This is a genomic window from Amycolatopsis sp. NPDC114484 (assembly GCF_055633755.1).
In genome coordinates, this window is the sequence record NZ_JBVKDQ010000013.1 from 111,341 (window position 1) to 166,824 (window position 55,484).

51 protein-coding genes and 1 pseudogene (2 of these 52 running past the window's edge) are annotated in these 55,484 nt (G+C 69.6%); 24 read left to right on the forward strand and 28 right to left on the reverse strand.

What is annotated here, in order from left to right; all coding sequences use genetic code 11:
- A protein-coding gene (locus ACZ7SW_RS28800) for a hypothetical protein (protein ID WP_470233490.1) crosses the window boundary here: on the forward strand, positions 1–105 show its 3' portion. The gene continues 42 nt to the left of window position 1, outside the view; 105 of the gene's 147 nt are visible here — the last part of the coding sequence; the start codon falls outside the window, past its left edge; it ends in the stop codon at positions 103–105.
- Positions 106–197: 92 nt separating this feature from the next.
- Here the strand turns inward: ACZ7SW_RS28800 and ACZ7SW_RS28805 are convergent, their stop codons facing one another.
- Genes ACZ7SW_RS28805 through ACZ7SW_RS28815 form a run of 3 tightly spaced genes read right to left on the reverse strand, consistent with a single transcriptional unit; the run spans position 198 to position 2,753 of the window.
- Positions 198–1,073, reverse strand: a complete 876-nt coding sequence (locus ACZ7SW_RS28805) for a phosphotransferase family protein (RefSeq protein ID WP_470233491.1) — start codon at positions 1,071–1,073, stop codon at positions 198–200.
- 46 nt (positions 1,074–1,119) lie between these two features.
- Positions 1,120–1,782 (reverse strand): MSMEG_1061 family FMN-dependent PPOX-type flavoprotein, encoded by a 663-nt coding sequence (locus ACZ7SW_RS28810; protein ID WP_470233492.1) that lies wholly within the window; start codon positions 1,780–1,782, stop codon positions 1,120–1,122.
- 11 nt (positions 1,783–1,793) lie between these two features.
- Positions 1,794–2,753: a PDR/VanB family oxidoreductase gene (locus ACZ7SW_RS28815; protein ID WP_470233493.1), complete on the reverse strand. Its 960-nt coding sequence runs from the start codon at positions 2,751–2,753 to the stop codon at positions 1,794–1,796.
- Between the two features lie 67 nt (positions 2,754–2,820).
- On the opposite strand from ACZ7SW_RS28815, the gene ACZ7SW_RS28820 reads away from it, so the two are divergent.
- Positions 2,821–3,459 carry a TetR/AcrR family transcriptional regulator C-terminal domain-containing protein gene (locus ACZ7SW_RS28820; RefSeq protein ID WP_470233494.1) on the forward strand — a complete coding sequence of 213 codons (639 nt, stop codon included), beginning with the start codon at positions 2,821–2,823 and terminating at the stop codon, positions 3,457–3,459.
- Here ACZ7SW_RS28820 and ACZ7SW_RS28825 read toward each other — a convergent pair.
- On the reverse strand, positions 3,456–4,016 hold the full coding sequence (locus tag ACZ7SW_RS28825; RefSeq protein WP_470233495.1) for a TetR/AcrR family transcriptional regulator: 561 nt from the start codon (positions 4,014–4,016) through the stop codon (positions 3,456–3,458). The genes ACZ7SW_RS28820 and ACZ7SW_RS28825 overlap by 4 nt on opposite strands.
- Before the next feature lie 95 nt (positions 4,017–4,111).
- Here ACZ7SW_RS28825 and ACZ7SW_RS28830 point away from each other — a divergent pair, with 95 nt between their 5' ends.
- From ACZ7SW_RS28830 to ACZ7SW_RS28840, 3 genes are all read left to right on the forward strand, one after another.
- Positions 4,112–5,014: an NmrA/HSCARG family protein gene (locus tag ACZ7SW_RS28830; protein WP_470233496.1), complete on the forward strand. Its 903-nt coding sequence runs from the start codon at positions 4,112–4,114 to the stop codon at positions 5,012–5,014.
- Positions 5,015–5,353: 339 nt separating this feature from the next.
- The gene (locus tag ACZ7SW_RS28835; RefSeq protein ID WP_470233497.1) at positions 5,354–5,998 is read left to right on the forward strand and encodes a TetR-type transcription factor C-terminal domain-containing protein; all 645 of its coding nucleotides are present in this window, start codon (positions 5,354–5,356) and stop codon (positions 5,996–5,998) included.
- Between the two features lie 67 nt (positions 5,999–6,065).
- Positions 6,066–8,744 carry an alpha/beta hydrolase gene (locus ACZ7SW_RS28840; RefSeq protein ID WP_470233498.1) on the forward strand — a complete coding sequence of 893 codons (2,679 nt, stop codon included), beginning with the start codon at positions 6,066–6,068 and terminating at the stop codon, positions 8,742–8,744.
- Between the two features lie 13 nt (positions 8,745–8,757).
- Here ACZ7SW_RS28840 and ACZ7SW_RS28845 read toward each other — a convergent pair whose 3' ends face one another.
- The 4 genes from ACZ7SW_RS28845 to ACZ7SW_RS28860 form a co-directional block, all read right to left on the reverse strand.
- A complete protein-coding gene (locus ACZ7SW_RS28845; protein ID WP_470233499.1) occupies positions 8,758–9,213 on the reverse strand; it encodes a GNAT family N-acetyltransferase in 456 nt (151 codons plus the stop codon).
- 39 nt (positions 9,214–9,252) lie between these two features.
- Entirely contained in the window at positions 9,253–9,414 is a 162-nt protein-coding gene (locus ACZ7SW_RS28850) for a hypothetical protein (RefSeq protein ID WP_470233500.1), read from the reverse strand.
- 24 nt (positions 9,415–9,438) lie between these two features.
- Positions 9,439–10,536 (reverse strand): glycosyltransferase family 2 protein, encoded by a 1,098-nt coding sequence (locus ACZ7SW_RS28855; protein WP_470233501.1) that lies wholly within the window; start codon positions 10,534–10,536, stop codon positions 9,439–9,441.
- A 181-nt stretch (positions 10,537–10,717) separates the two neighbouring features.
- Positions 10,718–11,986 carry a cation:proton antiporter domain-containing protein gene (locus ACZ7SW_RS28860; protein ID WP_470233502.1) on the reverse strand — a complete coding sequence of 423 codons (1,269 nt, stop codon included), beginning with the start codon at positions 11,984–11,986 and terminating at the stop codon, positions 10,718–10,720.
- 215 nt (positions 11,987–12,201) lie between these two features.
- Between ACZ7SW_RS28860 and ACZ7SW_RS28865 the strand changes: the two genes are divergently transcribed.
- From ACZ7SW_RS28865 to ACZ7SW_RS28875, 3 genes are read left to right on the forward strand one after another with little or no spacing between them, the layout of a single operon-like run.
- Positions 12,202–12,729: a DUF1453 domain-containing protein gene (locus ACZ7SW_RS28865; protein ID WP_470233503.1), complete on the forward strand. Its 528-nt coding sequence runs from the start codon at positions 12,202–12,204 to the stop codon at positions 12,727–12,729.
- A gap of 38 nt (positions 12,730–12,767) precedes the next feature.
- The gene (locus ACZ7SW_RS28870; RefSeq protein WP_470233504.1) at positions 12,768–13,850 is read left to right on the forward strand and encodes a sensor histidine kinase; all 1,083 of its coding nucleotides are present in this window, start codon (positions 12,768–12,770) and stop codon (positions 13,848–13,850) included.
- Positions 13,847–14,482, forward strand: coding sequence for a response regulator (locus ACZ7SW_RS28875; protein WP_470233505.1), 636 nt, complete (start codon positions 13,847–13,849; stop codon positions 14,480–14,482). Before ACZ7SW_RS28870 ends, ACZ7SW_RS28875 begins: the two co-directional genes overlap by 4 nt.
- 81 nt (positions 14,483–14,563) lie before the next feature.
- Here the strand turns inward: ACZ7SW_RS28875 and ACZ7SW_RS28880 are convergent, their stop codons facing one another.
- The 4 genes from ACZ7SW_RS28880 to ACZ7SW_RS28895 all read right to left on the reverse strand — a co-directional run bounded on the left by ACZ7SW_RS28880 (position 14,564) and on the right by ACZ7SW_RS28895 (position 16,983).
- Complete coding sequence (locus tag ACZ7SW_RS28880; protein WP_470233506.1) at positions 14,564–15,181, reverse strand: hypothetical protein; 618 nt, start codon at positions 15,179–15,181, stop codon at positions 14,564–14,566.
- Between the two features lie 11 nt (positions 15,182–15,192).
- A complete protein-coding gene (locus ACZ7SW_RS28885; RefSeq protein ID WP_470233507.1) occupies positions 15,193–15,774 on the reverse strand; it encodes a dihydrofolate reductase family protein in 582 nt (193 codons plus the stop codon).
- 68 nt (positions 15,775–15,842) lie between these two features.
- Positions 15,843–16,745, reverse strand: a complete 903-nt coding sequence (locus ACZ7SW_RS28890; protein WP_470233508.1) for an RNA polymerase subunit sigma-70 — start codon at positions 16,743–16,745, stop codon at positions 15,843–15,845.
- 7 nt (positions 16,746–16,752) lie between these two features.
- Complete coding sequence (locus ACZ7SW_RS28895) at positions 16,753–16,983, reverse strand: LysR substrate-binding domain-containing protein (protein WP_470233509.1); 231 nt, start codon at positions 16,981–16,983, stop codon at positions 16,753–16,755.
- A gap of 195 nt (positions 16,984–17,178) precedes the next feature.
- Here ACZ7SW_RS28895 and ACZ7SW_RS28900 point away from each other — a divergent pair.
- Positions 17,179–18,312: pseudogene (locus ACZ7SW_RS28900) on the forward strand (MFS transporter).
- 46 nt (positions 18,313–18,358) lie between these two features.
- Here ACZ7SW_RS28900 and ACZ7SW_RS28905 read toward each other — a convergent pair.
- Both ACZ7SW_RS28905 and ACZ7SW_RS28910 read right to left on the reverse strand, forming a co-directional pair.
- Positions 18,359–19,024 carry a fasciclin domain-containing protein gene (locus ACZ7SW_RS28905; protein WP_470233510.1) on the reverse strand — a complete coding sequence of 222 codons (666 nt, stop codon included), beginning with the start codon at positions 19,022–19,024 and terminating at the stop codon, positions 18,359–18,361.
- A 64-nt stretch (positions 19,025–19,088) separates the two neighbouring features.
- Positions 19,089–20,615, reverse strand: a complete 1,527-nt coding sequence (locus ACZ7SW_RS28910; RefSeq protein WP_470233511.1) for a molybdopterin-dependent oxidoreductase — start codon at positions 20,613–20,615, stop codon at positions 19,089–19,091.
- Between the two features lie 176 nt (positions 20,616–20,791).
- Between ACZ7SW_RS28910 and ACZ7SW_RS28915 the strand changes: the two genes are divergently transcribed.
- A complete protein-coding gene (locus tag ACZ7SW_RS28915; RefSeq protein ID WP_470233512.1) occupies positions 20,792–22,108 on the forward strand; it encodes an outer membrane protein assembly factor BamB family protein in 1,317 nt (438 codons plus the stop codon).
- Here the strand turns inward: ACZ7SW_RS28915 and ACZ7SW_RS28920 are convergent.
- The 3 genes from ACZ7SW_RS28920 to ACZ7SW_RS28930 form a co-directional block, all read right to left on the reverse strand.
- Entirely contained in the window at positions 22,098–22,598 is a 501-nt protein-coding gene (locus ACZ7SW_RS28920; RefSeq protein WP_470233640.1) for a DinB family protein, read from the reverse strand. The two genes, ACZ7SW_RS28915 and ACZ7SW_RS28920, sit on opposite strands and share 11 nt — an antisense overlap.
- Before the next feature lie 165 nt (positions 22,599–22,763).
- Complete coding sequence (locus ACZ7SW_RS28925; RefSeq protein WP_470233513.1) at positions 22,764–23,495, reverse strand: ANTAR domain-containing response regulator; 732 nt, start codon at positions 23,493–23,495, stop codon at positions 22,764–22,766.
- A 113-nt stretch (positions 23,496–23,608) separates the two neighbouring features.
- Complete coding sequence (locus tag ACZ7SW_RS28930; protein ID WP_470233514.1) at positions 23,609–24,646, reverse strand: helix-turn-helix transcriptional regulator; 1,038 nt, start codon at positions 24,644–24,646, stop codon at positions 23,609–23,611.
- A gap of 468 nt (positions 24,647–25,114) precedes the next feature.
- Here ACZ7SW_RS28930 and ACZ7SW_RS28935 point away from each other — a divergent pair, with 468 nt between their 5' ends.
- Positions 25,115–26,827, forward strand: a complete 1,713-nt coding sequence (locus ACZ7SW_RS28935) for a DUF1003 domain-containing protein (protein ID WP_470233515.1) — start codon at positions 25,115–25,117, stop codon at positions 26,825–26,827.
- Between the two features lie 3 nt (positions 26,828–26,830).
- On the opposite strand, the gene ACZ7SW_RS28940 is transcribed toward ACZ7SW_RS28935, so the two are convergent.
- The 4 genes from ACZ7SW_RS28940 to ACZ7SW_RS28955 form a co-directional block, all read right to left on the reverse strand.
- Entirely contained in the window at positions 26,831–26,989 is a 159-nt protein-coding gene (locus ACZ7SW_RS28940) for a hypothetical protein (protein ID WP_470233516.1), read from the reverse strand.
- Between the two features lie 111 nt (positions 26,990–27,100).
- Positions 27,101–27,928, reverse strand: coding sequence for an SCO6745 family protein (locus ACZ7SW_RS28945; protein ID WP_470233517.1), 828 nt, complete (start codon positions 27,926–27,928; stop codon positions 27,101–27,103).
- 8 nt (positions 27,929–27,936) lie between these two features.
- On the reverse strand, positions 27,937–28,365 hold the full coding sequence (locus tag ACZ7SW_RS28950) for a HutD/Ves family protein (RefSeq protein ID WP_470233518.1): 429 nt from the start codon (positions 28,363–28,365) through the stop codon (positions 27,937–27,939).
- A 39-nt stretch (positions 28,366–28,404) separates the two neighbouring features.
- Positions 28,405–28,986 (reverse strand): TetR/AcrR family transcriptional regulator, encoded by a 582-nt coding sequence (locus ACZ7SW_RS28955; protein WP_470233641.1) that lies wholly within the window; start codon positions 28,984–28,986, stop codon positions 28,405–28,407.
- A gap of 103 nt (positions 28,987–29,089) precedes the next feature.
- Here ACZ7SW_RS28955 and ACZ7SW_RS28960 point away from each other — a divergent pair, with 103 nt between their 5' ends.
- Entirely contained in the window at positions 29,090–30,049 is a 960-nt protein-coding gene (locus ACZ7SW_RS28960) for an SMP-30/gluconolactonase/LRE family protein (RefSeq protein WP_470233519.1), read from the forward strand.
- Positions 30,050–30,120: 71 nt separating this feature from the next.
- Here the strand turns inward: ACZ7SW_RS28960 and ACZ7SW_RS28965 are convergent, their stop codons facing one another.
- Positions 30,121–30,978, reverse strand: coding sequence for an SAM-dependent methyltransferase (locus ACZ7SW_RS28965; protein WP_470233520.1), 858 nt, complete (start codon positions 30,976–30,978; stop codon positions 30,121–30,123).
- Between the two features lie 347 nt (positions 30,979–31,325).
- Here ACZ7SW_RS28965 and ACZ7SW_RS28970 point away from each other — a divergent pair, with 347 nt between their 5' ends.
- Positions 31,326–32,375: a M48 family metallopeptidase gene (locus ACZ7SW_RS28970; protein ID WP_470233521.1), complete on the forward strand. Its 1,050-nt coding sequence runs from the start codon at positions 31,326–31,328 to the stop codon at positions 32,373–32,375.
- Positions 32,376–32,503: 128 nt separating this feature from the next.
- On the opposite strand, the gene ACZ7SW_RS28975 is transcribed toward ACZ7SW_RS28970, so the two are convergent.
- A complete protein-coding gene (locus tag ACZ7SW_RS28975; RefSeq protein ID WP_470233642.1) occupies positions 32,504–33,958 on the reverse strand; it encodes a GH25 family lysozyme in 1,455 nt (484 codons plus the stop codon).
- Between the two features lie 554 nt (positions 33,959–34,512).
- Between ACZ7SW_RS28975 and ACZ7SW_RS28980 the strand changes: the two genes are divergently transcribed.
- The 3 genes from ACZ7SW_RS28980 (at position 34,513) to ACZ7SW_RS28990 (ending at position 36,232) form a co-directional block, all read left to right on the forward strand.
- A complete protein-coding gene (locus ACZ7SW_RS28980; RefSeq protein ID WP_470233522.1) occupies positions 34,513–35,196 on the forward strand; it encodes a hypothetical protein in 684 nt (227 codons plus the stop codon).
- Between the two features lie 269 nt (positions 35,197–35,465).
- On the forward strand, positions 35,466–35,804 hold the full coding sequence (locus ACZ7SW_RS28985) for a hypothetical protein (protein ID WP_470233523.1): 339 nt from the start codon (positions 35,466–35,468) through the stop codon (positions 35,802–35,804).
- Positions 35,795–36,232: a hypothetical protein gene (locus tag ACZ7SW_RS28990; RefSeq protein WP_470233524.1), complete on the forward strand. Its 438-nt coding sequence runs from the start codon at positions 35,795–35,797 to the stop codon at positions 36,230–36,232. Before ACZ7SW_RS28985 ends, ACZ7SW_RS28990 begins: the two co-directional genes overlap by 10 nt.
- Positions 36,233–36,300: 68 nt before the next feature.
- Here the strand turns inward: ACZ7SW_RS28990 and ACZ7SW_RS28995 are convergent, their stop codons facing one another.
- On the reverse strand, positions 36,301–36,918 hold the full coding sequence (locus ACZ7SW_RS28995) for a TetR/AcrR family transcriptional regulator (protein WP_470233525.1): 618 nt from the start codon (positions 36,916–36,918) through the stop codon (positions 36,301–36,303).
- Positions 36,919–37,261: 343 nt separating this feature from the next.
- Here ACZ7SW_RS28995 and ACZ7SW_RS29000 point away from each other — a divergent pair, with 343 nt between their 5' ends.
- Together ACZ7SW_RS29000 and ACZ7SW_RS29005 are read left to right on the forward strand one after the other, a co-directional pair.
- Complete coding sequence (locus ACZ7SW_RS29000) at positions 37,262–39,067, forward strand: carboxylesterase/lipase family protein (protein ID WP_470233526.1); 1,806 nt, start codon at positions 37,262–37,264, stop codon at positions 39,065–39,067.
- Positions 39,045–40,016 carry an amidohydrolase family protein gene (locus tag ACZ7SW_RS29005; RefSeq protein ID WP_470233527.1) on the forward strand — a complete coding sequence of 324 codons (972 nt, stop codon included), beginning with the start codon at positions 39,045–39,047 and terminating at the stop codon, positions 40,014–40,016. The genes ACZ7SW_RS29000 and ACZ7SW_RS29005 overlap by 23 nt, the downstream gene beginning before the upstream one ends.
- A gap of 540 nt (positions 40,017–40,556) precedes the next feature.
- On the opposite strand, the gene ACZ7SW_RS29010 is transcribed toward ACZ7SW_RS29005, so the two are convergent.
- Together ACZ7SW_RS29010 and ACZ7SW_RS29015 are read right to left on the reverse strand one after the other, a co-directional pair.
- A complete protein-coding gene (locus ACZ7SW_RS29010; protein ID WP_470233528.1) occupies positions 40,557–40,967 on the reverse strand; it encodes a WD40 repeat domain-containing protein in 411 nt (136 codons plus the stop codon).
- Positions 40,889–44,395 (reverse strand): nSTAND1 domain-containing NTPase, encoded by a 3,507-nt coding sequence (locus tag ACZ7SW_RS29015; protein ID WP_470233529.1) that lies wholly within the window; start codon positions 44,393–44,395, stop codon positions 40,889–40,891. Before ACZ7SW_RS29015 ends, ACZ7SW_RS29010 begins: the two co-directional genes overlap by 79 nt.
- A gap of 440 nt (positions 44,396–44,835) precedes the next feature.
- Here ACZ7SW_RS29015 and ACZ7SW_RS29020 point away from each other — a divergent pair, with 440 nt between their 5' ends.
- Both ACZ7SW_RS29020 and ACZ7SW_RS29025 read left to right on the forward strand, forming a co-directional pair.
- Positions 44,836–45,285 carry a DUF6294 family protein gene (locus ACZ7SW_RS29020; protein WP_470233530.1) on the forward strand — a complete coding sequence of 150 codons (450 nt, stop codon included), beginning with the start codon at positions 44,836–44,838 and terminating at the stop codon, positions 45,283–45,285.
- Positions 45,286–45,707: 422 nt separating this feature from the next.
- Positions 45,708–47,531: a hypothetical protein gene (locus tag ACZ7SW_RS29025; RefSeq protein ID WP_470233531.1), complete on the forward strand. Its 1,824-nt coding sequence runs from the start codon at positions 45,708–45,710 to the stop codon at positions 47,529–47,531.
- Between the two features lie 650 nt (positions 47,532–48,181).
- Here the strand turns inward: ACZ7SW_RS29025 and ACZ7SW_RS29030 are convergent.
- Entirely contained in the window at positions 48,182–48,376 is a 195-nt protein-coding gene (locus tag ACZ7SW_RS29030) for an RGCVC family protein (RefSeq protein ID WP_470233532.1), read from the reverse strand.
- An 866-nt stretch (positions 48,377–49,242) separates the two neighbouring features.
- On the opposite strand from ACZ7SW_RS29030, the gene ACZ7SW_RS29035 reads away from it, so the two are divergent.
- On the forward strand, positions 49,243–50,430 hold the full coding sequence (locus ACZ7SW_RS29035) for a CaiB/BaiF CoA transferase family protein (protein WP_470233533.1): 1,188 nt from the start codon (positions 49,243–49,245) through the stop codon (positions 50,428–50,430).
- A 118-nt stretch (positions 50,431–50,548) separates the two neighbouring features.
- Here ACZ7SW_RS29035 and ACZ7SW_RS29040 read toward each other — a convergent pair whose 3' ends face one another.
- Positions 50,549–51,223 carry a hypothetical protein gene (locus tag ACZ7SW_RS29040; RefSeq protein WP_470233534.1) on the reverse strand — a complete coding sequence of 225 codons (675 nt, stop codon included), beginning with the start codon at positions 51,221–51,223 and terminating at the stop codon, positions 50,549–50,551.
- 261 nt (positions 51,224–51,484) lie between these two features.
- Here ACZ7SW_RS29040 and ACZ7SW_RS29045 point away from each other — a divergent pair, with 261 nt between their 5' ends.
- The 3 genes in view from ACZ7SW_RS29045 to ACZ7SW_RS29055 are tightly spaced (at most 58 nt apart) and all read left to right on the forward strand, a layout consistent with a single transcriptional unit that may run on beyond the window.
- Complete coding sequence (locus ACZ7SW_RS29045) at positions 51,485–53,080, forward strand: long-chain-fatty-acid--CoA ligase (protein ID WP_470233535.1); 1,596 nt, start codon at positions 51,485–51,487, stop codon at positions 53,078–53,080.
- A gap of 58 nt (positions 53,081–53,138) precedes the next feature.
- Positions 53,139–55,436 (forward strand): CaiB/BaiF CoA-transferase family protein, encoded by a 2,298-nt coding sequence (locus ACZ7SW_RS29050; protein WP_470233536.1) that lies wholly within the window; start codon positions 53,139–53,141, stop codon positions 55,434–55,436.
- Positions 55,433–55,484, forward strand: the beginning of a protein-coding gene (locus ACZ7SW_RS29055; protein WP_470233537.1) for a long-chain fatty acid--CoA ligase. 1,610 nt of this gene lie beyond the right edge of the window; the window shows 52 of its 1,662 coding nt (coding positions 1–52); the start codon lies at positions 55,433–55,435; the stop codon falls past the right edge of the window. The genes ACZ7SW_RS29050 and ACZ7SW_RS29055 overlap by 4 nt, the downstream gene beginning before the upstream one ends.

The following is a 55,484-nucleotide window of genomic DNA, read 5'->3' on the forward strand; positions in this document are numbered from 1 at the left end:
GGCGACGAGTCGCACAACCAGTTGTTCACGTTGCCGGACGAGCCGACCAGCCTCGCGTTCACCGCGACCGGCGGCCCGGACGAACTGGCCGCCTGGCCAGCTTGACCGGCTGGCCGCCACCGGTCATCTCGAGAGCGGCGGCTGGGTCGACGCCAAGGGGCTCGGGCAACCGGATGTCGTCACCCGCACCCGGCGACCTAGGCCGCCAGCTCCTCGTGCAAGCCTTCCAGTGCGATGACGTCGTCCTCGGTCCCGGTGTGCGGCGCGGAAAACCAGTCCGCGTATTCGCGCAGTTCGGACAGCCGCCAGTCGAGGGCGAACAGTTCGACCATCTCCGGGTCCAGGCCCGCGGTGCCGGGCAGGTCGGCGTAGTCGCGTTCGCGCGGGGCGACGGCGAGGGTTTCCCAGTCGACCAGGCGCAGGCCGTCCGGGGTCGTCACCTGGTTGTCGTTGTGCGGTTCTCCGTGGGTCGGGACCCAGGCGCCGCGGCGGGAGGCGGCGACGGCGGCCAGTTCCAGGTAGCGGTCGTTCCAGCGGTCGATCGCGTCGGCGCGGGCAGCGAGTGCGGTGCGGGCTTGCTCGGCCATCGGGCCGGACGTCCACGGTTCGGCGGTGCGGGAGCGCAGCTCCTCGGCGAAATCCGGGCCGACCCGCGGTGACCAGTGGCGCAGTCCGGCGGGTGGCGGGGTGCGGTGCAGGGCGTCGAGCGCGGCGAGAATTGCCGGTTTGTCGACCTCGTATTCCGCGGGGCTGCGGCCGTTCAGCAGCGGGGTGACGCTGAGCGCTCCGACGCCGGTGTCCACTGTGAACTGGCCGGATCGCGCGGGTACTGGCGCGCAGACGAACTCGAGCCCGGCGGCGGCCAGTTCGGCGGCGCTCGCGTAGGTGCTTTCGAGAGACGCCGCGGTGTGCCGGGGTTCGAGCTGGTCCAGCGTGACGAACAGGGTATCGGCGCGCCAGTGGTGCGCGCCGAAACCCCAAGGCAGATAAGCGATCTCGGAGACGGGCCGCCAATGCTCGGCGAGCGTGCGGGCGAGGGCGGCGTCGGTGGGGAAAGACGGTCGGGATCGCACGAATCGGGATACTAGGCAGGGCTTCGTGGTGGGAGCAACGGAGTTTCTAGAACAGTTCGTTCCGGTACTTGTCGTCGATCACGTCGTACAGGGCGCCGCCGACGAGGTCGCCCAGGCTGTTGTTCATCTTTTGCGCTTGCTCGGCGATGGAGAGCGTGTAGAAATCGCCGCCGAGGGTCGCCGCTTCGGCGAGCCCTCGGGTGTCGCCCTCCCACAACCGCGCTCGGATGACGGCTTTTCCGCACTGCCCGAACACTTCGCGCACGCGGACGATCGTCGCGAGCACGGCGGGTTTGCCGTCCGCGCTGAGCATGTTCAGCAGTTCCGGGTCGTCGGTGACGAAGGCGTCGCCGTTGACCCGCATCACCTCGCGCAGGCCGGGCACGAAGAAGACCAGCCCGATCGACGGGTTGGCGGTGATGTTCTCGAAGGTGTCGGCGAGTTTGTTGCCCGGACGGTCGGGGATGGCGAGCGTCCACGGGTCGAGGATCCGCACCGAACCGGGCGGGTCGCCTTTCGGGCCGACGTCCGGCAGGCCGTCGGCGCCGAAGGTGGCGGCGCAGAAGAACGTGCTGTGCGCGATGAACCGCATGGCGAATTCGCCGAGGTGCGGTTCCTTTTTCTCGGCGATGAACTGGTCCGGGAAACCGATGATCTCCCGGACGCGCGCCATGGAGATCGGGGCGTAGGCGTCTGCCGCGGTGGTCATGCTTTCTCCCGTCACAGGTCGAGGACCAGCCGTGGGGTGCGGGCGCGCGACACGCAGACGAACATCCGGTCGCCCGCTGCCTGTTCGCTCGAAGAGAGGATGCCGTCGCGGTGGTCGGGGACGCCATCGAGCACTTTGGTCTCGCAGGAGCCGCAGATGCCGGACCGGCACGAGGTCGCCGGCCGGATGCCCGCCTTTTCGAGTGCGCTGACAATGCTTTCGTCAGCGGCGACGGACACGGTTTTCTTCGAGGTCGCGCATTCCACTTCGATCGGCTTGTTTTCCGCCGGGGCGGCCGGTGGCGCTTTGAAACGTTCCAGGCGCAAGGCGTCCTCCGGCCAATTCGCCGCTGCGGTGTCCAAATCGGACAGCAGCGAAGCCGGACCGCAGGCGTAGACCTTCGCGCCCGTCTCGACGGGCTTTTCCAGTTCGGCCAACGGAATCCGGCCGGTGGTGTCCGAGGAGTGGCAGCGCACGCGCTCGCCGTAGCCGCGGAGTTCGTCGAGGAACGGCATCGACGCGCTGGTGCGGCCGCCGAAGTACAGCCGCCAATCGGCGCCCTGGGCCTGCGCGGCGCGGACCATCGGCAGGATCGGAGTGATGCCGATCCCGCCCGCCACGAAGACGTACGAGGGGGCGGGGAGGAAGGCGAAATTGTTCCGCAGGCCTTTGATCGAGACGCGCTGTCCGGGTCGGAGAAACGCGTGCACGTATTCCGAACCGCCTCGGCTCGCGCGTTCCCGGCGGACGCCGATCCGGTAGTGCGAGCGTTCGCCGGGCGGACCGCAGAGCGAGTACTGCCGTTCGAGGCCGTTCGGCAGCACGAGGTCGAGGTGCGCGCCGGGTTCCCAGCTCGGCAGCGGTTTCCCGGTCGGGTCCGCAAGGTCCAGCGAGACGACGCCGTCGGCTTCCCAGCGCAGCTGCCGGACGGCGACGTCCAGCTTCCCGGCGGTTCCGGAGTGCGGGGGCATCGGCTTCCCTCCTTTTGTTAACGTTGTTACTTGCCGTTTGGCCGAGCGTATTGGTAACATCGTTAACATGTCAACCGAGGCGAAACGGGCGGGAATCGCGGCGACGCGGGCCGAGCGGGCGGTGGCCGAGGCGCTGGACCTGGTCGACGCGGGCGGGCTGGAGGCGCTCACCATGCGCCAGCTGGCCGACCGGATGGGGCTGCACCTGCCCGCGATCTACCGGCTGTTCGACGGCAAGGACGCGCTGATCGACGAAATGGCCGAGGCGATCCTCGCCGGCGCGGTCTCGGACCTGCCCGCCGAGGACGGCGACTGGGAGAGCCGGGTGCGGAGCTTGGCCGCCGGATTGCGCACGGCGCTGCTCGCGCATCGGGACGGGGCGCGGATCGTCGGCGGGAACTACGCGGCCAAACGCAGCAATCTGACCTATGTGGACACTCTGCTGGGCTGCCTGCTGGCCTCCGGGCTGCCGCGGAAGCAGGCGATCTGGGCGACCGGCGCGGTGTTCTGCTACGTGCTCGGGGAGACGCTCGAGGAACAGGGCGCGACCGGGGACGAGGTCGAGGTGCTGAGGGGGGTGCTGGGGGCGCGGAAGTACGCGCACCTGGAGTCGGGGCCGATGGAGTCGATGCTCGACTTCGAGGAGCGGTTCGCTTTCGGGCTGGAATTGCTGCTCGCCGGGGTGCGGAGCGTCGCGCGCGCCTAGCCCGGCGGGCTGATCCCCGCCACCGCGATCCGGAACAGGCGGCTCGCCTCGGCGGCCGGGTCGGGGTGGCGTTCGGTCGTCAGGGTGATGCCGACGATCAACGCGATCAGGTCGCCGATGGTCACCTCCGGCGATACGGCCCCGTCGCGGGCCGCGCGGGCCAGTAGCGGGGCCGCGGACTCTTCCAGGGTCGCCGAGCAGGAGTTTCCGTGCGCCGGATCTGGCGTGTCGTAGGCCAGGGCCGCCGCGAGGCCGCGGGCGGTCACGCAGTAGCTGACCACGTCGTCCAGCCATTCCAGGAGCGCGCGGCGGCTGTCGGCTTCCCCGGCCAGCTCCTGCGCGCGGGCGGCCAGCAGGGCGACCCGTTCCTGCGAGACCGCTTCCAGCAGCGCGTGCCGGGTGGGGAAGTGCCGCCGCACGGTCGCGGAGCCGACTCCGGCCGTGCGCGCGATCTGCTCCAGCGACGCGTTCGCCCCGTGCGCGGCGACCTCCTCCTCGGCCACTTCGAGAATCCGCGCGTAGTTGCGCCGCGCGTCTGCGCGTTGCTGGACGGGCATGGCGTGACCTCCGGGTTTGCTAAGTGGCGGGCCCCGCCGTATCGTAGCGGACATGAAACGGCGGGGTCCGCCACTTAGTGTTCTCAGGGAGAGTCATGGTTGAGGAAGCACCGGTACTGGTCGTCGGCGCGACCGGACAGCAGGGCGGCGCGACCGCGCGCGAGTTGCTGGCGGCGGGGGTGCCGGTTCGCGCGCTGGTCCGGGATCCGGCGTCGGAACGGGCGAAGGCGGTCGAGGCGCTGGGCGCCGAACTCGTCGTCGGGGATTTGCATGATCGGGACGGGTTGGCGCCCGCGGTCAACGGCGTGCGAGCGGTGTTCAGCGTGCAGATGCCGGACATGAGCGGGGCGGAGCCGGACTTCGCGGGCGAGGTGGCTCAAGGGGTGAATCTTATTGAGGCAGCGGAGAAAGCGGGGGTGCCGCAGTTCGTGCACACCTCGGTGAGCGGGGCGGGAGCACCGGAATTGGCCGAGGAGCGCTGGGCGTTCATGGCGCCGGCGATGGGTACGAAGGCGGCGCTCCAGGATCGGCTCCGCGCGGCGGGATTCCGGCGTTGGACGCTGCTCAAACCGGCGTTCTTCATGGAGAACTTCCTGCCGTCCGCGCGGTATGTGTTCCCGCGCGGGATCGAGGGCGGGCTGGTGACGCTCTTGCGTCCGGAGACTCGGTTGTCCCTGGTGGCGGTGCGGGACATCGGCCGGGCGGCTGCCGCGGCCATCGCGGAGCCGGAGCGGTTCGACCGGGTCGAACTGGAGCTGGCGAGCGACTATCGGCCGATGACGGAGATCGCGCCGATTCTGTCTCGCGTGCTGGGGGTGCCGTTGGCGGTGCCGGACATGACTGTCGAAGAGGCGCTCGCCGCCGGCATGCCGCCGATGGGGTTCTCGCACACGATGCTGAACGAGCTCGGACAGCCGGCGCGGCCCGAGTTCGCGCGCGAACTCGGGATTCCGCTGACTTCCTTCGAGGAATGGGCGGAGACGGCTATGCGGGCCTGAACGCTTGGCCCAGCAAGGGTTCCAGATCTGGGCGAGGATTGGCGTAAGGGGTGGGCCAGCACCTCGGTGACGACCAGCGCTAGGTCGGTTTCGGTGCCGCCAGGTGCGGCAAGGTCGGCCGGAGAGCCTGCGCCCCGCCTTTTCGCCGTCCCGGTCCGCGGCAAGCCGGTGCGCGTTGCTCCGTTCGTGTCAGCCGGTTGGTGCGGGTGCGCGATGACGGCAGTTCTGCCCTGGTGCGCCCGGGCCGGACTTGCCGATTTCGCGCCGTCCTGGCGGGATTCTTTGTTACCTTCTGGGCCCGGCAACCGCGGCCAGCCCGGCCAGTGAGGAGCGACTCCGATGGCCGCTGTCCAGCCGACCACGGGCCGGACCCGGGCGCCGCGCGATCCGGACGCCACGCGGCGGGCGCTGGTCGGCGCCGCGCTAGAGCTGTTCGAACAGGACGGTTTCCACGCCACGTCGGTGCGGAAAATCGTCGACACCGCGAAGCTCACCAAAGGCGCTTTCTACTACCATTTCGAGACCAAAGAGGACGTGCTGCGCGAAATCCACGACCAGTTCATGGATTTCCAGCTGCGGCGGATCCGCGAGGTGCTCGCCGAGGGCGGCGCGCCGGAGCGGGTGCTGCGCCGGGTGATGACCGAGGTGCTGGTCGAGCCGATCGGCGTCTACCGGTCCGAGATCTCGATTTTCCAGCAGGAACGCCGGTTTCTCTCCAGCACGACGTTCGCCTCGATCGAGCGCAAGCGCGACGAGTTCGAAGCGCTCGTCACGCAGGTGGTCGAGCGCGGGATCGAGAGCGGCGCGTTCAAACCGGTCGCGACCGCGCGGGTGCTCGCGTTCGCGGTGATCGGCGTGGCCGCGTGGGCGCACACCTGGCTCGACCCGCGCGGCGCGATGACGCCCCGGCAGATCGGCGACGCGTTCGGCGAAATCGTCGTGGCCGGGCTGCGCACGGGGTCGCTGCCGGAGAGCCGGGCCTGAAAACCGGCCTGGCACGGCGGACGTCCCTCCCGGTAGAAAGGAAAGATCATCGGGGAGGGAGCACCCAGTGAAGGTCCTTCTGCGCAAATTCGTCCCCATCGCGGCGGCCGCGGTCATGGCGGTCACGCTGGCGCAGCCGGCGGCGGCGAGTCCGGCCCCTGGTCCGGCGGCGTCGCCTGAATGGCGGGTCGCCGACGGCCAGCTGGTCTGGACCGCGCCGAAACCGCTGTTCGGCGACGGTGCGGTGGAATTCTGGTCCGGCGGCGAGCTGCTCGGCCGCGCCCAGCCGAGGGCGGATCTGCGGACGTTCTCGCTGCCGTCCGGCGGGATCCGCGATCTGCGCGGGCTCGAGGCGCGCGTCGGCGGGCGTTCGCTGACCGAGGCGCCCAAGGCGACGGCGAACCAACCGGCCCCGGCGCCGCTGCCCGAGTTGCCCGCCAATGCCGTGGATCCCGGTAAACCCGGGCAGTACTCGACGGTCAAGGGCGAGTACTCGCTCGACCCGGTGCGGCTGCCGGGGCTGGACGGGCCGATCGAGATGCAGGGCCTGGTCGTCGCGCCGGAACACGCGCCGGGGAACCGGCCGCTGGTGGTGTTCCTGCACGGCAGGCACCAGCCCTGCTACAACCCGGCCGATCCGGACGACTACTCGACGGCTTGGCCGTGCAAGGCCGGGACGCTGCCGATCCCGAGCTATCGCGGCTACCTGCAGACCCAGGAATTGCTGGCGTCGCAGGGATTCGTGACGGTGTCCGTGTCGGCCGACGCGATCAACGCGCTCGACCACGCGGCGCGGGACGGCGGTGCGCGGGCCCGGTCGTCGCTGGTCCGGCTGCACCTGGCGCACTGGGCGGACTGGTCCGGCAGCGCTCGCCCGGCCGCCCCGCGGATCGTCCGCGATTCCCCGGCGGCGGACCTGTCGAATGTGTTGCTGGTCGGGCATTCCCGGGGCGGCGAGGGCGTCAACCGCGCCGCGATGGACAGTTTGTATCCGCCGCCGGGCGACACCGGGTTCTCCGGGCCGGTCCGGTGGAAGATCCGCGGAAACGTGCTGATCGCGCCGACCGTGTTCGGGCTCAACCCGGTGCCGGACGTCCCGTCGGTCACCTTCCTGCCCTCGTGCGACGGCGACGTCTCGGATCTTCAAGGACAGCAATACATCGACGCGGCTCGCGGCGTCAGCCGGGACACCGCCTTGCACAGCGCGCTGTACGTCTCCGGGGCGAACCACAACTTCTTCAACGCCGAATGGACTCCGGGTGTCGCGGTGGCCCCGGCCCAGGACGATTTCTCTTCCCCGGAGCCGGATCCGAACTGCTCGCCCGGCGTGCCCGCGCGGCTGACGGACGCGCAGCAGCGAGCCGTCGGCGCGACCTATGTCGCCGCGGCGGCGCAGCTGTTCCAGAAGCACGATCTGCGGGTGCAGCCGTTGCTGGACGGCTCGGGCGTGCGTGCGCCGTCCGCCGATCCGGCGCACGTGTTGACGCACGCGCTCGGCGGCGCGCGGACTCTGGTGCTGATCCCGGATTCGTCGACGAAGGTCACCGGCGGCGACGTCTGCCAGCAGGTCGGCCCGGACAACCGGTGTCTCGCGAACGCAGGTGTCTCCAAATCGCCGCATTTCGTCGGACTCGAGGACGCCCCCGATCCGACGCGGACCGCCGTGCACGTGCGCTCGGCCGGGGACCCGGCGAAGATCCAGTTGCCCAGCCCCGTTTCTTCGAGCGGTGCGCGGGCGTTGGCGATGCGGGTCATCGCGCCGGAGAACGCTCCGGCCGAGTCGTTCGACGTCGCGGTCACCGATGCGCGGGGCAAGCGCACGAAACTGGGCGCGGTGACCGTGGCCGGGCTGGCCGGGACCGAACGGACGAAGTCGTTCTGGGGCCAGGAAGTCCGGGTCCCGCTGCCGCCGCACCTGGAGATGGCCGGCCTGGAACTGACGCCGCGGAAAGCGGGCGGCGAGGCGTGGCTGCTGGACGCGTACGCCTGGCGGCCCGGTCTGCCCGACCCGGCTCCGGCCCCGCTGACGCGCGTCGACCTCGGTTCGATGACGGTCAAGGAAGGCGATTCCGGCTCGAAGACGTACCAGATCCCGGTCACGGTGACCGGGGACAGCGGCGGTTCGGTGCGGGTCTTCCGGATCGATTCGAGCTCGCCGATGTCGCAGAAGTGGACGTATCAAGCGGTCACGCTCGCGCCGGGACAGCACACCCTCGACCTGCCCGCGACGGTCGTCGGGAACACCCGGTGGAGCTGGCCGTACCGGATGCTGGCCGACGTGAAGGCGACGCGCGGCACGGTGATCGGCGGGGCGGAGGGTTCGCTGAACGTCGAGAACGACGACCCGGCCCCGAAAGCGAGCGTCGGCCGCTCGGACGTGTCGACCGCCGAGGGCGGCACGCTGACCTGGCCGGTCGGACTGTCCACAGTGGCCGATTCGGAGGTCGGCGTGCTGGGGGAGATCAAGGCGCCGAAGACCGGGCCGGAGCTGATGACCTCGGACGTCGACCCGAAGTGGCTGATCGAGCACGGCGTCGATCCGGAGAAGGCGCGGCCGTTGTCGGAGACCGGGGTGACGGTGGTGGTGCAGATTCCGGCGGGGGAGACGAGCGGCGAGCTGACGATCCCGACCCTGCGGCACGCCGGGGCCGATCCGGCCAAGCACGTTCTGCTGCACGTGTCCGGCGAGCCGAAGGAGTCCGGGCCGGACGTCGACGTGACGGGAACGGTGACGGACGCGGGCTGAGGGCGGGATTCGGTCAATCCTCCTGGCCCGGGCTTCGGGCCAGGAGGATTTTCCGTTCGTTTGCGCCGGTCTCCCGGAACCCGTGCCGCAGGTAGAACGCGTGCGCCCGGGTGTTGACCGCGAGGACTTCGAGCACGAGCGGCTGGCCGCGTTCCTCCGCGACGCCGATCAGCCGCCGGAGCAGCCGTCCGCCGATCCCGCTGCCCTGGTGCCGGGGGTCGAGTTCGATCCGGCCGAGGAAGATCTCCGCCGGCCGGTACTCGACCACGAGCAGGCCCGCGTCCGCTCCGTCGACAGTGATCACTTGCCACTGGCCGGGGGTGAAAGCGCGGTCGTGGTAGCGGCGCTGGATTTCCTCGTCCCAGCCCCAGATCGCGGCGACGTGCTCGCCTAACGCGGCCCGGTGCACCTGGAAACAGAAGTCGCTGTCCGCGGCCGTCGCGGGGCGCAGGCCGATCTCGTTCGGCACGCGCGCCTCCGATCGTCGGAAGCGCTCAGCGTAGCGCGATCACAGGCCGTGTTCGCGCACCCTCGGCAGGATCCGCATCAACGCGGTTCCCGCTGCCAGCAAAGCGAATCCGGCCAGCAGCAGCCACAGCGCGTTCACTCCGGTGAACGCGAGTCCGCCGGTCACTCCGGCCGCCGAGGCCGCGCCGATTTTCTGGTACATGGGGTTCTCTTTCCGTCTCGGTGTTCACCAGTTCTTGCGGGTGCGCAGGAGCGCGTCCGCGTACGCCTTGAGATGGCAGGCCTGCAGGAAATAGTCGAGCACCAGTTCGTACATCGACGCGGCGAGCAGCATCCGGCGCCAGCCGCGGTACCGGACGGTCACCACCCGTTCCACCACGAAAATCGCCGAGATGCCGAGCCACCACGGATTGAGGTGCAGACCGCCGCGGTAAACGGCCGCCGCGAGGGCGGTCAGGTAAATTCCGCTCACCAGCACTCCGGCGATGGTCAGCAGCTGCCTGCCCCAATACCGCCAGGTGACGCGAGTGAGTCCATATTGGACACAGTTCTCCACCGCGCCGCGCTTCCATCGCAAGCGTTGTGTCCACAATGCACTCCAGCTGGTCATGACCTCGGTTTCCAGCGTGCAGGCGCTGGGCGAGATCACCCGGTGCCCGAGGTGCAGCAGGGCGAAGGTGAGTTCGTTGTCCTCGGTGAGCACGGTGGTGTCGTAGATCCCGCCGCTGCCGTCGCCCGCGGGCAGCTGTCCGGCTAACCGTGCGTTCGCGACTTCGCGGAGGGTGCGGACCCGGAACATCGCCGCGGTTCCGGTCAGTACCAAGCATTTTCCGTGCAGGCGTCGGACGTCGCGCGCGTAGCGGGCGTACTCGTTGCGCTGCAGGTGTCCGACGAACCCGCCGCCCGGCCCGCCGCGGAAGACTCCGCCGACGCCGCCGTAACCGTGGTCGAGATGGCGCAGTGCGGTGCTGACGAACTCAGGGTCCAAAGTGGAATCGGCATCCTGGACAAGGATCACGTCGTCCTCGTCGAGGCACGGCAGCAGCCAGGCGAGCAGCTGGTTCAGCGCACCGGCTTTCTTGTGCGTGTTGTTCTCGGACGGCCGGACCCGGGCTCCGGCGGCCGAAGCGGCTCCGGTGGTGTCGTCGGTGCAGTTGTCGGTGACGACGAAGACCTCGTCGACTGTCCGGTCCTGCCCGCGCAGCGCGGCGACGGTCTGCGCGATCTGTGCTTCTTCGTCGTGCGCGGGGATGACGGCGACGACGCGCACGCTGCCGGAACGGTGCCGTCCGGCCCGTGGTTCGGCGAGCGTGGGTGCAGACATGGGCGGGGGTCCTCCGCGCGGAACTGCGACGCGGTGCGTCGCGCTTGCCCCTTACTCTCCCGGCAGTCACGGAACGCTACGTGAATATTCAATAGACCCCCCGCTCGGGGGAGATTTTCCGGCACAACCTGGGTGTTACCTAGGAATTCGCGATCTGGCCGCTGTTTACTGTGCGTAGATATTACTGAGACTGACGGTGCGTTCGCGGGGCCATCAACCGGGCGATGAGCGGCGTCGACCCGAGCCCGTGCAGCGCTACGCTGCCGAGGACGCAGACCACCGTCAGCGTCAGCACGAGGTCGCTCTGCTCGCCGGTCAGGCCGTTGATCGCGAGCAGCCCGAACACGACCGACGTCGTGCCGCGCGGGCCGAGCGCGCCGACGAGGAACCGGTCCCGCAGCGGCATCCGGGTCCGCGTCAGCGACAGCATCACCGGGAGGATCCGCAGGACGGTCAGCGCGAGGAGGCAGAACACGATCGGCTCCCACGGCACGCCGAAGGACACCACGACCACCGCGGCCGCGCCGACGACGAACCACATCGCCATCGTCAGGATCCCGGTGACCTCTTCGAGCAGTCGCAGATCTTCGGACGGCCGGGCGAAGTGCTCGCGGGCGGAGGTGTCCGAGGTGCGGAGGTGCCGCGCGGCGAAGGCGCGGTAGACGTAGCGGAAGGCGATCCCGGAGACGAAACACGCGACGAATCCGTTGCCGTCGATGGCGACGGTGGCCGCGTAGGTCAGCAGCGGAGTAGTGAGGATGGCGATGCGCCGCCCCTGCCCGGAAGTCCAGCCGGAGCGGACGGCGAGGAACAGCAGGAAACCGATCACCGCGCCGATGACCGCGCCGGCGACAAGTGCTTTGAGGGCGAACGGCAACGCGGTCGCGAGCGCTTTCGCGGCGGTGTTCGCGGTGTTGTCGGTGCGCGCGAGAATAAGCGCGAACAGGAACAGCGGCGAGACCAATCCGTCGTTGTAGCCGCTTTCGACATTCAGCACGCTGCGCACTTGCGGCGTCAGGGTCTTGTCCCGCACCACGCGTTCGGCGGCGGCGAAATCGCTCGGGACGACGATGCACGCGACGATCAGCAGCAGCGGCCACGACAGGCCCGGGAAGAACGCCCAGCCGACCAGCATGGCCAGCCCCAGACTCAGCGGCAGCGCGAGGAACAGCACCCGCGCGACGAGACTGGGCGCGTGTCCCCACAGCCGCCCGCCGCGGACTTCGGTGGCGTCGACGAAAAGCAGCATGGCGAGAATGAGCTCGGCGACGTGCTGCGCGATTTCGGTGTCGAAGACCTCGAGCAGTTTTCCGGGATTCGCGAACGACGCGGTCGCGACTCCGCACAGCACCATCAGCACCGGCGCGGCGATGTTCCACCGGTCGAGCTGTTTGGCCGCGAGCGCGCGCATCAGGACCGCGGCCGAGAGGACCAGCAGTGCGGGAATCATCGTTCGTCCGGCTCCACGGCTTTTTTCGGGTACGCCCAGCCGACTTCGGCCGCTGACGCTCCACAGTGTACCGGCGGGGCGCCCCTTTTCCGGCATTCCGGGTGTAGGTCACGTCCACCCGGAATCGGCCGGTGGTTGGACGATCCGGCGGGTTCCGCGCCCTAGCGTCGGGAAAGCGGGTGTTCCGGCCCGCCTGACCCGAGAAGAAGGCCGCGATGACCGACGCTCTCCTCATGGGCGGGATCCTGCTCGCCCTCGTTCTTTTCACCCAGGTGGGCCGCCGCAGGCACAACCTGGTCATGGGCATCATGCCGTTCGTTTCGTGCACCGTCATCGGAGTCCTGTACTTCACCGGCGGGATCGCGCTCGCCGGCCCGAATCTGGTGGCCGGCCTGGCCGGGGCCGTCGTCGGAGCGCTCGCCGACGCGGGGCTGATCGCCGCCACCCGGGTGGAGCGCAGTCCGGTCACCGGGCGCGTGCAGACCTGGCCGGGCTGGCCGTACCTGCTGATCTGGCTCGCCGTGCTGGCCGGTCGGCTGGTGTTCGTGTGGGCGGTGGAGAACGTGCGCCCGTTCGCCGCGAAGGTCGGCGAGTTCCTGGTCCGCACGCAGCTGGACGAGGACGGCGTGGGCCTGTTCTTCGTGCTGATGGCGCTGGCCATGGTCGCGGTGCGGGCCGGCGGGGTGCTGTGGCGGTCCCGGCGGCTGGAAGCCGTCCGCGACGCGGAACCGGTGCGGGCCTGACTACGCTGAGCAGCCGAGAAGGCCGGGGAGGGAATGCGATGAGTCGGCTGTCGCTGGTGGTGATGCGGCTGCTCACGCCGTTCGCCTTCGCCGCGATCCTCGTCACCGCTACGCCCGCCGCGGAGTGGGAGTGGGCGCCGTTGGCGGCTTCCGCCGCGAGCGGGTGGGCGTTCGGGCTGCTGGACCTTCGCTGGCCGCGTGCGGCTGGTGTGCTGCTCTCGATGGCCGCCCTGTTCGGTGCGGTCGTCACCGTGGCGGAGCAAAGTCTCACCGGGCCGTCGTTGATATGTCTGTCCTTGCTGGTGTTGTCCTCGCTGGCGGCGATCCGCCCGGCGGAGATCATCACGGTGGCTGCGGTCGCGGGGGTCGCAGCGACCGCCGGCGGGTATCTCGCCGGGCAGCCGGGCGGGCTCGTGGCGGGGAACGCGCTCGCGGTGGCCGTCGTGGTGCTGCTCGGGCTGAACCGGCGGCAGTACCGGGTGCAGGTGCGGCAAGCCCGCGACCTGCTGGACCAGACGCGGCTCACGCGGGAAGCCGTGGCCAGGGGCGCGACGCTGGAGGAACCCGCCCGGCTGGTCAGGGAGGTCCATGACATCCAGGCGCATTCGCTCTCGGCGCTGTCGCTGCATTTGCAGGCGGTGGCGCGGCTGGTGGCCGAGTCGCCGTCTCCGGACGAAAAACTCGCCGCTTGTGTGCGTAAGGCTGGACAGCTGGCTCAGGACGGCTTGATCGAGACGCGCCGGGCGGTGCACGCGTTGCGCGGCGATCCGATGGCGCTGCCGGAGTTGTTCGGCTCGCTGCCGGACAACGCGTCGATCCAGGTGACCGGCGAGCCCCGGGAACTCGCCGCCGACGTCACCCTGTTGCTCTACCGGACTGTCCAAGAAGGACTTTCCAACGCCCGCAAGCACGCGGCCGGCGCGCCGGTGTCGGTCGGACTGTCCTATCTGGACGAAGAGGTGACGATGACGGTCGTCAACCGGACGGGTTCCGGCAGCGGTCTGCCCGGGGCCGGATACGGCCTGACCGGCTTGCGCGAGCGAGCGGAACTGGTCGGCGGCGAGGTGGTCGCGGGCCCGGACGGCGCGGGCTGGCGGTTGTCGGTGAGGATCCCGGCATGACGATCGTGCGCGTGCTCGTGGCCGAGGACCAGCCCGCGGTGCGGGAAGGCTTGGTGCTGCTGGTCGGGCTGCTGCCGGACATCGAGGTCGCCGGGCAGGCGGGCGACGGGCTCGCGGCGATCGAGGAGACCGTGCGGCTGCGGCCCGACGTCGTGCTGATGGACCTGGACCTGCCGCGCTGCGACGGGGCCGCGGCGACCCGGCGGATCGTCGCGGACTCGCCGGGCGCCCGGGTCGTCGTGCTCACGACTTACGCGGACAGCGCGTCGATCGTGCGCGCGCTGGACGCGGGAGCGGTCGGCTACGTGACCAAGGCGGCGAACGGCGACGAGATCGGCCGCGCGATCCATGCCGCGGCGGCCGGGCAGACCGTGATGGACCTGGCCGTGCAGCGGACGCTGCTGGCCGCGGCCCGGCGTCCGGCCGCGCCGCCGGAGGACGGGCTGACGGCGCGGGAGGCGGAGGTGCTGAAGCTGGTCGCGGCGGGGCTGGGGAACCGGGAGATCGCGCGGGAACTGCAGGTCAGCGAGGCGACGGTGAAGACGCACGTGAACCGGATCTTCGCGAAGACCGGGTGCGGGACCCGGGCGCGGGCGGTGCGTTACGCGCATGAGCACGGGTACGCGGACTGAGCGGTCCGGAAGGCCGTGGCTCGCGGAGTTCGCAGTCCGTGAGAGGGAATCTGATTCCCTCAGGGTTCCCCTCACGGACAGTCATCGGGCGAACCACCCAGCCCGAAAGACCGGAGCCTCCCCGGCCACCGCCCGGCGGCACCATTCCGCGACCGCCTCGCCGACCTCCTCCGGGACGAGCGAAGACGTGTCGATCACCGTCATCGCCCACTCCGGCCCCGGACCGCGGCCAACCCAGCGGTCCCAGCGCATTTCCGGCCAGGCGTCGGTCGTCACGGCTTCCGGAACGTGCCCGGGATCGTGAGCGTGCGCGCGCAGCCACGCCGCGAATCCTTGGTGCAGCGGGATTGCCTGGCTCGGCTCGCCGCGTCGGGAGAGCCGCGCCAGGTGGGCCTCGGCGTCGATGTCGAGCAGGCAGGCGGCGATGTCGATCCGGTCGGCACTCGGCGCGGCCAGCGCTTCGCCGACCGGCACCGGATCACCGGCGAACAGCAGATGCCTGCCCTCGGCTTCGAGCGCGATCGCGCGCCGCACCGCGACTTCCACCTGTTCCTGCCGCCAGGCGACAGTCGGCACGGCTGGGATCGGCCCGAGCGTGAACAGTTCGGCGGTCTCGTACGTTTCGCCGAGCAGATGCCGCGCGTGTAACCGGGCAGTGGTCTTGCCGACGCCGGACGCGCCTGAGACGAGCAGCAACATGGCCCGTGACGTTACGGCTTAGCGCCGGAGCCTTCCACCGAATTTTCCCGCACATACCGCGAAAGCGTCGCCGCGCCAACGCGTTCGGCCGATACGCATTCCAGGTGCGCGGGTCCGGTGCCGTCCGGGAAGAGGCGGGTCCCGGCGCCCAGGACGGTCGGGAAGGCCAGCAGCCGGTACTCGTCGATCAGGTCGGCTGCCATCAGCGTGTGCACGACGCTCAGGCTCCCGGTGACGACGATGTCCCGCTCCTCCCGTTTCACCGCGTCGACCAGGTCGCCGTCGAGGACCGACGAGTTCTGCCACGCGCTGGTGTCGGCGAGCGTGCTCGTGGCGACCAGCTTGGGCACGGCGTTCATCCGCTGCGAGAACGGGTCGTCGCGGTGCGGCCACAGGCCCGAGAACAGCTGCCAGGTCTTGCGGCCGAGCAGCAGGACGCCGTCGTCCAGCGTGGTCCCGAGCCGGAATTTGTCGCCCGCGACGGACTCCGGGCCGTGCCGGAAGGCCCAGCCCCCGCCGGGGGCGCCGGAGGAGCCGTCCGGGTCGGACGAGATGCCGTCGAGGGTGGTGAAGGCGATGACGATGACGCTCATGGCGGAGATCCCTTCAATCGGTGTCGCCAGTACTTACCGGCGGCCCCGGCCGAACTCATCGCTTCCGGCTAAAAAATCTTCGGCGGCAGGTCGAACGCCTCGAAAACGCGCGGATCGGCGAAGACGACGTTGTGCGAAATCCGCCCGCCGGTCACGGTGAAGACCTGCAGGGTGTGCAGCTGCCGGTCGGGGGTGTAGGCGGCGAGCGCGGGCTGCCCGTTGGCGGTGAGCCCGCGGACGGTCCAGCCGGCCCCGCGCGTCTCGAACACCCGGTGCATGAACCGGCCGTAGTCGTCGCTGCCGCGGAACCACAGCGGCACCGGCGGCATTTCCAGGATCGCGTCGTCGGTGAGCAGCCGGACGAGCGCCTCGACGTCGGCGGCCTCGAAGGCTTGCGCGTACCGGTCGATCACGGCTCGGGTCTCCGCGTCGTCCGGTTCGGCGATCTCGTCCATCCCGCCCGCGTCGGCGAGTGCGGCGCGGGCTCGCTGCAGCGCGCTGTTGACCGCCGGAACGGTCGTCTCCAGCTGCGTCGCGACCTCGGCCGCGCTGAACTCGAGCACCGACCGGAGCACGACGACCGCCCGCTGCCGCGCGGGGAGAACCTGCGTCGCGGCGACCCACGCCAGCCGCAGCCCGGCGCGGGTGTCGGCATCGCAGCGGGCGTCGGGGAACGGCTGCAGCCACGGGATGTCCATCGCCGGTTGCAGCGGTGCGCCCGGATCGTCGCTGGCGGCACCGAGACCCGACGGCAGCGGACGTCGGGCTCGGCCGTCCAAAGCGGTCAGGCAGACGTTGGTCGCGATCCGGTACAGCCAGGTCCGGACCGAAGCGCGCGCCGGGTCGTACCGGTCGCGGGCTTTCCACGCGCGCAGCAGCGTTTCCTGCACAAGGTCCTCGGCCTCGTGGAACGAGCCGACCATCCGGTAGCAGTAGGCGGTCAGTTCGCTGCGGTGCGGTTCGAAGTCCACCGGGACATCATCCGGCACGCGCGACGCTGAGGAAACGGTCGACCACCGGGTTGTTTTCGCGGTCGGTGCGCGAGATCGCCGAGGCGGTCGAGAACGCGCCGGGGTCGGTGAGCGCGAGGTAGCGCAGTCCGGGCAACCGCAAGGCGCGCAAGGCGTTCGGCACGATCGCGATGCCGGTGTCAGCGGCGACGAGACCGAGCATGGTCGGGAATTGGACAGCGTCCTGGACCACTCGCATTCGGCAGCGAGGAGACCAACCGACATGAAGACTGACCGCGCATCGGGCGACGCCGTTCGGGTGACCCTGGATTCGGCCCGGCTCAACGGGTTCCATCGCAAGCTCGCGCTGTACTCGTCCGGCGGGCCGTTCCTGGACGGCTACCTCCTCAGCATCATCGGCATCGCGCTGGCGCGGATCGGCCCGCAGTGGCGGATGGACTCGCTGTGGTCCGGCCTGATCGGCGCGTCCGCGCTGGTCGGAGTGTTCCTCGGGGGAGCGGTGTTCGGCCCGCTCACCGACCGCATCGGCCGGAAGCTGAGGTACACGATCGACCTGATCGCGATCATCGTCTGCTCGGTGCTGCAGTTCTGCTGATCGGCGTCGCGGTGGGCGCGGACTATCCCATCGCCACCGCGCTGGTCACCGAGTTCGCGCCGAAGGGCGTGGCGGGCGCGGCTGGTCGGCGGGCTGAACGCGATGTGGTTCGTCGGCGCGACGGTCGCCGCGTTCGTCGGGTTCTTCCTGCTGAACGTGCCGGAGGGCTGGAAGTGGATGCTGGCGTCGTCGGCGGTGCCCGCGCTGCTGATCGTGATCGCGCGCACCAGCGTCCCGGAATCGCCGCGCTGGCTGCACAGCAAGGGCCGCGACGCCGAGGCGCTGGAGGTGCTGCGCGCGACGATCGGCGAGCACGCGACGCTGGACGATCTGCCGGAGGCCGAGACCAAAACCCCGATGTCCGCGTTGTGGCGCCGCGAGTATCTCAAGCGGGTCGTGTTCATCTCGATTTTCTGGACCTGCACGGTCGTTCCGCTGTTCGCGATCTACGCGTTCGGGCCGCGGATTCTCGAACTGTTCAACCTCGGCGGCGGCAACCTGTCGCACCTCGGGTACGGCCTGATCAATTTCTTCTTCTTCGTCGGCAATATCGCCGCGCTGCCGCTGGTGGACCGACTCGGCCGGCGCCCGGTCTTGATTTGGGGCTTCGCGATCTCCGCGGCTGGGCTGTTCTACCTCGGTCTGCGGCCGGGCGCCGCGCTGTGGCTGATCGCCCTGGCGTTCGCTGTGTACGCGGTGTTCAACGGCGGACCGTCCATTTTGGAATGGATCTACCCGAACGAACTGTTCCCGACTGAGGTCCGCGCCTCGGCAGTGGGACTGTGCAACGGAATCAGCCGGATCGGCGCGGCTGTCGGCACGTTCGCGACGCCGTGGTCGCTGACCAATCTCGGGCTGTCGGCCACGATGTACATCGCCGCCGGTATCGCCGCGTTGGGTGCGATCGTGAGCGCGTTCATGGCTCCGGAGACGAAGAACGTCGATCTGCACGTCGCTTCTTCGCTCAACTGAGCGGAAGCCGGGCCCGGCGCCGGGGAGGCGCGCCGGGCCCGGTGGCTCAGTTTTTGTTGGTGCCCGGGGTGAGCACCTTGTCGATCACGAAGACTGTCGCGTTCTTGGTCGGGATGTTCCCGCACAGGATCTTCGCGCCGTTGACCGTCAGATTGTCGCCGGAGCCCTCGATCTTCAGCGGCCCGCCCGCCGTGTTCAGCGAGGTCAAGGTGCCGGCTTGCTCGAGGCCCTTGGCGTCGTAACGCTTTCCGACGACGTGGTACTGCAGGATCGGCACGAGCTGGTTCGGGTTGGCCGCCAGCTCCTTGAACTTCGCGTCGCCGAGGGCGTTGAACGCCGGGTCGGCCGGGGCGAAGACGGTGATGGCCTGCTGGCTGTTGAGCGTGTCGACCAGGTTGGTGGCCTTGACCGCCGCGACCAGCTTCGTGAGCAGCGGGTTCGTCGAGGCGGCGGACGCGACCGGCTGCGGGCCCATCGAGTCGAGCGAACCCGGCGCGCTGCCCTGCGGGAGCTGGGAACAGGCGGGACCGAAGACCTGGTCGTTGGTGGTGACGCCGGAACTGCTGCTCGACATCGGCGCCGACGACGGCATCGACGAGGGCATCGCCGACGGACTGCTGCCGCTCGGGGCTTTGTTGTCGGTGCTGGTGCCGCACGCGGTCAGGGCGAGGGCGGCGACGGCGCCGATACCGGCGAGGCGAAGGGTCTTCACGGGAATTCTCCGTTCACAGTGGACTTTTCATCAGGGATTCGGAGCTGGTTCGGAACCGGATTGGTCAGGAAGCGATAAAAGTCGAGGAATGCCATCCGGTCGCCCCGTCGGGCACGGTGCCGGCACGGGCTTCGGTCTGGGTGTAGCCGGATTTGTCGGTCGCCCGCACGAACACCTGGTGCGTGCCGGGCTTCACCGAAATCTGCGTCCACCACATCCGCCAGGTATTCGGATTCACCTCGGCGGACAACGTCGTCGGTTGCCAGGCTCCGCCGTCCACTTTGATCTCGACCTTGGCGATCCCGGTGTGCTGCGCCCAGGCGACCCCGGCGATCCGCACCGCACCGGGGGGAACAGTCGCGAATCCCTTGGGCGTGTCGATCCGCGATTCGGTTTTGATCGGCGCCTGCTCGCCCCAGCCGCGGCGGAGCCAGTACGCCTGGCGGGCCTTCCAGGTGGTGACCTCGATGTCCACCACCCACTTGACCGCCGAGACGTACCCGTACAACCCGGGAGTGACCAGCCGCGCGGGAAATCCGTGCTCCAGTGGCAAGGGCTCGCGGTTCATGCCGATCGCCAGCATCGCCCCGCGCGAACGGTCCAGCGCGGCGGCGACCGGCGTGCCGGACGTCCAACCGTCCACACTGGAACAGAACAACTGCTCCGCGCCCGGCTGGACCCCGGCCTCCGCCAGCAGATCGGCGAGATCGACCCCGATGAAGTTCGAAGTGGACACGTAATCGCCGCCGACCTCATTGGACACACAGGTCATCGTCACGGTGCGCTCGACCAGCGGCCGCTCGCGGAGATCGCGATACCGGTACCGGACTTCCCGCTCGACCATCCCGTGGATCCGCAGGCTCCAGTCCTCCGTTCGCACCTGCGGAACGGACAACGCGGTGTCGACGCGATAGAAGTTCTGGTTCGGCGTGAGGAACGGCGGGGTCCCGAGCTTGGCGAAATCCGCGTCGGCGGGAATCGGCGGAGCCGAAACCGCCGGTACGAGCGGGCCCACCGCCGCGCGAGAAGCAGTCGCGTCCCGGGTTCGGCTGACCAATTGCCCAGCACCGCCGAGCACTCCGGCCCCGACGACGGTGCCGGCACTGCCGAGGAGGAACGATCGCCGCGAGGAGTTCGTCGCCTGCTGTCGTGCGGCGATTCGTTGCAGCAGCAGGAAAACCGCCACCCCGACGGCCAAACTGACCAGGGGAGCCAGCAACGCGGCCGCGGTCAGATCCGGCCGCGCGGCCACCGCGACCCCGCCGACCAGTCCAAACGCGACAATGATCGCGACGCCCGGCCACGGCGATCGCCGCGACAGCAACCCCGCCGCCGCGGAGATGACCAGCAGCACCGCCGCCATCCCGCCGAGCAGGACCGTTTTGTCGTAAGTGCCGAAGGTCCGCACCGCGAAGTCCTTGACCGGCAGCGGAGTCAGATCGATGGCCCCGTTCCCGACCGCGAGATACGGCGAAGCGTTGACATTGCCGAACGACGCCGCCAGATGCCCGGCGGCCAGCGCCGTGATCAGGGCGAGGACGCCGCAGAGCGCCGCCGGAAGGAACCGCGGACGGGAGGTCATGCCAGGCATTCGCGGCCGGACCGGCCGCGGATGGGTCCGCCTTCGTCACTCGTCCGGGTTAGCACCGCGAGCGAGTCACCTTTTTCGCCGTATTTGTGCGATCTCGTGCACGCCCGGCCGTTCTGTCGGCTAAGTTCCTCCGACGACTCCGAATGGAGCAGCGATTCGGGAGAACGGGGACACCGATGCGGCGAATGTTGATCACTGCGGCTTGTCTGGGGGTGCTGGCCGCCGCGGCGGCATGCGGCGGCGGGTCCGTCCCGACCGGCCTGCCCACCGGGCAAGCGGGACAGCAGCCGCCCGCCTCTCCCGCCCAGCCCGAGGCGGTGACCGCCGACCCGCCGCTGGCGTTCGACACCAGCAAGGGCGTCTCGTTGCCCCGCACGTCGCTGCAGGCCAACCTCGGCGGCTCCGTGACGTCGAAGTTCATGACGCTGCGCGACCGCACCGGCTACATCATCGCCCCCGAATCGCTGAGCGCGGTCGACGTGCTGACCGGCGGCGAGAAGTGGAACACCAAGATCGAAGGCCCGGCCGCGGACCCGAACGCGCACAACGGGCCGTTCGTCGAGCAGAGCGGCCCGCGCCCGCCGCTCGTCACGGACAAACTGGCCGTCGGAGCCGTCCCGCTGCGGATGCCCGAGCAAGGCACGACGCCGGGCTACCTCGCGCTCGCCGTCCTCGCGGTGAACCCCGAGACCGGAGCGAAGGCCTGGCAGGCGAACGCCAAGATCGCCGACGACCAGTACGGGATCAGCGGCGGCCGTTCCGTCACGCAGGTCGTCGCGGCCACCGACAAGGCGGTCGTCGCCAGCTTCTCGCAGTCGGACTACAGCCTCACCGTCGCACTGGACCCGGCGACCGGGAAACAGCTGTGGGAGCGCAAGGACTACGTCGCGGGCAGCCTGAACGGCGACGTCGTGGTCGGCGTCGCGGCGAAGGTGGTCCCGGACTCGTCCGAGGTCCAGGCGACCGCCCTCGACGTCGCCACCGGCCAGCAGAAGTGGGTCGCCGTCGCCAAATCGAGCGCGGTCGAGATCCTGCCCGCCGACCCGGCGATGGTGGTCCTGAAGGCCAACGAGTACAGCAGCGGCCACGCGTTCCTGAAGTTCCTCGACCCGGCGACGGGCGCGGAGAAGTTCTCCGTGGAGGGCACGCGCAACCTGGGCCCCGACTCGTACGGCGACTGCCTCTACGACGAGCAGTCGGTGCTCGCCTGCACCGATTCCGGCGTGCTCACCGGCTATGACGCCAAGGCCGGGACCAAGCTGTGGAGCCTTCCGGACCAGGCCGCGAACCGCGTCCCGCCGGGCGGCCTGACCGTCGCCTGGCACGGCGCGCTGTACGGCTACACCAACGGAAGGCAGCCGATCGTCCTGGATGCCAAGACCGGCAAGGACCTGTCCACCGACGTCGGCTACGTGCCGGCCTGGGTCAGCAAGTACGCCGCGGCCGGCGTCGACAAGGACGGTTCGCCCAAGGCGTACCCGGTCAAGAAGTAGCCCGTCCTCCCCGCGGCGGCTCAGCGAGGATCTGCTCGCGGAGGATGTCCGCGTGCCCGCAGTGCTGCGCCAGTTCGCGCAGCACATGCAGGTAGACGAACCGCAGCGGCAGCGGACCGCGCCGGTTGCCGGGCAGGACGGAGGTCAGTTCGAGCGCCGAGGTGGCCTGACGGGCGTCCTCGCAGGCTTCGCGGTGCGCTCGCCGGACGGATTCGATGGTGTCGTCGTCGGCGAGGGCGAACGATTCGTCCGGCGTCTCCGGGATCCCGATCTCGGCGCGCGTACGGCCGGTGACGGCTTCGTCGAACCAGACCTTCTCCACGACGGTCACGTGTTTGACCAGCCCGAGCAGCGTGGTCCGCGACGGCACGAGCGACCGGCGGGCCTGCTCCTCGGTGAGCCCGTCGAGGCAGTGCTGGAGCGCCTCGCGGTGCTCGTCGACGAAGAATTCCAGCTGCTTCTTGGCGGAGCTGTCGATCACTGATTCCATGGCCACCGGTCCAGCTTGCCGGATGGCCGGGTCCAGGTGAAGGAGCAGGTATGCCGTCGCTCGCCCGGTACCGCGCGGCCACTGGGGCGGAACCCGGGCCAAAACGCGAGAAGGCTGGCTGGGCCCCGGGGGAACCAGCCAGCCGCCCCTCGCCGATGGGCCCGCTCAGGCGACCTCCTTCAACCCGGACGGGATTTCTCCTCGTACGACGATCCCTGCCAGTTCGCTGATCTTCAGCCGCTGCGCGCGGGCGTGCGAACGCAGCCTTTCGAAGGCTTCTCCGACATCGATGTTCAGGTGCGCGGAGAGAATCCCCTTGGCCTGTTCGATCACGACGCGGGAGTTCAGCGCCCTCTGCAGCTGCTCGATGATCTCGTCCTTCGTGCGCAACGCCTGATGCCGGGACAACCCGGCTCCAGCCGCGTCGGCCAGGACTTGAGCCAGCCGCAGATCCTGCGTGGAGAGCGCGGGCGGAGTCGCGCCGAACAACGTCACAGCGCCCACGGCGTGCCCGCCCGCCCGCAGCGGCACGGCCGCGACGCGCGTGACCCCGGCCCGCAGCGCCCGGGCGGTGAAGCGGGGCCAGCGCTGCGGTCCGGTGCTCGCGGGGCGCAGCGTGACCGGAGGCAGCGCGGCGCCGGTGCGGATGCTGTCTACTGCGGGACCTTCGCCGAGGTCGAATTGGCTCCGAGCCAAGGGCAGGTACGTTTCGTCGGAGGTGGTGAGGCAGTCCGCGTTGCCGGATGCGTCGAGGACGGCGACCCCGGCGGCCCGCAGATCGAGCAATGCGGCCAGGTCGGTCGTGAGGTCGTGCACCAGGTCCGGGACCGGCCGTTCGCGCACGGCCAGGTCGAGCACGGCCTCGGCGATCAGCGTTTCGCGTTCGGTGGCAGGCATAGTTCCCTCCGGGCAAGCGGGAACCGGTGCGCGTGCGGGGAGTCCTCGGGAGGGGCGTCCACCGGCTGCGCGGCGGTACGGCGCCGGCGCAGGCGGCTGTCTGCCGCCTGCGTTCAGTGAAGCCCGGATCCGCCTGCCGTGGCTATGCCGATAACGCAGTACCCAGCGCCGGACACGCAGTCCCCCTCAGGGTTGCCTTGGACGAGGGTTTGGCGCGGGGAGCAGCCGTAGGCGGTGCGGTAGGCGGCGGCGAACCGGCCGAGCTGGAAGAAACCCCAGCGGGCGGCGACGGCGGTGACCGTGACGGTGCTCGCGGGGTCGGCGGCCACCAGGTCGGCGTGCGTGTGGGAGAGCCGGACCCGGCGCAGGTAGCCCATCGGGGTGGTGTCCAGCCGCCGCCGGAAGGCGACCTGCACCGTGCGGACGCTGACGTACACGGCCGCGGCGATGTCGGCCACGGAGAGGTCCTGGTGGGCGTGCTCGTCGATGTGGGCGATCGCGCGGCGCAGAGTGTCCGAGTGCGCGTCGTGGCGGTCCTCGCCGGTGGGCTCGGTGGTCGCGGTGTTGGGGAACGCGGTCAGCACGCTCGCGGCCAGCAGTTGCGACGCGGCCGAGACGAGCAGCGGCTGCTGGCTCAGTTCCGGATCGGCGCAGACGCCGTCGCGCAGGTAGGCGGTGGTGCGCCGCAAATGCTGCGCCGCCGCCGGGGAAACGGGCCGGTCGCCGACGAGCCGCACCGGATCGGGTCTGCGGCCGGGGAGCGCGGCGGCCACGCGGGTCAGCAATCGCGGGTCGAACATGACGAGGTTGTAGCGGGAACGGCGGATCACCCCGGCGTAGGGCCGGTCGTGCGGGGTGTAGACGAATACGCCGCCGGGCCCGAAGAACCCTTCCTCCCCGTCGGGAAAGTACTGCCGCACGATCGAACCGGAATGCACGTTGCCGAGGCAGATTTTGCCGAGGGTCCCGGCGTCGTGGCTCATGTCGTAACTGAACTCGAGATCGTCCACGCTGACCGATCCGACGACATTGCGGGAGACGTGCGCCCGGGTCCGCTCGACGTCGCCGCCGATCTGCATCCTGGTGTAGGCCCTGCTGAGGAACTCCTCGGTGACTTCCAGGTCTTCGCTGTCGAAATCGAGTTCTTTCATCACGATTCCCGCCGTTCACGGACGTTCGGGCAGCGAAGCGCTGCCTGCCGGGCAGGCAATTCCGGGCCGGAGGAAATCGCCGTCCCACGGCAGCGCGCCGAATGCGAAAACGCCTCATCGTCGCCGGTCCGCCGGAACCTGCCTTTCCGCCGGGCCGGCGCTTCCGCAACGGTACCCCGCGCCGGGGACGGCCGGGAGGCGGCGTTTCCGGCAGCCGGGTACGAAATGGCCCGGAAAACGATTTCCTTTCCGGACGACCGTCTTGGTTGATCCGCGCGCGCCTTTGCCGAGTCCTCAGTGGACATTCGGGCACGGGTGCCGTGGACCCCTCCCTGGCCGCGCCGGGATACTGGGTAGCAGAGACCGGCTGGAAGCGGAAAGGGGCTCGACGGTGACGCGGCGCGGATCCACGGAGCAAACAAAAGCGTGCGGGAAAGCCGCCGCGGCCACCGAATCCGGACGGATCGGGTGAACCGCCGCCGAATGCCGCGGCTGCCGCGCTTGCCGCGGCGTCCGGCCACGACCGCGGACGAACAGGTCGGCTTCAACGGCGCGTTCGCGGCCGCGCTGACGCGTGCGGTCGGCTCGATGCCCGCGCTGTATGTCGTGCTCGCTCTCGTCGCCGGGTGGATGGCGCTGGCGACCTGGGGCCCGCTGCGCGCGGCCGACCCGTATCCGTTCGCGTTCCTGCTGTTCCTCGACAACGTGGTGCAGCTGGTGCTGTGCCTGGTGATCCTGGTCGGCCAGCGGGTGCTGGGCGGCGCGGCCGACCGGCGTTCGATCCAGACCTACGAAAACGCCGAGGCCGTCTTCGAGCAGATCTCGGACCTGCAGCGGCATCTCGACCAGCACGACCGGGCGCTCAGCCGCGGCGTGAGCCTGCTGGAATCGAGCCCGCATCCGTGGATCCAGCAGCACCGCGTGCAGCGGCCGCCGCAGGCGCTCGACCAGGCGGTGAGCGTCAACGGCCGGATCGCGGCCTGGCTGACGCAGCGGCTCGGCAGCATGTGGGCGTTCTACCTGGCCGCCGGGACGCAGGTGGTGTGGATGGGGCTGGCCGGGCTGGGCGTGCAGCGGCTGGACCCGTACCCGTTCGCGTTCATGACCTTCCTGTCCACGCTGGTCCAGCTGGTCTTCATGATCGTGATCATGGTCGGCCAGGGGGTCCTCGGCCAGGCCGGCGACCGGCGTTCCGAGCAGACCTTCCTCAACGGCGAGGCGGTCCTGCACGAATGCCGCCGGATGAAAGCCCGGCTGGAGGCGCAGGACCGGCTGATCGAGGACCTCAGCCGCTACACCCGCGGCGAGCTGATCGAGGATCTCGCGCGAGCCATCCACGACGTCGACGGCCACGCCCTGCGGACCGTCCACGCCTGGGTCCCGCCCCGCTGGGACCAGGCCCCCGAGGAGCACAAGGCGCTCTCCCGCGCGCAAGCCCGGCAGCTGGGCGAGCATCTGGCGCTGGTCGGCTGCGTGATGGTGCCTGCTTTCGACCCCGCTCTCACCGTCGCGTTCGGCGACGACGAGGTCCTGCTGCTGGCCCAGCGCGAACACGACCGGTGGCGGACCGAACAGTCCTCCGGCGAGCTGCCCGACCCGGACCTGGTCGCCTGGGACGACCTGCCGGCGTCGGCGCGGACGCGGAAACTGCACGTCGCACGCAGCATCCCGGGCCTGGTGGCGAGCGTGGGCATGCAGGTGGTCCGCGACGGGCGCGCCCGCGGCGGCGCGGGCGAGGAGGACTTCACCGCCGAGGAATGGGCGACCCTGCAGCGGGCGATGATGGCGTCGGGAATCCTGGTCGGGCTCTCCGTCGGCGGGGTCGATTCGGACGAGATGTTCGCGCTGGTGAAAACCTTGCGCGAGGCGAGCGTCGCGCACCCGCGGCGGTTCATCCGCGAGGCGGCGGCCTCGTCGGCCTTCGACACGGGCCTGCGGCCGGGCGTCAAATACTCCGAATACCTGCCGTACGCGGAAAAGACCATCCGCTCGGCCGCCGCGATCGTCGCCGGCGCCGCGCCGGCGGAACTGCCGGACTTCCGCGAGTTCCTGGTGGAGATCGCCACGGTGGTCGCCGAAGTGAACCAGGAAGGCGGATTCCTCGGAGTGGGCGCGCAACGCCGGACGCCCAAGGAGGTCGCGGCCATGGACGCCGTCCGGCTGGCCGCTCGGCACGACTGAGGATCACGCGGCGGCTCCGTAACGCACGAAGACGTTGACCGGCGCGATAAACGACGGCTGGTCGGGCAACGGAGTGCCGCCGACGTCGAGAGCTTTCTCGCCCGGCCGCGACGCCAGGCCGGACAGGGCGCGGAGCGCGAAGGGGAACCACTGGCCGGGCAAGAGATTCCAGAGGTTTCGCGCTCCGCCCCAAGCGGCGAAGTTGGTCAGCGATCGAACACTGACGAAGTCGCTCGGATTCCCCGAAATCGAGGCGCGGCGGGGCCCGTTGCGTCACTTCGACCCGGCAGCCACCAGCCTCGCGGTGATCGGTTCCAGCACGGCGATCAGCTCGTCGAGTTCGGCAGCGGACAGAGCTTCGTACGGCGCGGCCGCCAGTTCGTCGGTCACGTCTTCGATGCGCTGCTTCAGCTCGCGCCCAGCGTCGGTGAACCGGCTCTCGGCGTCCACGAGTCCCCGTTCCCGCAACCCGTCCATGACCGCGGCCAGCCGCTTCTTCGGCAGGTGGTGGACGCGCCCGAACGACTCCGGCGGATGGACGCCCATCTCCAGCGCGGACAAGATGTGCGCCTCCGCCCCGCCGATGCGCGCGCCGACCAGGGCGGCGATGTGCCCGTCCCCGCGGTGCTCGCGCAGCATGGTCGCGGAGTGCCACAGCCGGGCGACCGGGTCGCTCGGCACCGGAAGGGTGCGCATCCCGGCGTACATCGCGCGGCCCACGGTCGGCGCGCTCGTCGCGGCTTTGGTGGTCAGGTCGGCGGCGCGCACCAACCCCGGGGAGGAGGCCACTTCGTCGCCGAGGATCCGGCGCACCGAGGCCGCGCTGCCCCGTTCGCGCGCGGCGACGGAGGCTTCGGCCGGGATCGTCTCCCACGCGCTCGGAATGTGCCGCGCGACCTCACCCTCGGCGAAGTTGTAGAAGGCCGCGTGCACGACCTCCGCCGGCGGTCGTCCCAACGGTGCGGCGCGGCTGGCGAAATAGCCGTCCCAGTAGGTGCGATGGCCGAGTGCGGCCAGTTCCTCGTTGCACTCGTCGGCGAAGAACGTGACGAGGCAGATCGGCTCCAGGAGCTCGAACATGCGCCGGGCAGTGCGGGTCATGGGCTGCATCATGCCAGCGTGGCGAGGAAAATATCGGCGATCTGCTCGCCGAGATCGACCGTCGCGACCGCGTCGTCCGCGCGGTCGGCGTCCGGGGAGCGGAGGACGACCTCGGCTCGGTACTGCCCGCGCCGGGTCATCACGTTGAGGGCCCGGGTCGGCTGATCGAGCGCGACCGTCACGGTGTCCTCGCCGGCGAACCGGATCTGGTCGCCGAGATCGAGGTCCGTCGTCGTCCCGTTGATCGTCAGGCGGAGCGGGCCGAGCGCGGTGAAAAGCCGGTCGATGCCAGGGAAAACCGAGAACGGCGCGTCTTCGAGAAGATCCGCGACGCTGATCCGCCACCGCTTTTCTCCCGAGGGGTCGGCGGCGAGTTCCCGGGTGGTGCCCGCTCCATTGCGCCAGGGGACCGGGGTGACTTCGGACGGGATGAGCATCAGGGCATCTCACCCGTTCTTGAGGGCGGACGCAAACGCCTACTGCGGCAAAAGCGTGCGGACCGCGTCGGGGAATCCGGCCACTCCGTCCGGTCCGGACAGGGCGAGGTTGAAGAGAAACCCAGGCAGGAGCGCCAAAATCGCCTGTGCGAGCGCATCAGCCGGTGCGCCGGTCCAGGTTCCCGCCTCCTGCCGGCCGCGCACGAGGCCAGCCACTTCGGCACTCATCTCGACTGACGCGGCGGTGAGCCGTTCGGCGAGTTCCGGGTTGCGCTGGGCTTCCGACCAGACCAGCACCGCCATGCCCGCCAACTGCCGGTCTCGGTGCAGATCGGTCACGGCCTCCAGCAGTTCCGCCAGCACCTCGCCGACACTGTTGTCGCCGGTGCCGCGAGCGAGGACGGCGCGGAGGACCCCGGTGACGTCGTCGAGATTCTGCGCGGCGACGGCGACGATCATGTCCTCCTTCCTCGGGAAGTACCGGTAAACCGCGCCCGCGGACTTGCCCGCCTCCGCGAAGACGTCCTGCATGGACGTGCGGTGGAAGCCGTCGCGGAGGAAGCAGCGGCGCGCGGCCGCCAGGATTTCTCCCCGCTGGTCGTCCTTGTACTGCTGGCTCACCCTCGGCAACGTCCGCTCCCTCGCCTTGACACTCCTCGCCCCGGCAGCCTAGCGTGAAAGAAAAGCGGATGTCCGTCCTCTTTTAACTCACGGAGAGCGCCCCATGCCGATGACTCCCCTCCCCGACGTCACGCTGACCCCGGTCGCGTCCTTCCCGGAGAAGTACTTCCCGGAGAACCTCGCCGTCCGCGCCGACGGTTCGGTGCTGGTCACCGTCCTCCTGCAGCAGGAGCTGTGGCTCGTGCCGGAGCCGCAGCGTCCCGTTCTCGTGCATCGCTTCGACCATCCGGTGACGGGAATCGTCGAAGTCCAGCCGGACGTCTTCCTCGTCAGCCTGACCGAGGGCTACACCACGCACGAATCGCACCTGGTCCGGCTCGACCTCGCCGGCTGGACGCCTGGCGAACCGGTCTCCCCGGAGGTCGTCTTCACCTTCGACGACCGCGTGCGCGCACTCAACGGCAGCTGTCTGCTCGGCAGCGGAGTGCTGGCCGTCGCGGACTGTTTCGCCGGGCTGATCTGGCGCGTCGACCTCGATGCCGACGCACGCGGCGCGCAGGCCCGGATCTGGCTGGCCCACGACACCATGGCCGACGACCCGGACGCCGAGGTCGCCCCGCCGCGCCAGCCAGGCGTCAACGGCGTCCGGTACAGCGCGCGAACCGGATACCTCTACTACACCTCCACGGCGCAGAAAGTCTTCATGCGCGTGCCGGTCGACCCCGCCACGCTCGACCCGGCGGGTGCCCCGGAATTCGTCGCCGCGATCGACAACGCCGACGACTTCGCGCTCGACGAGGAGGCCGGATTCGCTTACGTCACCAGGCATCGGGCCAATACCCTGGACCGGGTGCCGCTCATCCCGAGGCACGGCAGCGAGGTCCGGCACATCGCGGGGGAGCCGTTCGACGAACTCCTGGTCGGGCCGTCGAGCGCCGTCTGGGTTCCGGGCGAGGAGGGGCGAGCCCTCTACGTGACCACCGACGGCGGGACGACCGCGCCGCCGGACGGGATTTTCCGGAACGCGATGCTGGTACGGGCTGAGCTACGCCCCGGATCGTGACTCGCGCAAGGCGCTCGGCCCTGACCTGCAGTTAGCTGTTTCCCGTTGCGCCACAACAGCTTCCGTAACGCTCAGGGTTTGCGCGCGACCCCGGCCAGCATCGCGGCCTCGCTGGGGTCCGCGAAGTCGATGACCGGGGTGTTGAGCCCGCTTTCCTCCGGATGCCAGGCAGCGGTCCACGTGACGCCGGGATCCACCAGTTCGAAGTCTCCGAACAGGGCGTGGATTTCCGCGTTCGAGCGCAGCACGTGCTTGCTGACGTTGGTGTCGTACAGCTGGATGACCGCGTGCAATTGGCGGGCGATGTCGTCGGGCAGTCCCTCGTGGGTGATCTGCGACAGCACCAGATACGAACCCGGGGACAGCATTTCGCGGTACCGCGCGATGGCCTCGGGCCCGAGGTCGCGGCCGTCCGGGCCGGGCTGCTGGATGTGCAGGACCGCGGTGACCAGCAGGGCCAGCGGTTCGCCGAGGTCGATGACGCCGGTGTCCGCGACGGATTGCCACAGTTCGTCCGGTTCACGAAGATCGCCCTGGATCACCGCGTGGCGTTCGGGATCGCCGTGGCGCTCCAGCAGGATCCGGGAGTGCGCGACCGCGACGGGTTCGCGGTCGATGTAGACGACGCGGGAGTCCGGTGCGACCTCGTCGGCGATCTGGTGCACGTTGCCCATCGTGGGGACGCCGGAGCCGATGTCGACGAACTGGCGGACGCCCAGGCGGACCAGGTGCCGCACCGCGCGGTGCAGGAAGGCGCGGTTGGCTCGGGCGCAGTACATCCCGGCCGGGAACGCCGCGAGGACCATTTTGCCGAACTCGCGGTCGATGGCCCAGTTGGCCGTGCCGCCGAGATACCAGTCGTAGACCCGCGCCACGCTGGGGCGGTCGAGGTCCACGCCCGGGATGGGCTCTTCAGGTCCTTGCGCCACGCTGCCTCCCCCGCAGTCGTGACCAATCGTATCCAATCCGGGCGATCGCGCTGGACGGGCGTGCTGCCCCGCTCCCCGCGCGGGTCCGCGCTCACCCGCCCCGCTCCTCGCTCTGCGGTGCTGGGATCCCCCGCTCGGCGAATCCTCCGTTCGGCCCATCCGCCCACCCCGTGCGACAGCCCGCCGTGTCCACAGTGGCACGCACCGTGCTCGGGCAGTGGTCTGAACCACAGGATTGTTGCCCGGAGGCAGGATTTCCGTGGGCGGGCAACAGGAATCGCCGTACCTGGGGGCCGCGGAATGATCAGCGTTGAGTAGGCTGCGGTCAGCAACTCAATGGGGGAGTCATGGCTGACGAAATCGAGCCCGCGCGCCGGGACGCCGTCCGTTTTCCGGGAATCAGCCCGCGGGCGTACGAACATCCGGTGGATCGCGGCGCGCTCGCCGCGCTGCGCGCGGTGCCCGGATTCGCCCAGGTGATCCGAGCCGTCTCCGGTTTCTACAACGAACGCGGCGAACGGCTGATGGCGCTGGCCTCGTCGATCCGCGTCGGACCGCGGCAGTACCCGGAACTGGACCGGCTGCGCCACGAATGCGCCGAAACGCTGGATCTCCCCGCCGTGCCGAACCTGTTCGTCTACCAGGATCCGCGGCTGCAGGCCTCCGCGCTGGGCATGGACGAGCCGTTCATCCGGATCAGCACCGCGCTCGTCGACCAGATGAGCCACGAATCGCTGCGGTTCGCCATCGGGCACGAGATGGGGCACGTGCTGTCCGGGCACGCGGTCTACCGCACGATCATGATCCGCCTGATCAACCTCCAGCTGTCGATGTCCTGGACGCCGGTGAGCGCGCTCGGCATCCGGGCGATCATCGCGGCGCTGAGCGAGTGGTACCGCAAGGCCGAACTGTCGTGCGACCGCGCCGGACTGCTGTGCGGCCAGGACCCGGCCGCGGCGCTGCGCGCCCAGATCCAGCTCGCCGGCGGGGTCGACCCGTCCCGCATCGACATCCCGTCGTTCCTCCGGCAGGGGGCGGAATACGAATCGGTCGAAGATATCCGGGACAGCTTGCTGAAGCTGAAGAACGTCGAGACCGAGACCCACCCGTTCGCCGTGGTCCGGGCGACGCAGCTGCAGAAATGGGCCGCGTCGGAGCAGTACCGGGCGATCCTGTCGGGCGACTACCCCCGCCGGGACGACGACGCGCCGGTGACGGACTGGAAGGAAGACCTGAAGTCCGCGGCGAAGTCGTACAAGGATTCCTGGAACGCCTCGGCGGATCCGCTGACGAAGGTCTTCACCGAAGTCGGAGAGACAGTCGCCGGCGCGGCCAGCAAGGTCTGGACGAAGTTCGGCGGGGATTCGGGAAACGGCAACGGCAACGGCAACGGCTGAGGCGGCCGCGATGTGCCGGATCCTTGCTGTCAACGGGATCCTGCGGAGGTCGGGTGAGGTCTGGATCGGCGAGTCTTGCAGCGGCGAGCCCGCAGGCTGGATGGCCTGCGGGCTCGCCGACTAGCCGGTCAGCTGTAGGCGACTTGGGTGGTTCCGTTGGCGCTGTTCCAGGTGATGGTTCCGTGCTGGAGGTTGTTGCGGCGGCCGCCGGTGACGGCGTATTCGTCGCTGGTGGGGTAGCCGAGGGTTCCCTTTTCCCAGCCGAGGTCGGCCCATTTGTCGCGGATGGCGCCGTGGATGGATTGCGCGCCGGTGGCGGGGGTCCAGTAGACCGAGGCGGTGTTGGTGAAGTGGTTGTAGCGGCCGGTTCCGTCGGGTGTGGTGGCTTGGTCGGTGGTGGGGTAGCCGAGGCCGCGTTCCCAGCCCAGTGCGGCCCATTTGTCCCGGATGGGGCCGCGGATGGACTGTGCGCCGGTGGCGGGGGTCCAGTAGACCGAGGCGGTGTTGGTGAAGTGGTTGTAGCGGCCGGTTCCGTCGGGGGTGCCGGTTTCGTCGGTGGTGGGGTAGCCCAGTCCGCGTTCCCAGCCCAGCGCGGCCCATTTGTCGCGGATGGCTCCGTGGAGCGAGCGTGCGCCGGTGGTCGAGGTCCAGTAGATGGAGCCGGAGTTGGCGAAGTGGTTGTAGCTGCCGCTGCTGTCCGGGGTGAGGGTTTCGTCGGTGGTGGGCAGGCCGAGGAAGCCGGTGGGGCCGCCGAGTTCCTGGTAGTGCTGGGCGATCGCGCCGTGGACTGCGTAGGCGCCGGTGGGCGGGTTGTAGCCGATGACGCCGTATTGGTAGTTCTGGGCCCAGCCGCCGTCGGCGGGGTAGCGGTTGCCGGTCGGGGTGCCGAGGTAGGAGGCGGGGCCGCCGAGTGCGGTGTAGTGCTCGGTGATCTTGTCCGGTTCGGTGCCGGCGGCGAGGGTCTGCAGGTCGGCGAGGGTGCCGTTGAAGACGTCCTGGTCGCCGGGGAAGGTGCCGGAGGTCGCGGTCTGGGCGAAGGTGTAGTCGGTCCAGCTGGCGGGCATGGTGATGGTGCTGGCGATCCACAGTGGATCGTGGGCGAAGCCGGGGTTGTTGCCGGTGCAGTGGTTCCACCAGCCGTTGGTGGTGTAGATGACCGGCCACCGGTTGGTGCGGTCGTGGATCGTGGTGGTGAAGTCGGTGATCCAGGCGGTGATCTGGGCCGGGGTCATGTGGTAGCACCAGCCGGTCCAGTCCGCGGTGCTGTAGGGGTTGTACTCGATGTCCAGCACGGGCGGGAGGGTTGTGCCGTCGGAGACCCAGCCGCCGCCGTGGCTGAGGAAGAACTGCGCCTGCGCCGCGCCGGTCGAGGTGTCGGGCAGTCCGAAGTGGTAGGCGCCGCGCAGGATCCCGGCGTTCGCGGAGCCGGCGTAGTTGGCGGCGAACTGGGGGTCGGTGTAGGTGGTGCTCTCGGTGGCTTTCATGTACGCGAATTTCGCGCCGTTGCCCGCTGCGGCGCCCCAGTCCACGGTGCCCTGGTAGTGCGAGACGTCCATGCCCGGCGTCGTCACGCCCGCGGCCATCGCGATGCGCGGGGCGGCTTTCGGTGCCGGGTCTTTGCCGACGGTCGAGCCCAGGTAGTCCGCGCCCGGATGCGCCGGGGCGCTCGGGCCTGTTGAGTTAGTTGCCGCCGCGGCCGGTGTCCCGGCCAATGCACAAGTGAGCAACACGGAGACCGCGCCAGCAGTCACCGCACCACGAATCCATCCCACCGCAAACCTCCACCCAGTATCAGTTCACACCGCTATCACCGGGATCCCGGAAGCGTTACCGGGATTGGGGCGGAATCACCCGCGCCGCAAGAAAATCCGGCGGACAATCGCTTTGCGTCGACGAAACCCGGCTGAGCGGTCGCGCACAGTTGATACGTGGGCAGCGTCCAGAACCTGCGCCGGTCCCGCTGTCGGATGGTGCCGGAAAGCATCTGGTAATCACTTATGTCCGACTCGTTCTAGGGTTTGGTCCTGATGCAAGATTCTGGTACTTGGCAGGAGACTCCCGGCCGATTACGCCAACGCGGACGGCAGTCATTCGCGGTGGAACAAGGCCGTTCAACCCCGTGGAGGAGGACCGCAGGATGGCTCCCTGGCCGATGCGTCAAGACGCCGCGCAGCTCACGTTGTGCGATCGACGGTTGTTGACCAGTCCAGGCGACCTGGACTACGTCGTCCTCGACGAGGACGACGAGTGGCAGCTGTTCTCGAGCGATCCCGGGCGCCTGGCGTCGGTGTGCCTGGAAGATGTCGTCAAGTTGCTGCCGCAGCTGACCCTGCTGCGATCACTGCACTCCGGGACGGCAGCCGACTGGTACCCGGAAGATCGGGAATGGGTGATCGGTTCGCTCGACGTCGAGCAGGGGCTGGCCCGGGACGGGCACGAACGATGGACTGACGCTCAATACCGCCAGTGGGCAGCGCCCGCCGGGTTGGCTCGGTCCGACCCGGCGTTGCTGTGCTTCGACACGCTGGACTTGGCCCAGTACAAGCAAGGCGAGGACAATCCATTCCGGTTCATCTCGCATATAGCGCGAGGTGACGACGAGTCGTTGTTCTTCTGCGGCTGGGGCGACGAATCCGGGGGCGAGGAAGGCACCGAGATCCGACTCCGCGACGTGGTGCTGATGTACCCGGAGGTCAAGGAGATCGTCGACAAGCCTCTCCAGCCGGGGGAGGAGTACCTCCGTACTCCCTCGGACCGCCGATGGTCGCGGAGAACTGCGGCACTGTCCAAGACGGACACCGGTTCAGCCGAAACCGTCTGACGACGGTGCCCAGCTAACCGGAACTGGTGGGCATCGCCGTCTCGCTCAGTTCGCGGTGGCAACGGATTCGTGCAGCCGGTAGAAGCGGCCGCCGAGTACCGCGTAGACGGTGACCGGCCCAGCGCCAGGGCGCGCGGTCGCTTGCCAGGCGGTGCCGTCGGGGATTCCTGGTGCGGGGGGAGGGGAGTCCGGTGATTCCTCCGCCGGTGACGATGCCGGCGGAGTCGGTGACCAGGACGCAGTCGGGGCGAAGGTCAGTCCATCCGGTGATGAGCCCTGCGCTCAAGTTCGTCAGCCGGGCGGTCTCTCGCGTAAACTCCGCAGCGAAGGCGAAGGTTGCCTTGAGAATCGCGCACACGATGAACAAGGGCAAGTCACGCGTGGTCGTTGAGACACGAAAAGGCTGGTATCACAACGACCTTTATGGAAAGAAGCACCACGAGAAGAAGGTCGATCGTGCTATTCCGACACCGCACACGTACCTGCAAGGGCGGAATCATCGGAACCCGACCGCCGGGGCGGCAAAGGCCCGGTCCGTTCTATGGGATGGCGGGACATTGCCCGTGTTTACCGGCATCTGCGGCGGTAGGAAGCAGGGATGGACGTGAGGTACGACGGACTTCAGCCGTTGGGCGAGCTGGGGCAAACCGACGTAGTGCTTGACGGATGGGGTTCGGTCGACCTGCGCAACGGCGCCCATGTCGACCGGCTGGGTCTCGTCGTGAGCCTCAGGTCGATAGACCTGGAGGTCGAGTTCGGACTGGAGAACGGGTCCGGCGGAGCGAGGTTGACTCTGTTGTTCTCCGATGTCAGCGTTTTCAGCCTTGAACCGGAGCTTCCACTCGAAGTCGATCCGGCGTACGGACATGCGCTGCTAACTGAGCTGAGAGCCTGGCGAGATACTCGACCTGGGTTCGAGAGAAGAGCCGGATTTTCCCTCGGCACCACTTTGATGTCCCTGGATTTCTATGCCACCGGGCTTTCCGCGACGGTGCGGCCCGTCGACGGTGAAAGAGGAATCGGAGCTGGTGGATAGGGCGGCGCGCGACTGCGGGGGGGGGCGGCCAAGTCCCGGGGGCACGCTCTCTGCGTACCTGCCATGTCTCAGCGCGGCCGATACCGGGCCAGGAACGTGTGCACGGCCTCGTCCACGGTATGGGCCCGCCGTTTCTTGGTCGGGACGCCCGGCTGTCCGAGCACGCGAAACCACAGCAGCGGCTCGTTGATCATCCCCACGAATTGCCGGGCGGCCAGATCCGGGTCGGGCACGGCCAGTTCCCCGCGCCGGTTCCACTCCCCGAGGTATTCGATCAACGCGCTCAGCGCGGGCAGCTTGCCGAGTGAGAGGTAGTCCTCGGCCAACTGCGGGAAGCGCCGGCTCTCGCTGATCACGAGGCGCACCATGGCTACCGCCGCGGGCGGAGCCCAGAAGTCGCTGATGGCCAAGCCCATCCTGGTCAACCCGGCCACGGGATCGGTGAATGCCTCCTCGTCCATGCCGATCTCGGCGATCGGCATGGACGCCCATGCCTGTTCGACGGCCGCCCGGAACAGCGCCTCCTTGGACTCGAACAGATTGAACACGGTCCGCCGGACGACTCCGGCGGCCGCACCGATCTGTTCCATCGAGGACTGTTCGAAGCCGCACTCGAGGAATACGGTCACCGCCGCGTCCAGCACCTTCTGCCTGGCCGGCGACACGGCCGCACCTGCCTCTGTCATGTTGTCCCCGCGTTCTCCGAACCGCCCGAACGGTGCACTGCACTGTGTAGTGCACCGTAGCAGGCTCGGGGAGGGCGAGTCGGCAGTTGCTCTCGGAGAACCCCTGCCCGACGAGCACGAGATCCGGCAGGTGCTCGTAGGGAACCTGCGCCGTGGTCGCGACGATCGGCGAGGTGGTCCGGCGCGGGGCTGCGCTGGGCCACTGGACGGCGGCACGCGGAGCGGGAGGCGCTCGCGGCGTGATGTGAGCTTGTCCACGGCATTGCCGCGATCCTTGATTGCACTGCACAGTGCAGTGCAAAGTAAGGTCGAACAGGTTGGCCGCGAAGGGATGGAGTCACGCATGGATGCCAGGCGTAGCAGCGGTTTCCTCGAACTCGACCGGGGGCGCGTGACTTCTTCCTCTCCGGCCGCGGATTTCGCCGATCGGCGCGCTGTGGCCGAAACCCGTTTCGGAACGCTGCAGGGTGTCTGCGAAGAGGGGAACTACGTCTACCGGGGCGTGCCGTTCGCCGCGCCGCCCGTCGGCGAGCTGAGGTTCCGGCCTCCGGCGCCTGTGCCGAGCTGGCCGGGAGTGCGAGACGCCTCCCGCTCCGGACCCGCGTCGGCCCAGATCAATTCGTCGAACGCGGACCGCGTCCGGCAGTTGATCGCCGAACTCGATCCCGGGGTGCCCGGCATCGTGTCCTGGCCGCCGTACACCCCGGCTACCTACGACCAGCCGAACGCGAGCGAGGACTGCCTTTACCTCGACATCTGGGTTCCCGCCGGCGTCGAGGGAACGATGCCCGTCTACCTGTACTTCCACGGCGGGGCCAACGCGGTCAGCTCCGGGTCGTTCCACCTCGAACGCGGGGCGAACCTCGCGCGCGACGCGCAGGTTGTCGTCGTCCGTCCCAACTATCGGATGGGCGCGCTCGGCTGGGTCCATTTCGGACTGCTGGGCGGCTCCCTCGGCGAGGCGGTGAATCTCGGGCTCCAGGACCAGGTCGCGGCCCTGCGGTGGGTGCACGAAAACATCGCGGCGTTCGGAGGCGACCCGGATCGGATCACGGCCGCGGGGGAATCGGCGGGCGCGACCGCGGTCTCGCACCTGCTGGCCAACCCCGGCACCAGGCCGCTCATCCGCCGGGCGGTGCTGCAGTCGTTGTCGCCGTTCAACAACTGGTGCACCCAGTGGCGGCCGGAAGCCGAGCAGGTGGCTCGCCTGTACCTCGATCTGCTCGGCGTCGACGACCCAGGCGCCCTGGCGACGGTGGAGGTCGAGCGCCTGCTCGCCGTCCAGAACATCGTGACGCGGTACGTGCCCGCGGACGCCAACGTCGCCTGGCGTCCGCTCGGCGCGGTGGTCGACGGTGCCTGGGTCCACGAGCAGCCGGCCTCCTACTTGTCCACGCCCCAGCTCGACCTCGACCGGATCGGGGCAGAGAAGTCGCTGGAGGTCATCGTCGGCTTCGCCCGCGACGAATGGCAGTTCTTCCGAGGCCACTCGCCGACCGCTCGGCACGGCACCGAGCAGGCGGTTCACGCGGTGGCGGAACAGGTCTTCGGCGACCGGGCCGGCGGCGTCCTCGAGGAGTTCCGGGCTCTGCGGCCACCCGGCACGGCGCCAGGGGTGGCGTTGTCGGACCTCATGTCGTTCGAGTTCTTCGCGATGTCGTCGCTGGCGATCGCCGCGAACCTGGCCCGGGCGGAGATCCCGGTCTGGGTGTTCCAGTTCTCCTGGGACCTGCCCGGATCGCAGGGGGAGCTGCGGGCGGTGCACACGGGTGACACACCGTTCCTGTTCCGCAACTACAGCGAAGCCGACCTGGCCCGCTGGCCGGCCTTCGAAGGCATCGACCGGGCGCGGATGGGCCGCGTCTCGCGCGAGATGGGAGAGCATTACCGCCGGTTCGTCCACCACGGTGAGCCGGGCGCGGACTGGACCCGGTTCGACGAATCGACCGGGGACGTGCTCTGGTTCGGCGAGGACCTCCGGATGTGCTCCGGTTTGCTCCGGCGCCAGCAGGCCGCGTTCACCGCGGCCGGGATCGATTCGGTCGCAGCCCTCGACCGAATCCTTGTGGCCAACCTTCGCCGTCAGTTGGGCGACGACCCGGCAGACCAGTACCGAAAGGACGACCGTGCTCGTCGACGGATGGATTGACACCCACGCCCATTTCTATCCCCCGGAAACCCCGCAGCAGCGTTCGGCGCGCTGGGAACTGATGAAACAGGCCGATTGGCAGACTCCGGCACCGCCGGAGTGGGACCCGGACAGCACGCTCGCGTACATGGATCGAACCGGTATCGCGACGCAACTGCTGAGCAATATCCCCAAATCCGCGGTAGCGCTCCGGCTCTCGAACGATTACGGCGCTTCGCTGGTCGAGCGGTATCCGACCCGGTTCGGTCTCCTGGCCGCGCTTCCCACCGATGACTGCGACGCGGCTTTGTCCGAAGTGGAGCGAGCCGGCACCGACCTCCACGCGGACGGCTACGCGGTGACGTGCCACTACAACGGCGTGTACCTGAGCGATCCGTCGCTCGAGCCGCTGTGGGCCGAACTCGATCGGCGGCGGGCCACCGTTTTCGTCCATCCGGACGCCTATGCGATGGGCGAAATGGGGCGGCCTCCGGTGATCATCGACGTCGCCTTCGAGACCGCGCGCACGGTGACGGACATGCTCTACCGGGCCGTGTTCCGCCGTTACCCCGGCATCGCTTTTGTGATCGCCCACTGCGGCGGAGCGCTGCCAGTGCTCTCCGGCCGGCTTCGCCTGCTCGGTCTCGAACAATGGGTTCCGAATCCACAGCACCTGACCGCCGACGAGATGGACCGCCATTTGAAGCGGCTCTACGTCGATACAGCGGCGACCGCGCCGACGGCGCTGGGCCCGGCGGTTGCCATGGTCGGCGCGGACCACCTGGTCTACGGATCCGACTGCGGGGTGCCGTGCACGACCGACGCCACGATGGACGCCAACCTCGCGGCCATTCTCGGATACGAGCAGCTGTCGGTGGCCGAGCGCGAGGCAATCGGTCACAACGCCCTCACCTTGTACCCGAGATTGGCGGAGCGCTTGGCCGGACATCGGCTGTCCGAAGGTTCGTGAACGCCCAGAAGACCAGCGCTTTCTATGTGGGCTGCGGGATCCCGACAGGCCGTCCGCTGACCCGCGGGTCTTCGTGCTCAATTGAAAGAGCTTCGTCGAATGCACCCGCGCTCGCGCCGCCGTCGACGCCCCGGCCTGCCAGGCAAGCACCGGCCGTGGAGTCCGGAAATAGCACCCGTGACGATCGGGAATGTCCGTCTGTCAGGCTCGCGGCGTTTCAGCCGTGTTGACTGCGGCATGGTCGCTGGCGAGCGCCAGGCCGGGCAGTTCCCGCAGTCGCACCGTGTGGTCGAAAAGCTTCCGCCTTCGCTGCGGAAACCGCCTGTCGTGCACCTGCTGGCAGCTGGCGTGCCCAAGCTGCAAGGCGTCGTCGAATGCGGACAATCAGGCCGGGCGCTTCGGCCTGGTACCCGCTGTCGCACGCGCGAGAGCGACCTCCGTCGGCAAAGGGCGGTGCGGCTCGTGCCCGGCCTGAGCAGCGCACGTCGTCCGTCGACCCGCAGGGGACCCGCGATCGATGACCTGGCGGGCGCGGTGCAGCTATCGCCCGGGGCAGGGCGGGGCGTAGTCCAGTCCGGGGAAGTACTGTTCCCATTCCGCCGGCGTGATCCTGGGGTAGGCGACCTCGCAGACCCGGGCACTCACTTTGCCGATGTCGGTTTCCCAGAGCAGGGCGGTGTGGTCGTTGCCGCCGGTGGCCAGGGTGTGCCCGTCGGGGCTGAACGCCACTGCGGCGACGTTGCCGGTGTGTCCTTTGAGCGCGGCCAGTTGCGTGGGGTGTGACCTGTCGGCGATGTTCCACAGGCGTGCGGTGGCGTCGGCGCTGCCGGTGGCCAGGGTGTTCCCGTCGGGGCTGAACGCCACCGAGTGGATCACGCCGCGGTGTCCAGTCGCGGTTGTGGTGGCCACTGTGGACAGTTGCCGCGCGTGGCCGATGTCCGTGATGTCCACCAGGCGCACGGTGGTGTCGTTGTTGATGGTGGCCAGGGTGCGTCCGTCCGGGCTGATCGCGCTGGCGGGGATGATGTCCGTGCGGGAGAAAGGAAAGCGATTTCGCGCGGGTGGCGCCGATCGGCGATGTCCCACAGCCTGGCCGCCGGACCGGCGCAGCCGCAGCCGGTGGCCAGGGTGCGCCCGTCGGGGCTGAACACGACGGACCTGACCTGACCCGGGAATCCGTCCAGCCGGGCGATCTGCCGCGGGCGGTCCTGGTCGGTGACGTCCCACAGCCGCGCGGTCTGGTATCCGCTGGTGGCCAGGGTGTGCCCGTCGGGACTGAACCGGACTGCGAGGAGTTCGCGAGTGCTCGCGTCTAAGACTCCTCGTGGTCGCGGGTGATCGCGGTCGGTGATGTCCCACAGTCGCGCGGCGCCGTCGTCGCCGGAGGTCGCCAGCGTGCGCCCGTCCGGGCTGAAAGCCACCGCTCGGACGAAGCCGGTGTGGCCGGTCAGGGTCGTCAGCGGGCGCCAGGCGCGGGGATCGGTGACGTCCCACAGCCGTGCGGTGTGATCCCAGCTCGCGGTGGCCAGGGTGTGCCCGTCGGGGCTGAACGCCACGGACGCGACGGTGTCGTCGTGTCCGACGAGCGGAAACTCGCGCACATCGTGGACATGCACGGAGAAGTCGGCGTCGTCGGTCGCCAGCGTGTGCCCGTCCGGGCTGAACGCGGCGGTGTACTGCCCGCCGGGAAGAATGATCCGCTGCACCGGGTGGGTCCGGTCGGTGATGTCCCAGAGCCGGGTGTCGCCGCCGACGGTGGCCAAGGTGCGTCCGTCCGGGCTGAACGCGGCGTAATACAGCACGGCGCTGTGCCCGGTGAGCACCGCCGAGGAGCGCGGGTTGCTCGGGTCGGCGAGGTCCCACAGCCGTGCGGTGTGATCCCAGCTGGCCGTCGCGAGCGTGCGGCCGTCCGGGCTGAACGCGGCGTTCCATACGTTGCCGCTGTGTCCTGGGAGTGCGTGCAGCAGACGCGGTCTCCGCACATCGCTGACGTCCCAGAGCCGCGGTGTCTTGTCGCTCGCGGTGACCAGGATACGACCGTCAGGACTGAAGACCGCGTTCGATTGGTCGCCGTTGCCGGCGGGCAGGGCGGCCAGCGATCTGGGGCGGGCCGGTTCCGCGATGTCCCACAGCTGTGTGCTGAATTCGTTGCCGGCGGCCAGTGTGCGTCCGTCCGGGCCGAACGTCACGGACTTGACGTTGCCGGAGCCGTTGGCGATCTGTCCGCGTTCACGGGGATGGGCGGGATCGCTGATGTCCCACAGCCGTGCGAGGTGCCCGCTGGCGGTGGCGAGGAGGTGCCCTGCGGGCCCGAAGGCGATTCTGGTGACGTCGGTGCTGTGGTCGAGCAGCGCTACCTGCCGAGGGCGGCGGGTGGCGGTGCTGTCCCACAGCCGGGCGGTGTGGTCTGTGCTGGCGGTGGCCAGCAGGTGTCCGTCAGGGCTGAACGCGAGGTGGAGGATGTCGTTGGTGTGACCGGTGAGCCGCTTGGGGGAGGGGGTGGCGAACGCGCTGAGCAGGCTGTCGCTGGTTTCCTCGGCCGGAGCCAATCGGTGGGCGGCCAGGCTGAGCTGCAGCGCGAGCGCGGGGTTGGCTGCTCGCATCGCGGTGGCGTCGCTGGCGGCCTTGCGCGCCAGCGCGGTGTTGCGTTGCACGGTGACGGCGTTCTCGGCGCGCACGGCCAGGACGGTGGAGGTGGTCGCTAACAGCAGCAACACGCCCAGCAGGGCGACCAGGTGGCGCAGTCGCACGGTGCGGCGACGGGCGGCGCGCTGTTCGGCGGCCTCGGCGGCGAGGCCCGCCCGCAGGAACTCGCGTTCTGCGGCGGTCAGCGCGGTTTCGTCGGCAGCGGCCCAATCGCGGGTCAAAGCCAAGCGGGTGCCCCGGTACAAAGCCCCCGGATCACGGTCCAGCGCGCGCCAAGCGTCGGCGGCCTCGGTGAGCTGACGGTGGATGCGCAGACCGTCGCGGTCCTGGCTCAGCCAGGACCGCAGACGAGGCCAACCGGCGATGAGCGCCTCGTGCGCGATCTCGACGCCGTCCTGGTCCACGGTGACCAAGCGGCAGCGGGCCAAGGTGTCCAGCACGGTGGCGGTGTCGGCGGTGTCGTCGAGTTCGGCGCGTCTGATGCGGCGTTTGGTGTCCGCGGTTCCTTCGCCCAACGCGGTCAGGCGCAGGAACAAGTGGCGGGTCACGGTTTGCTGGGCGCCGGTCAGGCCGGAGTAGAACGCTTCGGCGGTGCGGGCGATAGCCTGTTCGATTCCGCCGGTCTCCTCGTATCCGGCGAGGGTGAGCCGGGTGCCGCGTCTTCGCCGCCAGGTTTCGTGCAGTGCGTGGGAGACCAGGGGCAGCACTCCGGGTTGCCCGGTCGCGTCGGCGATCAGCCGGGACACCAGCGCGGTCTCCACCGTAGCGCCGGCGCGCACCGCGGGATTGGTGATCGCCTGGCGCAGTTCCTCGGTGGTCATCGGGCCGATCAGCACCTGCGCGTCGCGCAGCGCCGCGGCGAGGCCGGGGTGCTGGCCGCAATGGCCGTAGAAATCCGCCCGCACCCCGAGCACCACCCGAACGCGACTGGTCGCCGTTGTCGCAGCGGTGACCAGGGCGGTGATGAACCCGGCTCGGTCACGGGCGTTCTGGCACAAGGTGAAGACTTCCTCGAACTGGTCGACCACGAGCAGCAGGTCGGCCTCGTCCGGGCGGTGGTGCAGAGCGTGCAGCACCCGGAGATGGAGGGCCCGGGAGTCGGCGGCCAATTCAGCGCGCAACGACACCACGGACTGGCCGGTGAGATCGGCGAGCTTGACCGCGAGCTGCTCGATCGGATGCACCCCCGGGGTGAGCAGCAGGTTTGGCTGCGAGCCGCTCCCGTCCAGCCCGGCGGTGCCGGTCGTGGCCACCAGTCCGGCGCGCAGCACCGAGGACTTCCCGGCTCCGGAGGCGCCGAACACCCCGAGCAGGCGATGCCGGCGCACTCGCGTGATCAGATCGGCGACCACCGCGTCGCGGCCGAAGAACCGGTCGGCGTCGCCGGGTTGGAAGGCGGCCAGCCCGACGTAAGGCACCGCGGTGTCGGATGCGGTGGAGGTGTCGTGCCCGGTGTTGTCGATGGCGGCCAGCTCTGTGCAGATTTCGTGCCAGCGGGACCGCCATGCCTCGGAATCTCCGCCGCAGGCCCGGACGTAGGCCAAAGTGACCGCCAGCGTGGGCAATCCGCGGCCGTTCGCCGCTTGGGACAGGACCGTCGGCGAGTAGTGCGCGGATTTGCTCAGCTCGCGATAGGGAGGACTGCCTGCCTTCTCTCGCAGCCGCCGCAGATCGGCCGCGAACCGGGCCAGCACACCGTGTTCGCCGTCCAGGGGGTTCTCGGGTCGTGGCACCGTTTGCTCCTCGCCCCGGGGAGTTGGCCCGGTGGTCATCGGACCGGTTGGTTGTTTCGGTGTCCGCCGCTGGATCCGAACGACACGGCCGGTGCGGAACCGTCCCGTCAGCCCCGATCGCCCTCTGGCGGGAGGATGGGATCCGCGCCGGGCTTCCGCGCCTGTCCGAGGGCCAACGCAGGTGGCCGCCGTCCCTTGCTTGTGCGGACGTTGGTTGTTCGGCCGCGCCGCGCCGGAACCTGACAACCCAGCTGGTCTACACAGTAACCGGCGGCCGCGCGGACCGATGGGGACTGCGCCGGCCGCAGCGTTCCGCGGCAGGCCCGGATCTTGAGGCGCTTCAGCTGACGTCCGCCCGAAGCATCAGCTCGGGTGGCATGGCGCCGGAGTACACGGGCTGTCGCGCGTATTGACCGCCAAGACTGAATCAGGGAGGAACGATGATTGCCACCGCTCGCAGGCTCGCGGCGATTCTCGGCGCGATCACCGCAGGCGCGACCTTGCTCGCCGGGTCGCCCGCGCTCGCCGCTTCGGCGCATCCGCATGCCCTGCCGGAGCAGAAAAGCGCGGTTTGGGACTCACTGCACTCCGGCGATTGCCAACAGGACAACGGAACCATCGTCGTCCGGTCCGACGGCACGGGTGAATTCAGCGCGACTACGCTCACCTACCACACCCACTCCGGGGACGTCTGGCACACCAGCCTCGATTTCTACACCACGGCCGGATACCACCTGTTCCGCGCGCCGCGCGACGGCACTTTCGACAGCCCGCGGATGAACGACGGCAATCCGCCGCCGCGGTACAGCTGGAGTGCCGGTTTCACTTTCAACCCCGGCGACTACAACGGCATCGACATTTACCAGACGCAACAGCACTACCGCTGCTGATCACAAACACGACCGGCTGGTCGATCCCGCGGCCAGCCGTCTGAAGCAACGCGGACCGCCGTTCCGTCCTCGCGATCAGCGCGGGCGGGACGGCGGGACATCTCGCCTGTCGGAGCCGGGACTTCCAGCCGGGCGAGACCCTCCGTGCCGGGCAATCGACTGCTCGATTCAGGTCAAGCTGGGGATGTCCGGCAGCGCAGGACCGGCTCCGCGCATGTGCTGGAAACCAGTTCAAAGGCGGGATCGGCTGGCCCAGCGCTGCGGCGGCGCGTCCGCAGAGCACGCACTTTGCCCTCGTCCCGTGTACCTCCCAGGGCCAGTGCGGAGGTCGGAGCTTTGTCGGTGTGGTCGTGAGCCCGCAGGACTGGTCGTCGTTCTTCTGCGAACAGAACATCGTGTCGCACACCGCTCCAAGGAGACTGATGAAAATGAGAGAGTGTTTTCGGCGTCCCGCAACAGTGTTGACGGCGGTCGTGGTCGTGTTGCCGTTCTGCGTCGTCACCGCCGGCGCGTCGGCGGGCGTGCTCGTCGGCGACGATCAGAACGGGAAGGTGATCGGCACGGTCGTCGTTCCGCGCGACCAGCAGCAGTTGAGTGTCACCATCTACGACACGGCGGGCAAGCAACCGGTGCGCACGCTGGTGGAGGCGATGCCCAAGAGCAAGCCGGGCGAGGCCCAGTCCGTCGAGCTTCGCTGGGACGGCACGGACGACTACCACCACACCGTCCCGTACGGGAGCGATTCCTGGAAAGCGTTGTCCAGCAACGTCACCGCGGTCGAGGACGAGCCGATCGGCCAGGGCAGCACGCCGACGTACGGCAGGGGAGTGTTCTCGACCGGGGTCGGCGCGGTCGCCGCCGACGAGGCGGGGAACGTGTACGAATCGTCGGTGTACGAGGAGTTCCACGCCGAACTGCGGAAGTGGACCGGTGACGGCAAACGGGTCTGGGGCGGCGGCCGGAACGGCGGCGGCATGGCGGTCGCCGTCGATGACCGGTTCGTCTACGTCGCCGTCGACGGCGACGTGATCGTGGACAAACCCGGTCCGCCGACGGTGTCCTTCTGTCACCGGACGATGCTAATGCGCTATCCGCGGGACCAGAAGGCGGACAGCTACGGTCAGGAAATGCCGAGGACGGCTTGGACCGGTCCCAGTTCGGTGAACGGCTACATCGTGGCGAATCAGAGTGCGGGCGCCTCGGTGTTCGGACTCGCTGCCGATGCCACGTATCTGTACGCGAGCGATCACTACGCCGGACAGGTGCGCAAGTACGACAAGGCCTCCGGTGAACTGGTGGGCTCGATCCCGGTCGCCGCGCCCAAGGGGATCGCCCTGGACTCGACGGGTGCGCTGTGGGTGGCGACCGGCACGAGCGTGGTCAAGCTGGACAAGGACGGCAAGACCGTCGACACCATCTCAGGTTTGCGCAATCCGTACGCGGTTGCCGTGGGCGGCCCGCACCGCGCGCTGTACGTGGGCGACGCGGGAACCGGGCAGGTGCACCGCTACGCCACGACGGCGGCGGGAAGGACTGAGGACACGTTCTTCGGCAGGGCCACGCCAGGGCCGATCCAATTGACGAAACTTCGCTGGCCGGACAACGAGTTCACAGCGAGGGCCGGTTGCGCGTTCCCACCGGACAAGAACGACAACCCCGAGTACCCGCAAGGCGCGCTGGCGAGTCTGGCCGTCCTGCCGACCGGCGAGATGGTCGTGGCAGACCCGTTGAACAGCAGGGTCGTGACGTACTCCGCCGACGGCACCGAGGCGAAGACGGGCTGGGACGGCAAGCCGTTGGTGCGCAGTGCGCAGTTCGTCCCGTTCCCGCAGGTGAACACGAAACTCGGCTCGGACACGGTCACCGCGGGCGCGCTGGAGTACAAGCTGGACGATTCGAGTCGTGGCTGGCGGCTGCGGGCGAACTGGCGGCCCAACGGCACGGCCGGCGCGATCGACCGGGGCAAGACGAGCGTGCGCCGCAGGCCGCAGAACGGGAAGACCTACCTGTACTTCTTCGGCTCCAGCAGTCCAACCCGGTACAACGAGGTCTCGGTCTACGAATACTCGGAGGCCGACAACCGCATCCGGCTGGCCACCGTGATCGGGCAGCTGGCCGTCGACAAGGACGGGCACAGGAAGTGGTTCGCCGGATTCGACAAGGACCACAACGGGACCGTCACCGACGACGAGCTGACCCTGACCGACAATCCGGAACTGGGCGTGATGAGCGCGCCCGGCGTCTGAGTGGACGACGACGGCGTCGTCTGGTTCACCCTGCACGGGGCGTGGGACTTCTCGAACCCGCCCGTGCGGCGGCCGCCGACCGCGGTCGCGGTGCCGATCGCGGGCTTCACCCAGGACGACCGCGAGGACCCGGTGTACGCCGACTGGAAGTCCGTGCTGGCAGCGAAACCGCCGGTTCCGCCGGACACCGGCGCGGAACGTTTCGACCCGGTCAACACCAAGATCGACCAGACCACCGGCGACCTCTACCGGACCGGCTGGACGGTTTCGGGACACCCGCCGCCGGAGCCGGGGACGAGGTTCTGGATGGGCGGCAGCACCGTGGAACGCCGGACCCGCGACGGAGACGTGACCAGGATCGTGCCGCGCTGCCACCCTCGGGACGCGAACCAGCCGTACTACTGCCAGGAACGGGAAGGATACTTCGGGCTGGTCGCGGTCGCACCGGACAACGACTACTTCTACGCGGCCACCGATGCCTGGACCACGTTCTCCCACAACGGCCAGCGCGGCCCGGGGCGGCGGAAAAGGATCGTGGGTGAAGCGGTGGCGTGCCGGGGTTTTCGCCGCGCCGTTCCGGGAATGGGGTCCATGGGTGCGCGGCGACTCGACCCGCAAGTCATATCCGGCCGCGAAAGCGCATCCGGGGGTCAGGATTCCTCCTTCACCGGTTCGCCGGGCCCGCCGACGCAGACGCATCCGCGGGTGAATCCGCCCGCCACGGTGGCCGTGCAGTACCGGCGCGCGATCACGTCGTGCGAATCCGGCGAATGCGGGCACGCCCCGCACGAAACTCCCGCCGTGCCGCCGCTCTCCAAGCCGACGTCACCCGATTGTGTGCCCATTGCTGTCATCTCGGCTTCTTCCGTTGTCGATCGCGGACCAAGCGCGCGGCACACCCGGCGGAGCGGTAAATCCCGGAAATCGCCCCTATTTCCGGCGTCGCGTTTCGCATTCGCCACCAAGGCCGAAGTCCCGGTATCCGGCTCGGCTGCGCGCCGCCGCGGCCGTAGGTGCTTCTCGGATCGCCGCGGTCCGGAGCGATGTCTCCACCGTACGCCGCCCGGCGCCGCACCGCCGCAGGTGCGGATAGCCTGCGGACGCGAGCGAAGTTCCTTTGCCGGGCCGGGAAAACCTGATGGACGCTGGACGTGCGGCGTATCTTCCCGAGGCGGCCGGCGCCCGCCGTCCGCATCGGGTTATCCGCTTTTCGGCCCCGGTGCGAATCGCCGGATCTGGACCCGGGGACGTTGCTCGGCGAGGACTCCGAGCGCGACACATCGTGACCGCGGCACGAGAGCTTCCCGAGGACCGCTACGCAGCTGTCGGGCAGCACGAAGCCGTCGCTGACAGCGCGACTCGCTCCGACGGTTGCGCGTGGCGAGGCAGGGCGCGCCTGGGGCAGGCCCGAGGATGCCTGGGCTCATCGTATGTGTTGCGGCGGGGCGGCGAACGACACCGCTTGCGGGAACCGAAAGAACGACGGCGTCAGCAACGAGCGCCGATACGTCCGCGCGGGCCGCAGCGACGACTTTGCGAGCCCCGCCGGCTCGGACCGCCGGATGCGACGTTCGCGACCTGGAGCCGCGATCCGCCGCCGGGCGTCAAGCCGGAGAGGGGGGTCGAGCCTGTCCGGGGAGAGCAAGCGCCGACGGTGCGCTCGCCGTCGGTTATCGTTATATCGAACGCTACATCAATGAAGGGTTCAGTGATGAAGACGGGATCTCCTTCCAAGCCGCTCGACGGGATTCGCGTGCTCGACCTGACCGCGAATGTCGCCGGTCCGTCCGCGTGCCAGGTTCTCGGGGACCTGGGAGCCGAGGTCGTCAAAATCGAGCCCGAGAGCGGGGAAGCGGCGCGGCGGATCACCGCGACCGCCCCCGGTGCGGAGCACCTCACGCCGTACTTCACCCCGCACAACCGCGGCAAGAAGTCGGTCAGGCTGAACCCGGGCACGCCGGACGGGGCGGCCCGGCTGCGGGAATTGATCGGGTCCGCCGACGTGCTCGTGCAGGCGATGCGGCCGGGAACCTTGGCGCGCAAGGGTTTCGGCGTCGCGGACGTCGCGCGGATCAACCCTTCCTGCGTCTACGCGTCGATTTCGGCGTACGGGGGCGGCAGCGATCTCGAAGATCGGCCGGGAGTCGACATGCTGGTGCAGGCCGAGGCGGGTTGCCTCACCGGCCAGCCGGAGGGCGAGCTGCCCCGCGTCATTCCCTTCCAGCTGGTCGACGGGGCCACCGGCCACGTCGTAGCGCAGGCCGTGCTCGCGGCTCTGCTGCACCGCGAGAGGTTCGGTGTGGTCGGCGCGGTCGACGTTTCGATGTACGACGTCGCCTGCCATCTGCAGGCCAACTACCTCGGCCTCCAGCTGAACACCCCGCCCGCGCCGCCGTCCGCCGGCCGAGGAAAACGGCGGCGCGCGGTGGCCGTCGAGCCGTCCGGCGTGTACCCGACGGCGGATCGCCCGATCGTGCTCGCGGCCTACGTGCCGGCCCACTGGAAGCGGTTCACCGAGGTGCTCGGCCGGCCCGAGCTCGCCGCCGACCCGCGGTTCGCCGACCAGGAGGCCCGGTCCGTCCACGCGTCCGAGTTGCGCGAGGTCATCGCGAAGGTGCTGACGAGCGCGTCCGCGGCGACCTGGATCGACCGCTGTCAGCAGGCCGGTCTCATGGCATCGCGGATCGCCTCCTGGCGGGAGGTCGCGGAATCCGATCTGTTCGCGCGGCGCGGCCTCCGGATCACCGCACAGCAGGACGGCCGTGCGGTCGACGTGCTGCGGACTCCCGCTCGCTACGCCGCTTTCGACACCTCCGAGGATCGAGTGGTCCCTGCGCTCGGCGAACACGACGACCTGGTCGCCGCTGTCCGCGACGAAGAGCGCAACGAGCTGGATTGACGCCGTGCGGACGTCTCTCGGCGCATGGTGACGTGCCGCGCTTCCGCACTTGGGCGCCGAAGCGCGGCACGTCATCGGGGCTCTGCCGGGGCGAGAGCCGCTCCCGGCGTCGAGGCGGTCAGCTGATGTGCTCGGTGGGACGCGCGAGCCCGGTTGCCTCGAAGATGCCGCGCGCCGTGAGCCAGAACAGGCAGACGGCCGCGACGGCTGCTGCCCACGCGGAGGCGCGGAGGAGAGTGACCGCGGTGGAGAGGTCGGGAACCGACTTGGCGGCCGCGGCGTCGGTCAGCTTCACGTGCATGAGATGGAACGCGACGCTGTCGACGAGGAGCATGACGAGGATCGCGCCGAACGCGATGATGAACGCCCAGCGGCGGTGCACGACGGCGGGGATCATCAGCAGCACGAGCGGAATGGCGAGCGCCGCGATGTAGTAGGCGAAGGAGTCGGGGTCCGTCTTGTTGCCGGTGGCGAGCAGGTAGAAGCCCATGAGCCACAGCCCGAACGTCGTGGCGACATAGCCCACGTACGCATTGCCGCGGATCAGGCTGAGCACGCCCGCGCCGATCTGGCTGATGCCCGCGATCAGCAGCGCGTAATTGTTCGCCGCGGTCAGCGCGCTCTCGGCGAGGGAGTGCGGAGTCACCGAGATCCAGCGGGCGACGTAGATCACCAGCTGGAGGCCCAGGATGCCGGTGGCGATCGGCAGGGGATCGGCGATCGTCGGCGGCTTCGCCGGGGATGCGACCGGGGCCGCGGGCTCTTCCGTGATCGGGGCGGCGATGGCGTTCATGGGGACTACCTCTCCTCGGAGTGATGCGCGGCCGGTCCGATCGGTCTGCCGGACCGGCGCGGCATCTACTGTGCTAGCGCTCGCTATATGAATATGCTGTGATGGCGGGCACAGTCAAGGGTTGGATTATAGCGAGCGCTATGTAAGATAGAAGCCTGGAGCGAGACCTGGATCACCAGGCTTCCGGCTGATCCGTGGCCCCGGCGACTGCCGCACAGTCCGGGCGCGAACGCGCCTACCACCGCCGTTCTGGAGGCGTCCATGAGCACCTTGCCCTCGCCGGCCGATCCGGCCGCCTCGCTTGCGGCCGCGCGGCGCAGCCACTGGAACACTCACCTCGACCGGCACGCGTTCGCGCAGCCGGAGCGGGTCGCGTTCCGGTTCGAGGACCGGACCGTTGCCTGGGGGGAGTTCCGCGAGCGGGTCGTCGCGCTCGCCGCGGCGCTCTCCCGTCGCGGTGTCGAGCCGGGGGACCGGGTGGCGGTGCTGATGGGGAACCGCCCGGAGTTCGTCGAGTCGGTCCTGGCCGTCAACCGGCTGGGGGCCATCGCGGTTCCGGTGAACTTCCGGATGACGGGGCCGGAGGCGGCGTACGTCCTCGAGGACTCGGGAGCCAAGCTCCTGCTCACCGACGAGTTCGCCGAACACGTCGCTCGATCCGCGGTCGCGGGGACGGAGAACCCGGTTCCGGCGGTCGTGGCCGGCGCGACCGAGTGGGAGGCTGCCGATTCCTATGCCGGCCTGCTGGCCGAGTGCGGGCCGGAAGCCCCCGTCGTCGACGTCCCCGAGACCGGCACCGCGCTCGTCATGTACACCTCCGGGACGACCGGGCGGCCCAAGGGCGCCATGCTCTCGCACCAGAATCTGCTGTCTCAGACCCTGACCTACATCGCCGTGTGCCGCTTGGGGACCGGCCACGAGATCAATCTCGTGGCGTCGCCGATGTTCCACATCGGGGCGATCGGCTCCCTCGCGCCGATGATCTATCTCGGCGGCACGATCGTCGTCCTGCCGACAGGTGCTTTCGACGCGGAGCGGGTGCTGGGGCTGCTCGAGGAGGAGCGGGTCACCAACGTCTTCCTCGTGCCCACCCAGTGGCAGGCGGTGTGCGAGCACCCGGCTGTGGCCGCACGGGACCTCTCGAGCCTGCGTTCGCTCTGCTGGGGCGCCGCTCCGGCGACCGACCGGCTGCTGAGGCAGATGGCCGAGACATTCCCGGCCGCGCGGAACGTGTCGCTCTTCGGGCAGACCGAGACGTCTCCGGTGACGTGCGCGCTCGAAGGGGAGGACGCCGTCCGCAAGCTCGGGTCCATCGGCAAGCCGGTGCCGGCCGTTTCCGCCCGGATCGTCGACCAGGACCTGCGCGACGTGCCCGACGGCGAGGTCGGCGAAATCGTCTACCGGGGCACCGGCGTCATGTCCGGCTACTGGAACAACCCGGCGGCCACGGCCGAAGCCTTCGCGGGCGGGTGGTTCCACTCCGGCGACCTGGTCCGGCGCGACCGGGACGGCTTCCTCTACGTGGTCGACCGCGCCAAGGACATGATCATCTCCGGGGGCGAGAACATCTACTGCGCCGAGGTGGAGAACGCGCTGGCCGGGCACGCCGCGATCCGTGAGGTGAGCGTGATCGGGAGGCGCCATCCGAAGTGGGGCGAGACCCCGGTCGCCGTAGTGGCCTGGCACGACGCGCGGAGTGCGCTCGATCTCGAGGAACTGCGGACCTGGGCGTCGGCGCACCTCGCCCGGTACAAGCTGCCCACGATGCTCGAGTCAGTGGAGGCCTTGCCGCGCAACCCGTCCGGGAAGGTGCTCAAGACCGAGCTCCGCGCCCGGTTCGGCTCTGCCAGCGCGTGAAACCGCCCCGGTCGAACGAACACCCGTTGAAGCACAAGCCGTTGTGGAAGGTGCGACAGTGAACGAACGCGCACACATCGTCGGAGTCCCGCTTCGGGGCCTGCGCCTGGTCAGTCTCGCGGACGAGGTCCTTCCGTCGCTGACCAAGTCCTTCGCGGACCTTGGAGCGGACGTGGAGGTGCTGCGCCTCGCGGCCGCCGCGGAGAAATCGCCGCTGCGCGATTTCCTGCGAACACGCGGAAAGCGCGTCACCGACGTCACCGTCGATCCGGGCGCCGCCCGCCGCTTGGTGTCCGAGAGTCTCGCGGAGGCCGACGCCGTGGTGGTCACGCCGCGGGCCGCGGCGGCCGCGGGATTCGCCGACCCGTCGGAGATCGCCGACGAGCATCCGCACCTGGTCGTCGCGGTCCTGACCGATTTCGGCTTGACCGGGGAGCGGTCGTCCTGGACGGGCAGCGAGGCGGTGTTCCAGGCGCTCGGCGGGGTACTGTCCCGATCCGGCGAACCGGGGCGCGCGCCGCTGGTTCCGGCCGGGGGGCTGTTCCTGCACAGCGCCGCGCAGGAGATCGCGCTGGCGGTTCTCGCGGCGGTCTGCCGGTCGACGACCCGGGCCGGACGGCGCGGCGCCGTGCTGGACTGCTCGCTGTTCGAGGCGGGGGCGGCCTGTCTCGATCCGGCGCACGGGATGACCGGGTCCGGAACTCCCGACATCCTCGAAGCGTACGGCCGGCCCGACACCGCGAACGTCTACCCGATCTACCGGGTCCGCGACGGCTACGTCCGCATTTGCCTGCTGGCCAAAGGACAATGGCTCGCGATGCGGTCGTGGATGGGCGACCCCGAGCCGCTGCTGGGCGACGATCTGCTCACGAACCCGGGCCGGTACGCCAAGGCGGATCTCATCGCGAAGACGATCTCGGGCTTCGTCGCTCCGATGGCCAGCGAGGAGGTCGTGCGCCAGTGCCGGGAGCGGCGGATCCCCGCGGCGCGGGTGCTTTCGGTCGCCGAGGTGCTCCAGGAGGAGCACTATCGCGTCACCGGCGCGATCGCCGAAGTCGGACGGCTCGACGGGAAGCCGGTCGTGACCGCGGAGGGCATGGTGCGCGTCGACGGCCGCCGGTCCGTGCCGCTCGCCCCGGCTCCCGCGACGGCGCGACCCCGGGCCGGCTGGGCGCCGTCGGACGACCCGGACGGTCCGTACCCGTTGAGCGGGATGACCGTGCTGGACGTGGGCGTGATTGTCGCCGGTGCGACCGTCGGCCAGCTCTTCGCGCAATTCGGCGCCAGGGTGATCCGGGTCGAGAACAGGAATTTCCCCGACGGCATGCGCCGATCGTTCGACTGGAGCACGCCGTCGCAGGCCCGCGGCCATCGCGGCAAGGAGTCCGTCGGGCTCGATCTGCGCACCGAGGAAGGGCGCCGGATCTTCCACGACCTGGCCCGCCGCGCCGACGTGGTGACGTCCAACTTCAAGCCCGGCACGGTCGAACGGCTCGGGATCTCCTATTCGGACCTTGCGGCCGTCAACGCGCGGCTGGTGTGCGTCGAGAGCAGCGCCTTCGGCGACACCGGGCCCTGGCGCACCGCGATGGGCTACGGCCCGCTGGTGCGAGCGGCATCAGGCCTGACCTGGTTGTGGCGGGAAGGCCCGGGAGCGGGGTACTTCGCCGACGGCATCACGCTCTATCCCGACCACCTGGTCGGCCGGGTCTGCGCGTTCGCCGCGCTCGCCTGCGCGCTGGACGCGCGACGCACCGGGCGCGGTGCTCACGTCTCGGTCGCGCAGTCCGACGTGGGCCTGGTCCAACTGGCCGAGCACCTGGCAGCGGAGTCCGTCGAACCGGGATCGGTGCCGCCGCCGGGCGATCTCTCCGAGCACCTGCTCGCCGAGGTCGTTTTCCCCGCCGCGGGCGACGACCAGTGGTGCGTCGTGGACCCGCGGACGCCGGAGCAGCTGGCGGCTCTGCGCCGGGTGCTCGGCGCCCCGGAAGGCGGGGAAACGGCGGCGGTGGCGGCGTACGTCCGCGACCGGGAGCCTGATGCGGCGGCCCTCGAACTGCAGGCGGCGGGCGTGCCGGCCGCGCGGATGCTGCGGGTCGCCGAGCTGCCTCAGGACCCGGGGATCCAGAGCCGGGACTGGTACGCGACCACCCAGGTCGCCGGCACGGATCAGGAGGTGCTCGTCGAGCGCTGTCCCGTGCGCTCGCCCGGCCTCGCCGTCGCGAAGCTGGCGCCGATGCCGATGTTCGGCGCCCACACCCGCTCGGTGCTGGCCGAACTCGGCCGCTCGGCCGACGAGATCGAGGCGCTGGTGGCGTCGGGGATCGCTCAGGAATCCGAGGCGGGCCGGCGATGAAGAGCACCATGATGGACGCCCCGCTGACGGTGGCGAGCCTGCTCCGCC

Coding starts and splice junctions, on each gene's coding strand:
- ACZ7SW_RS28810 (WP_470233492.1), bottom strand. CDS start 1,782: ATGACCACCGCGGCAGACGCCTACGCCCCGATCTCCATGGCGCGCGTC.
- ACZ7SW_RS28815 (WP_470233493.1), bottom strand. CDS start 2,753: ATGCCCCCGCACTCCGGAACCGCCGGGAAGCTGGACGTCGCCGTCCGG.
- ACZ7SW_RS28820 (WP_470233494.1), top strand. CDS start 2,821: ATGTCAACCGAGGCGAAACGGGCGGGAATCGCGGCGACGCGGGCCGAG.
- ACZ7SW_RS28825 (WP_470233495.1), bottom strand. CDS start 4,016: ATGCCCGTCCAGCAACGCGCAGACGCGCGGCGCAACTACGCGCGGATT.
- ACZ7SW_RS28830 (WP_470233496.1), top strand. CDS start 4,112: ATGGTTGAGGAAGCACCGGTACTGGTCGTCGGCGCGACCGGACAGCAG.
- ACZ7SW_RS28835 (WP_470233497.1), top strand. CDS start 5,354: ATGGCCGCTGTCCAGCCGACCACGGGCCGGACCCGGGCGCCGCGCGAT.
- ACZ7SW_RS28850 (WP_470233500.1), bottom strand. CDS start 9,414: ATGTACCAGAAAATCGGCGCGGCCTCGGCGGCCGGAGTGACCGGCGGA.
- ACZ7SW_RS28855 (WP_470233501.1), bottom strand. CDS start 10,536: ATGTCTGCACCCACGCTCGCCGAACCACGGGCCGGACGGCACCGTTCC.
- ACZ7SW_RS28860 (WP_470233502.1), bottom strand. CDS start 11,986: ATGATTCCCGCACTGCTGGTCCTCTCGGCCGCGGTCCTGATGCGCGCG.
- ACZ7SW_RS28865 (WP_470233503.1), top strand. CDS start 12,202: ATGACCGACGCTCTCCTCATGGGCGGGATCCTGCTCGCCCTCGTTCTT.
- ACZ7SW_RS28870 (WP_470233504.1), top strand. CDS start 12,768: ATGAGTCGGCTGTCGCTGGTGGTGATGCGGCTGCTCACGCCGTTCGCC.
- ACZ7SW_RS28875 (WP_470233505.1), top strand. CDS start 13,847: ATGACGATCGTGCGCGTGCTCGTGGCCGAGGACCAGCCCGCGGTGCGG.
- ACZ7SW_RS28880 (WP_470233506.1), bottom strand. CDS start 15,181: ATGTTGCTGCTCGTCTCAGGCGCGTCCGGCGTCGGCAAGACCACTGCC.
- ACZ7SW_RS28885 (WP_470233507.1), bottom strand. CDS start 15,774: ATGAGCGTCATCGTCATCGCCTTCACCACCCTCGACGGCATCTCGTCC.
- ACZ7SW_RS28895 (WP_470233509.1), bottom strand. CDS start 16,983: ATGCGAGTGGTCCAGGACGCTGTCCAATTCCCGACCATGCTCGGTCTC.
- ACZ7SW_RS28910 (WP_470233511.1), bottom strand. CDS start 20,615: ATGCCTGGCATGACCTCCCGTCCGCGGTTCCTTCCGGCGGCGCTCTGC.
- ACZ7SW_RS28915 (WP_470233512.1), top strand. CDS start 20,792: ATGCGGCGAATGTTGATCACTGCGGCTTGTCTGGGGGTGCTGGCCGCC.
- ACZ7SW_RS28920 (WP_470233640.1), bottom strand. CDS start 22,598: ATGGAATCAGTGATCGACAGCTCCGCCAAGAAGCAGCTGGAATTCTTC.
- ACZ7SW_RS28925 (WP_470233513.1), bottom strand. CDS start 23,495: ATGCCTGCCACCGAACGCGAAACGCTGATCGCCGAGGCCGTGCTCGAC.
- ACZ7SW_RS28930 (WP_470233514.1), bottom strand. CDS start 24,646: ATGAAAGAACTCGATTTCGACAGCGAAGACCTGGAAGTCACCGAGGAG.
- ACZ7SW_RS28945 (WP_470233517.1), bottom strand. CDS start 27,928: ATGACCCGCACTGCCCGGCGCATGTTCGAGCTCCTGGAGCCGATCTGC.
- ACZ7SW_RS28950 (WP_470233518.1), bottom strand. CDS start 28,365: ATGCTCATCCCGTCCGAAGTCACCCCGGTCCCCTGGCGCAATGGAGCG.
- ACZ7SW_RS28960 (WP_470233519.1), top strand. CDS start 29,090: ATGCCGATGACTCCCCTCCCCGACGTCACGCTGACCCCGGTCGCGTCC.
- ACZ7SW_RS28970 (WP_470233521.1), top strand. CDS start 31,326: ATGGCTGACGAAATCGAGCCCGCGCGCCGGGACGCCGTCCGTTTTCCG.
- ACZ7SW_RS28975 (WP_470233642.1), bottom strand. CDS start 33,958: ATGGCCGCGGGCGTGACGACGCCGGGCATGGACGTCTCGCACTACCAG.
- ACZ7SW_RS28980 (WP_470233522.1), top strand. CDS start 34,513: ATGGCTCCCTGGCCGATGCGTCAAGACGCCGCGCAGCTCACGTTGTGC.
- ACZ7SW_RS28985 (WP_470233523.1), top strand. CDS start 35,466: ATGAGCCCTGCGCTCAAGTTCGTCAGCCGGGCGGTCTCTCGCGTAAAC.
- ACZ7SW_RS28990 (WP_470233524.1), top strand. CDS start 35,795: ATGGACGTGAGGTACGACGGACTTCAGCCGTTGGGCGAGCTGGGGCAA.
- ACZ7SW_RS28995 (WP_470233525.1), bottom strand. CDS start 36,918: ATGACAGAGGCAGGTGCGGCCGTGTCGCCGGCCAGGCAGAAGGTGCTG.
- ACZ7SW_RS29000 (WP_470233526.1), top strand. CDS start 37,262: ATGGATGCCAGGCGTAGCAGCGGTTTCCTCGAACTCGACCGGGGGCGC.
- ACZ7SW_RS29020 (WP_470233530.1), top strand. CDS start 44,836: ATGATTGCCACCGCTCGCAGGCTCGCGGCGATTCTCGGCGCGATCACC.
- ACZ7SW_RS29025 (WP_470233531.1), top strand. CDS start 45,708: ATGAAAATGAGAGAGTGTTTTCGGCGTCCCGCAACAGTGTTGACGGCG.
- ACZ7SW_RS29030 (WP_470233532.1), bottom strand. CDS start 48,376: ATGGGCACACAATCGGGTGACGTCGGCTTGGAGAGCGGCGGCACGGCG.
- ACZ7SW_RS29035 (WP_470233533.1), top strand. CDS start 49,243: ATGAAGACGGGATCTCCTTCCAAGCCGCTCGACGGGATTCGCGTGCTC.
- ACZ7SW_RS29040 (WP_470233534.1), bottom strand. CDS start 51,223: ATGAACGCCATCGCCGCCCCGATCACGGAAGAGCCCGCGGCCCCGGTC.
- ACZ7SW_RS29045 (WP_470233535.1), top strand. CDS start 51,485: ATGAGCACCTTGCCCTCGCCGGCCGATCCGGCCGCCTCGCTTGCGGCC.